General features: G+C 49.0%; 44 protein-coding genes (2 of these 44 cut by a window edge). 35 read left to right on the top strand and 9 right to left on the bottom strand.

Translation table 11 applies throughout. From position 1 onward, the window contains the following. The 14 genes from KJS69_RS13045 to htpG form a co-directional block, all read left to right on the top strand. Positions 1–282, top strand: partial view of an ABC transporter substrate-binding protein gene (locus KJS69_RS13045; protein ID WP_249730498.1) — the end only. Its footprint begins 1278 nt before the window's first position; only the last 282 of its 1560 coding nucleotides appear in the window; the start codon falls outside the window, past its left edge; its stop codon occupies positions 280–282. 123 nt (positions 283–405) lie between these two features. Further along, the gene (locus KJS69_RS13040; RefSeq protein WP_213584214.1) at positions 406–1323 is read left to right on the top strand and encodes an ABC transporter permease; all 918 of its coding nucleotides are present in this window, start codon (positions 406–408) and stop codon (positions 1321–1323) included. 11 nt (positions 1324–1334) lie between these two features. Further along, positions 1335–2267, top strand: a complete 933-nt coding sequence (locus KJS69_RS13035) for an ABC transporter permease (RefSeq protein WP_213584213.1) — start codon at positions 1335–1337, stop codon at positions 2265–2267. A gap of 29 nt (positions 2268–2296) precedes the next feature. After that, entirely contained in the window at positions 2297–3298 is a 1002-nt protein-coding gene (locus tag KJS69_RS13030) for an ABC transporter ATP-binding protein (RefSeq protein WP_213584212.1), read from the top strand. Positions 3299–3303: 5 nt separating this feature from the next. Then, positions 3304–4332 (top strand): ABC transporter ATP-binding protein, encoded by a 1029-nt coding sequence (locus KJS69_RS13025; protein ID WP_213584211.1) that lies wholly within the window; start codon positions 3304–3306, stop codon positions 4330–4332. Beyond that, on the top strand, positions 4325–5839 hold the full coding sequence (locus tag KJS69_RS13020; RefSeq protein WP_213584210.1) for a gamma-glutamyltransferase family protein: 1515 nt from the start codon (positions 4325–4327) through the stop codon (positions 5837–5839). The genes KJS69_RS13025 and KJS69_RS13020 overlap by 8 nt, the downstream gene beginning before the upstream one ends. Before the next feature lie 14 nt (positions 5840–5853). After that, positions 5854–7275 (top strand): NAD-dependent malic enzyme, encoded by a 1422-nt coding sequence (locus KJS69_RS13015; RefSeq protein WP_213584209.1) that lies wholly within the window; start codon positions 5854–5856, stop codon positions 7273–7275. A 397-nt stretch (positions 7276–7672) separates the two neighbouring features. Then, positions 7673–8596: an ArsR/SmtB family transcription factor gene (locus tag KJS69_RS13010; RefSeq protein ID WP_306434408.1), complete on the top strand. Its 924-nt coding sequence runs from the start codon at positions 7673–7675 to the stop codon at positions 8594–8596. Between the two features lie 217 nt (positions 8597–8813). Further along, entirely contained in the window at positions 8814–10103 is a 1290-nt protein-coding gene (locus KJS69_RS13005) for an ABC transporter substrate-binding protein (RefSeq protein ID WP_213584208.1), read from the top strand. Positions 10104–10174: 71 nt separating this feature from the next. Continuing rightward, positions 10175–11056, top strand: a complete 882-nt coding sequence (locus KJS69_RS13000) for a carbohydrate ABC transporter permease (protein WP_213584207.1) — start codon at positions 10175–10177, stop codon at positions 11054–11056. Between the two features lie 18 nt (positions 11057–11074). Next, the gene (locus KJS69_RS12995; RefSeq protein WP_213584206.1) at positions 11075–11914 is read left to right on the top strand and encodes a carbohydrate ABC transporter permease; all 840 of its coding nucleotides are present in this window, start codon (positions 11075–11077) and stop codon (positions 11912–11914) included. Between the two features lie 12 nt (positions 11915–11926). Further along, positions 11927–14662 carry a glycoside hydrolase family 2 protein gene (locus KJS69_RS12990; RefSeq protein WP_213584205.1) on the top strand — a complete coding sequence of 912 codons (2736 nt, stop codon included), beginning with the start codon at positions 11927–11929 and terminating at the stop codon, positions 14660–14662. A gap of 788 nt (positions 14663–15450) precedes the next feature. Next, entirely contained in the window at positions 15451–16470 is a 1020-nt protein-coding gene (locus tag KJS69_RS12985) for a PTS sugar transporter subunit IIC (protein ID WP_213584204.1), read from the top strand. 270 nt (positions 16471–16740) lie between these two features. Next, a complete protein-coding gene (gene htpG / locus KJS69_RS12980; protein ID WP_213584203.1) occupies positions 16741–18636 on the top strand; it encodes a molecular chaperone HtpG in 1896 nt (631 codons plus the stop codon). A gap of 498 nt (positions 18637–19134) precedes the next feature. On the opposite strand, the gene KJS69_RS12975 is transcribed toward htpG, so the two are convergent. From KJS69_RS12975 to KJS69_RS12965, 3 genes are read right to left on the bottom strand one after another with little or no spacing between them, the layout of a single operon-like run. Further along, the gene (locus KJS69_RS12975; protein ID WP_213584202.1) at positions 19135–19644 is read right to left on the bottom strand and encodes a GNAT family N-acetyltransferase; all 510 of its coding nucleotides are present in this window, start codon (positions 19642–19644) and stop codon (positions 19135–19137) included. A 16-nt stretch (positions 19645–19660) separates the two neighbouring features. After that, the gene (locus KJS69_RS12970) at positions 19661–21820 is read right to left on the bottom strand and encodes an ABC transporter transmembrane domain-containing protein (RefSeq protein WP_213584201.1); all 2160 of its coding nucleotides are present in this window, start codon (positions 21818–21820) and stop codon (positions 19661–19663) included. 20 nt (positions 21821–21840) lie between these two features. Further along, the gene (locus KJS69_RS12965; protein ID WP_213584200.1) at positions 21841–22365 is read right to left on the bottom strand and encodes a hypothetical protein; all 525 of its coding nucleotides are present in this window, start codon (positions 22363–22365) and stop codon (positions 21841–21843) included. A 312-nt stretch (positions 22366–22677) separates the two neighbouring features. Between KJS69_RS12965 and KJS69_RS12960 the strand changes: the two genes are divergently transcribed. Continuing rightward, positions 22678–23358: an S-layer homology domain-containing protein gene (locus KJS69_RS12960; protein ID WP_213584199.1), complete on the top strand. Its 681-nt coding sequence runs from the start codon at positions 22678–22680 to the stop codon at positions 23356–23358. An 86-nt stretch (positions 23359–23444) separates the two neighbouring features. On the opposite strand, the gene KJS69_RS12955 is transcribed toward KJS69_RS12960, so the two are convergent. Next, positions 23445–25025, bottom strand: coding sequence for an amidase (locus KJS69_RS12955; protein WP_213584198.1), 1581 nt, complete (start codon positions 25023–25025; stop codon positions 23445–23447). Further along, a complete protein-coding gene (locus KJS69_RS12950; protein ID WP_213584197.1) occupies positions 25015–25557 on the bottom strand; it encodes a PadR family transcriptional regulator in 543 nt (180 codons plus the stop codon). The genes KJS69_RS12955 and KJS69_RS12950 overlap by 11 nt, the downstream gene beginning before the upstream one ends. A 434-nt stretch (positions 25558–25991) precedes the next feature. Between KJS69_RS12950 and KJS69_RS12945 the strand changes: the two genes are divergently transcribed. From KJS69_RS12945 to KJS69_RS12875, 15 genes are all read left to right on the top strand, one after another. Continuing rightward, entirely contained in the window at positions 25992–26900 is a 909-nt protein-coding gene (locus tag KJS69_RS12945) for a nucleoside hydrolase (protein ID WP_213584196.1), read from the top strand. Between the two features lie 882 nt (positions 26901–27782). Continuing rightward, complete coding sequence (locus KJS69_RS12940) at positions 27783–28328, top strand: sigma-70 family RNA polymerase sigma factor (RefSeq protein ID WP_213584195.1); 546 nt, start codon at positions 27783–27785, stop codon at positions 28326–28328. Beyond that, complete coding sequence (locus KJS69_RS12935) at positions 28321–29616, top strand: DUF4179 domain-containing protein (protein ID WP_213584194.1); 1296 nt, start codon at positions 28321–28323, stop codon at positions 29614–29616. The genes KJS69_RS12940 and KJS69_RS12935 overlap by 8 nt, the downstream gene beginning before the upstream one ends. A gap of 132 nt (positions 29617–29748) precedes the next feature. Then, positions 29749–30639, top strand: a complete 891-nt coding sequence (locus KJS69_RS12930) for a GNAT family N-acetyltransferase (RefSeq protein ID WP_213584193.1) — start codon at positions 29749–29751, stop codon at positions 30637–30639. Positions 30640–30900: 261 nt separating this feature from the next. Further along, the gene (locus KJS69_RS12925; RefSeq protein ID WP_213584192.1) at positions 30901–31647 is read left to right on the top strand and encodes a glycerophosphodiester phosphodiesterase; all 747 of its coding nucleotides are present in this window, start codon (positions 30901–30903) and stop codon (positions 31645–31647) included. Then, the gene (locus KJS69_RS12920) at positions 31644–32831 is read left to right on the top strand and encodes an SLC45 family MFS transporter (RefSeq protein WP_213584191.1); all 1188 of its coding nucleotides are present in this window, start codon (positions 31644–31646) and stop codon (positions 32829–32831) included. Before KJS69_RS12925 ends, KJS69_RS12920 begins: the two co-directional genes overlap by 4 nt. Before the next feature lie 122 nt (positions 32832–32953). Further along, entirely contained in the window at positions 32954–33397 is a 444-nt protein-coding gene (locus KJS69_RS12915; RefSeq protein ID WP_213584190.1) for a GNAT family N-acetyltransferase, read from the top strand. Between the two features lie 428 nt (positions 33398–33825). Continuing rightward, positions 33826–35286 (top strand): PstS family phosphate ABC transporter substrate-binding protein, encoded by a 1461-nt coding sequence (locus KJS69_RS12910; protein ID WP_213584189.1) that lies wholly within the window; start codon positions 33826–33828, stop codon positions 35284–35286. 161 nt (positions 35287–35447) lie between these two features. Continuing rightward, positions 35448–36848 carry an extracellular solute-binding protein gene (locus KJS69_RS12905; RefSeq protein WP_213584188.1) on the top strand — a complete coding sequence of 467 codons (1401 nt, stop codon included), beginning with the start codon at positions 35448–35450 and terminating at the stop codon, positions 36846–36848. Positions 36849–37232: 384 nt separating this feature from the next. Beyond that, positions 37233–38888, top strand: a complete 1656-nt coding sequence (locus KJS69_RS12900; RefSeq protein WP_213584187.1) for an extracellular solute-binding protein — start codon at positions 37233–37235, stop codon at positions 38886–38888. A 97-nt stretch (positions 38889–38985) separates the two neighbouring features. Continuing rightward, entirely contained in the window at positions 38986–39954 is a 969-nt protein-coding gene (locus KJS69_RS12895; RefSeq protein WP_213584186.1) for an ABC transporter permease, read from the top strand. A gap of 12 nt (positions 39955–39966) precedes the next feature. Further along, positions 39967–40845, top strand: a complete 879-nt coding sequence (locus tag KJS69_RS12890) for a carbohydrate ABC transporter permease (protein WP_213584185.1) — start codon at positions 39967–39969, stop codon at positions 40843–40845. A gap of 257 nt (positions 40846–41102) precedes the next feature. Continuing rightward, entirely contained in the window at positions 41103–42158 is a 1056-nt protein-coding gene (locus KJS69_RS12885; protein ID WP_213584184.1) for a zinc-dependent alcohol dehydrogenase, read from the top strand. A gap of 159 nt (positions 42159–42317) precedes the next feature. Next, the gene (locus KJS69_RS12880) at positions 42318–43514 is read left to right on the top strand and encodes a M20 family metallopeptidase (protein WP_213584183.1); all 1197 of its coding nucleotides are present in this window, start codon (positions 42318–42320) and stop codon (positions 43512–43514) included. Continuing rightward, positions 43498–44271, top strand: coding sequence for an SDR family NAD(P)-dependent oxidoreductase (locus tag KJS69_RS12875; RefSeq protein ID WP_213584182.1), 774 nt, complete (start codon positions 43498–43500; stop codon positions 44269–44271). Before KJS69_RS12880 ends, KJS69_RS12875 begins: the two co-directional genes overlap by 17 nt. A gap of 115 nt (positions 44272–44386) precedes the next feature. Here the strand turns inward: KJS69_RS12875 and KJS69_RS12870 are convergent, their stop codons facing one another. Then, positions 44387–45775, bottom strand: coding sequence for an extracellular solute-binding protein (locus tag KJS69_RS12870; RefSeq protein WP_213584181.1), 1389 nt, complete (start codon positions 45773–45775; stop codon positions 44387–44389). Between the two features lie 54 nt (positions 45776–45829). Then, positions 45830–48208 carry a hypothetical protein gene (locus KJS69_RS12865; RefSeq protein WP_213584180.1) on the bottom strand — a complete coding sequence of 793 codons (2379 nt, stop codon included), beginning with the start codon at positions 48206–48208 and terminating at the stop codon, positions 45830–45832. A 347-nt stretch (positions 48209–48555) separates the two neighbouring features. Here KJS69_RS12865 and KJS69_RS12860 point away from each other — a divergent pair, with 347 nt between their 5' ends. From KJS69_RS12860 to KJS69_RS12845, 4 genes are all read left to right on the top strand, one after another. Beyond that, complete coding sequence (locus KJS69_RS12860) at positions 48556–49236, top strand: response regulator transcription factor (protein ID WP_213584179.1); 681 nt, start codon at positions 48556–48558, stop codon at positions 49234–49236. A gap of 2 nt (positions 49237–49238) precedes the next feature. Continuing rightward, positions 49239–50156, top strand: a complete 918-nt coding sequence (locus KJS69_RS12855; RefSeq protein WP_213584178.1) for a sensor histidine kinase — start codon at positions 49239–49241, stop codon at positions 50154–50156. A 68-nt stretch (positions 50157–50224) separates the two neighbouring features. Next, positions 50225–50917: an ABC transporter ATP-binding protein gene (locus KJS69_RS12850; RefSeq protein WP_213584177.1), complete on the top strand. Its 693-nt coding sequence runs from the start codon at positions 50225–50227 to the stop codon at positions 50915–50917. Further along, complete coding sequence (locus KJS69_RS12845; protein WP_213584176.1) at positions 50907–53459, top strand: ABC transporter permease; 2553 nt, start codon at positions 50907–50909, stop codon at positions 53457–53459. The genes KJS69_RS12850 and KJS69_RS12845 overlap by 11 nt, the downstream gene beginning before the upstream one ends. Positions 53460–53667: 208 nt before the next feature. Here KJS69_RS12845 and KJS69_RS12840 read toward each other — a convergent pair whose 3' ends face one another. Continuing rightward, the gene (locus tag KJS69_RS12840) at positions 53668–53832 is read right to left on the bottom strand and encodes a hypothetical protein (RefSeq protein WP_213584175.1); all 165 of its coding nucleotides are present in this window, start codon (positions 53830–53832) and stop codon (positions 53668–53670) included. A gap of 548 nt (positions 53833–54380) precedes the next feature. On the opposite strand from KJS69_RS12840, the gene KJS69_RS12835 reads away from it, so the two are divergent. Next, the gene (locus KJS69_RS12835) at positions 54381–55964 is read left to right on the top strand and encodes a stalk domain-containing protein (protein WP_213584174.1); all 1584 of its coding nucleotides are present in this window, start codon (positions 54381–54383) and stop codon (positions 55962–55964) included. Between the two features lie 301 nt (positions 55965–56265). Here KJS69_RS12835 and KJS69_RS12830 read toward each other — a convergent pair whose 3' ends face one another. Beyond that, positions 56266–57671, bottom strand: the 3' portion of a protein-coding gene (locus KJS69_RS12830) for a hypothetical protein (protein ID WP_213584173.1). It continues 547 nt past the right edge of the window; 1406 of the gene's 1953 nt are visible here — the last part of the coding sequence; its start codon lies beyond the right edge, outside the window — the gene reads right to left on this strand; the stop codon is at positions 56266–56268.

The raw sequence follows: 57671 nt of genomic DNA, 5'->3' as shown, positions 1-57671 counted from the left end.
GACGCTCATATTATGGTCGGCGAGCATCTGACTTCTACCCGTTCCATGACTGCGATGGGATATGATAATCCGGAGCTGGCAGAATTGCTGACCCAGGCTTCGACGAACATGAATCAGGAAGAACGGGCGAAGCAATATCAGCGAGCCCAAGAGATAGTGGCAGAGGAGCGGATGAACATCTATCTCTATCTGGAGCACAATACTTATGGGGTCAGTAAATCGGTAGACTTCACACCGCGATTGGATGAAAGAATGGTAGCATACGATATGTTTGCCATGTAATGCCGACATTGATTGCAGCTCGCAGGGGTTGACGAAGGCTGGATTAGGGGCTATAGAAATAGCTCCTTTCATGCCTTTAGCCGGATTTGCGCGAGTGAAGGACGGACCCGAGGGAGGAATAAAATGAAAAGATATGCAGCCAGAAGATTGCTACAGATGATTCCGGTACTGTTTATTATTATTGCGATCGTTTTTATCCTGATGTATGTATCGGGTGATCCTGTTGTATTGATGCTGCCGGAGAATGCAACCCAGGAAGAGATAGAGGCCCTTCGCGCCGCTTTAAATTTGGATAAACCTTTTTACATTCAATTTGTCACTTTTTTGTGGAATGCGCTGCAAGGTGATTTCGGAGAATCGTTCCGCTACGGTCAGCCGGCTTTATCCTTGGTGCTGGAGAGGCTTCCCATAACGATGCTGTTGGGGGTTGTGTCCATGTTTGTCGCCATTGGCCTGGCTCTGCCTCTCGGTATCCTATCGGCTACTCGCAAAAATTCGCTTCTGGAATTATTCGTCACTGGCGGCACGGTGCTCGGGAAAGCGATGCCGAATTTTTGGGTGGGGATTATGCTGAGCCTGATTTTTAGCGTGTATCTGCAATGGTTTCCCGTGTCCGGCAGCGGAACGGCCGCGCATCTGGTTCTGCCCGCGGTTACTTTGGGCACCTCGTTTGCCGCATACATCGCCCGTTTAACACGCTCAAGCATGATTGAAGCGCTGCAGCAGGACTATGTCAGAACCGCCAAAAGCAAAGGCTTAAAAGGCTCCGTCGTCGTATACAAGCATGCCTTCCGCAATGCGCTTATTCCGGTTGTAACGATAATTATGATGCAAACCGGCGGGGTGCTTGGAGGAGCATTAATTACCGAGATGATCTTTGCCTGGCCCGGTTTAGGTCAGTTATTGGTGCAATCCATCAATGCGCGGGATATGTCCGTTGTCCAGGCCGCCATTGTCGTTATTTCTTTGATCGTCATCGTTATGAATTTAATTACTGATCTATTGTGCGGATGGCTGGATCCGAGAATTAAGTACAGATAGGGGGGACAGGGATGAATACAAGCGCACAGACAACAACTGTAGATAGCACAAGTCCGCAAATAGGCCAATCCCGGGAGCCTTCCAGGCTTTCCCGCTGGTTCAGGCTGCTGCTCCAGAGCAAGACCGGAATGCTTGGATTTCTAATCGTGGTGATCATCTTTATGACGGCGGTGTTTGCTCCTTGGCTGGCCCCTCATGATCCGGCCAAGCAGAATGTGGGGAGTATTCTCGTTCCTCCCTTTTGGCTGGAGGGTGGCAGCCTGGAATACATACTGGGGACAGATAATTTAGGCCGGGATATCCTCAGCCGCATTATTTACGGCTCGCAAGTCTCTTTATTGGTCGGGATTTTCTCAGTCGTCGTGGCCGGGGCCATCGGCCTTGCCGTCGGCTTGGCCTCCGGTTATTACGGCGGATGGGTCGACAACGTTCTCATGAGACTGGTGGATTCCTTTCTGGCCATTCCTACGATTCTGTTTTCCCTCGTCATTCTTAAAGTGGCCAACTCTTCGGGATTAATGACACTCATCATAGTACTGGGTGTTACTAACTGGGTGGCCTACGCCAGAGTCATCCGCAGCGAAGTATTGAGCTTGAAGGAAAGAGATTTTGTGCGGGCGGCGAAATCGATCGGGGTACGCGATTGGAAGATCATGTGGGTCCATCTGCTCCCCAATGTGTACTCGACCTTTATAGTGATCTCTACCCTCAGTGTAGCCACGACCATACTGGCCGAAGCTTCCTTAAGCTTCCTGGGGCTGGGCATCCAGCCGCCGGCCGTCTCCTGGGGCGGTATGCTGAGCACCGGAAGAGACTATTTGGCCGATAATTGGGGATTGGCGACCTTCCCCGGCATGGCCATCACCATCACGACGTTGGGGGTTATTTTGTTGGGGGATTGGCTTCAGGACGTTCTCGATCCCCGTTCACAAATCGAGCAATAGACAGCTTGCTCATTAGAGGGAGGTAACGAATGGATCAGAACGCTTTGGAAGTGCAGAATCTGAAAACCTATTATTATACGGAAAATGGCACGGTACCCTCCGTAGATGGGGTGACCTTTCATGTGAAGCAGGGGGAAACGCTAGGAATCGTCGGCGAATCGGGCTCCGGTAAAAGTGTCACCACCCTGTCCGTCATGAGGCTTATAGAGAAGCCGGGGAAAATTATCGCAGGGGAAATCCGCTTCGCTGGACGAAACCTGCTGGACCTGAGCGAGAGCGAAATGCGGAAAATTCGAGGAAAGGAAATTTCGATGATTTTTCAGGAGCCGCTGACGGCCTTAAACCCGGTATTCAGCGTGGGATATCAGATCCGCGAGGCGCTGATGAACCATTTAAAGCTCGATAAGGCGGCCGCCAAACAGCGTACTCTCGAACTGCTTAAACAAGTGCGAATATCCCGGCCGGAAAGCGTGTATCATGCTTATCCTCACGAGCTCAGCGGAGGCATGAGGCAAAGGGCGATGATCGCCATGGCGATTTCCTGTCACCCGCAAATACTGATCGCCGACGAGCCGACGACGGCTTTGGACGTTTCGATTCAGGCGCAAATATTGCGTATTATGAAGCAGATAATCAAGGAAGAAGGCAGCTCTATTCTATTGATTACGCATGATTTGGGGGTCATTGCCGAGATGGCGGACCGTGTCGCTGTCATGTATGCCGGGCAGATTGTAGAGCAGTGTGACGTTTATACTCTGTTCGAGGCTCCCAGGCACCCGTACACAAGGGGACTGCTGAAAAGCACGCCTAGGCTGCACCAACTGGAGGATACGCTGGACTCTATCGAGGGGACGGTTCCTAACCCGCTGTTCATGCCTTCGGGCTGCCGCTTTCATACTCGCTGCCCCTATGCCAAACCGATATGCGGGGAGCAGGAGCCGAACCTTTATGAAGAGGCATCTTCCCGGCACGAAGTGCGCTGTCTGATGCATGAACCCGAATTTGCCGGGCAATGGACCCAAGAGAGGTGATAAACATGCAGGCACCAAAACAAGACATAGAGCGGCAAGAAGGGATTTTGCAGGTTCGCCGATTGAGCAAGCATTACGAAATCAATCAGGGCTGGTTTAACAGCAAGAAGCAAATTCTGAAAGCGGTGGATCAAGTCGACCTGACAGTTTATGAGGGAGAAACGCTGGGAATCGTCGGGGAATCGGGCTGCGGCAAATCTACGCTGGGCAATATGATCGTTCATCTGACGGAGCCTACGTCAGGCTCTATCCTGTTTGATCATTCCGATTTCAGTCAAATGTCGCGTGAGAACATACGGAGGAAACGGAAAGACATCCAGATGATTTTCCAGGACCCATACTCCTCCCTTAATCCCCGCATGAAGATATTCGATATTATCGCCGAACCGCTGCGCACGCATCGGGTAGCCGAAGGGGAACGACTGAAGGAAGAGGTTTATAAAATTATGGATGCCGTAGGCCTGTCACCGGATTATGCTTACCGTTATCCGCATCAGTTCAGCGGAGGTCAGCGGCAGAGAGTCGGCATCGGCAGGGCGATCGCACTAAAGCCAAAGCTGATCGTCTGTGATGAGCCGGTATCGGCCTTGGATGTATCCATCCAATCGCAGATTCTTAATCTGCTCTCCGTCCTGCAGAAGCGATACCGGTTGACTTATATTTTTATCGCGCACGGGCTGCCGGCGGTAGGTTACATTAGTGATCGCATTGCCGTGATGTACCTGGGCAAAATCGTAGAGATTGGCAACAAGCATGAGCTGCTTAGCCGTCCCGCTCACCCTTATACGGAGGGGCTAATGGCCTCCATCCCGGTATCCGACCCGAAATTGCGCGGCAGCTCGGAGAAGGCTCTCGAGGGAGAACTGCCGAATCCGCTCCATCCGCCGGCAGGATGCCCCTTTCACCCGCGCTGCGCCTATGCGACGGAACGGTGCAAAAGTGTGACCCCATCTCTGCAGCCGGTAACTGCGGAACGGCTGGTCGCTTGCCATCATCCCTTGAACAGGGAGCAGGAGGTGATGATCAATGGATAAGCCATATTCGTACGGAGTAAGTGCCGCTCATTCTCTCGCCGTGGAGGCCGGGATGTCGGTTCTGGAAGCCGGGGGAAATGCGGTCGATGCGGCGATTGCCGTCTCCTACATGCTGGGAGTGGTCGAGCCCTATGCTTCGGGGATCGGCGGCGGGGGAGTGATGCTCGTCGTTCCACCGGAAGGCAGCGATCCGGTCATTTGCGACTATCGGGAGATAGCTCCGATGTCGGGTATTGTTTCCCCTCAGCAAGTCGGAGTGCCAGGCTTCGTCCGAGGAATGGGGGAACTTCACCGCCGATTCGGAACAGTCGACATGTCTGAACTCCTTGATCCGGCCATTCAGGCGGCGGAGTCGGGCTTTCCCGCCGGTGCGGCGCTCCATCGCCAGTTAGTGAACACGCAGCATCTTCCGGCAGAGTGCTTTCCTGAATTTTTTCCGGACGGAGAACCTTTGCGTACCGGAGAGAGATTGCAGCAGCCGCTGCTGGCCGAGACGATGCGAATGATTCGGGACAAGGGAGCCCGCTGGTTCTACGAAGGAGAGCCCGCCCGGCGGATCAGCGAGCTGGTGGAAGGGATGGAGCCCGGGGATTTTCAGGCATACCAGGTATTATTCAGAGAACCGGTAAGGGCAAGTTATGACCGCTTTGATTTAGTCACCTGCCCACCCCCCTTCGGCGGCTTGACGCTGATTCAGGCTTTGAAGCTGAGCGAAAGGCTTCAGGTATCCGACCGTTCGGGGGACTCGGCGGACTATTTGCATCTATGGGGAGAGATTTTCAGCCAATGTTATGCGCTTAGAAAAACGACGATGGGTGACCCCGACTTTTGCGATCTATCCGTATCCGGGCTTCTTGATCGTGAACTGCTTGAAAGGATGGCGGCGAACGTCCGGCCGGATGTTGTATCTGCGCAGGCGGCGCAAGAAGATGTCGCTAACACGACTCATTTTTGCGTGGCTGACCGTCAGGGGATGGTCGTCTCCGCCACCAATACGATCGGCGGTTTTTTCACTACCGGCTTGACGGAGGGCGGCTATTTTCTCAATAACCAATTGCGCAATTTTACGGACAGTGAAGAATCTCCTAACCGGCCGGAGCCGGGCAAGCGGCCGCAAAGCTTTGTTTGCCCTACCGTGCTGCGCAGTCCGGAACATACGATTGTGATCGGATCGGCCGGAGGCAAGAGGATTCCCATGGTGCTTGCGGCAATCCTGAACCAAATCGCAGCCAAGGGCTCCAGCCTTGTGGAGGCGGTTGCCGCTCCGCGATTTTTTATCGATCAGAATGAGGTTTATTTGGAGGCAGAGCCGCCAGCCGTATTGGAAAAGAGACTGGTGCAGCTTGGCTACGAGGTGAAACATCATCCGGATGCGATGTTTTATGGAGGCGTTCACGGGCTGATGCTTTTGCATGAATCCCGTACATTGCTTGGTGCAGCGGATCCGAGAAGAGGAGGAGCCAGTCGGGCGGTTGAAGCCATGCCGGAGGCAAGGTCAAAAAAATAACGGGAGGTAATCCAATGCAAGTATCTTCATTGGTTCAAGGGAAGAATATCATTCTCCGGATTGAAATGGATTCGCACATCAAGTTCGCCGAAGTGGCCGCGGCTGTGGCCGAAGCCGGCGGAGATATTGTGGCGATCGATATTGTGGAGGCGGGCAAGAACGAAACGGTCAGGGATATTACAATCAATGTAGCGGATGCAGGGCTGACCCGGCAAATTACGGAGGCGTTCTCCCAAATAGCGGGACTCCGGCTCATTCACGTATCGGATCGCACCTTCTTGCTTCATTTGGGAGGAAAGCTGGCTACGGTTCCTAAAAGCCCGATACAAAACCGCGATGATTTATCCCGAGTGTATACCCCGGATGTCGCGCGAGTATGCGAGGCTATACGAGAGGATCCGGGCAAGGCGCATACTCTAAGTATAAAGAAGAACACGGTAGCGGTTATCTCCGATGGAAGCGCAGTGCTTGGCCTGGGGAACATCGGACCAAGGGCGGCTATGCCCGTCATGGAAGGAAAGGCGGTGCTGTTCAAGCAATTCGCAGATATAGACGCTTTTCCTATCTGCCTGGAGACGCAGGATACAGAGGAAATTATCCGCACGGTCAAAAACATTTCCACAGCTTTCGGCGGGATCAACCTTGAAGATATTTCTTCTCCCCGCTGCTTTGAAATCGAAAAACGGCTTAGGGAGGAACTGGATATTCCGGTCTTCCACGATGATCAACATGGTACCGCGGTTGTCATGTATGCCGGGTTAATCAATGCGCTCAAGCTGGTTAACAAATCGATTAGCGATATTAAGGTCGTTGTGTGCGGAATCGGAGCGGCCGGAGTAGCTTGCGCGAATATATTGCTCGCTGCGGGTGTTACAGAACTTATTGGAGTGGATCGTAAAGGGATTCTAGTCTCTGGAGAGGCCTATGAGAATCCGATGAAGCAATGGTTTGCTGCCCATACGAATCCGAAACGGATTACCGGAACGCTGCAGGATGCCTTGCATGGGGCGGATGTATTTATTGGTGTTTCTTCCGGCGGTCTGCTTGCGAGAGAAGATGTGAAGACGATGGCCCCGGATCCGATCATCTTTGCCATGGCGAATCCGACTCCCGAAATTCTTCCGGAAGCGATTGAAGACATTGCGGCCGTAGTAGCAACCGGGCGTTCGGATTATCCGAATCAAATTAATAATGTGCTTTGTTTCCCAGGTATCTTCCGGGGTGCGCTCGATTGCCGGGCATCGGAAATTAACGAACCGATGAAGCTGGCGGCAGCCGAAGCGATTGCTTCTATAGTTAGTGATGAGGAGAGAAATAAGCATCATATTATTCCGAGCGTATTTAATCCGAAAATTGTCAAGGCGGTCAGGGAGCGCGTAGTAGAAGCGGCGCTAGATACGAGAGTGGCCAGAAAAATTCCAAAGGAATATAGGTAAGACGACCTTTTCATCGTACTAGCTAGAAGTCCGGCGACAAAGAGGGCGAATAACCTGACTACTTTGATTCCGTTAAAATGTTTCCTGGGGAATGACTGAGAAGGCATTCGGCGCAAAATAGATGCATATGCCTTTAATTCGCGGGGCCTGAGGCATTTTGGTGCGACATGATGGCTGACCTTCGTTCTCAAGTCCGGCCTCCCACTCTATCCAGTGGGAGGTTTTTTGTGCTTATCTATTTTCTCCTATTTCGTCCCATTTTATCATTGGTATCTCCCACACTTAAATCCAGTCGAACAGCCAATTAACTAGCTCTCCAAGCTTCCAATCACTCCCTTTTTTGAATAGTACTGATTTTCTGGTATTATTATAAGTATTGTTGTAATAAAAATGGGAGGTGTCCAAAATCAAAGTATTGCACCTGACTATGGATCAAGCAGTGGAAATAAGCAAAGTGATCGCTAATGAGCATCGTATGAACATTTTAAAAATATTAAGTACAGGTCCGCATAATGTAAATGAATTATCCGAAAAGCTTGGACTTCCCTTTTCCACGACAGCGGTGAACGTAAAGAAGCTGGAAGAAGTGAATCTGATTATTACCGAGCTGGTACCCGGCAGGGGAACCCAGAAAGTGAACTCCAAAAATTATGATCGCATAATTATCGATTTATTCACAGATGATAAACAGAAGGAAAAAAATATCATTACGATAGACATGCCCATCGGAGAATATGTGGATTGTCAGGCTGAAGCGAGCTGCGGCCTGGTGGGCGATCGCGATTATATCGGCATTCAAGATGATCCGCGTTCCTTTTATGAGCCGGGAAGAAGGGAAGCGCAGCTGCTTTATTTTCGAATCGGCTATGTAGGATACCGATACCCTAACCGCATTCCTTATGGAGCCAGGGCGACGGAGATTGAATTCAGCGCCGAAATTTGTTCGGAGGCTCCTTATCATAAATTGGACTGGCCTTCGGATATTACGATGTGGGTGAATGATATCGAAATAGGCACCTGGACCTCCCCCGGGGATTTTGGAGGGCAAAGGGGCTTCAATACGCCGGAGTGGTGGTTGACCTACTTTACGCAGTACGGGCTGCTGAAGCATTGGAAGATTAATCAGAACGGGAGTTTTATAGACGGAGTCAAAATTTCTGAAGTCACTGTCGATGACCTCAACCTCAACGAAAAACCGTATATCTCCTTACAGATCGGGGTGAAAAAAGATGCGGTCAATGCGGGGGGACTCAATTTATTTGGGCCGAATTTCGGAAATTATAGGCAAGGAATAATTATGAATATTCGTTACGACACTTAAACTATAGAATAAATATTGTTACAATTAAAATAATAATAAAACGACAAAAGAAAAACTAAATGCAGTTTTTCTTTTGTTTTTTACAATAATTTCATGAAAAGGCAGCTTGAACAACAAATTTCGAGCTTTTATTACAAAATATATTGATATAAAACAATTATTAATGTTATATTGGAACTGCAGAAATCAAATTCACTGGTTTAGGGGGAAAAAGAGAATGAAGAGAGCAGCGCACCAACTTGTAATCGCCATCATGATTCTAAGCTTGGCTTTGGCCGGATGCTCAGCCAAAAACCCGCAGGACGGCAATAAAGGCGCCTCTGAATCGGGAGGAACCAATGAAGTCGTTCAACTCAAATATTGGGTCCCGTTCAGCGGATCGGATGGAGAATTCATGGAGAACATGGTTAAAGCGTTCAATGAATCCCAAAGTGAAATTAAAGTCGAGTTCATGAACAACAACTGGGACAATTATTATCCGAAGCTGTTATCGTCACTTGTATCCAAGTCCGCACCGGATGTGGCCGTTGCCCACGTGTCGCACTTGGCCGAGCTGATGCCGACCAATATGATTGAATCGATTGATGATTTGGCGGCAGATGCCGGGCTGGATTGGTCGACCTATGCCAAAAATCAGGAGAATGCGGTCGTCCGCGACGGTAAGCATTATGCGATTCCGCTCGACACTCATGCGGTAATCATGTACTACAACAAGAAGTACCTGGGTGAAGCGGGGCTTCTGAATGAAGACGGAAGCATCAAGATGGAGCCGGGGGCAGAAGGCTTCACAGAGATGCTGAGAACCTTGAAGCAGAATTTGCCTAATGACGTTTCGCCAATGATCGTAGGAAGCAACAACGTCTTTACGTACTGGATCTGGTACGCGCTTGTTCAGCAGCAAGGCGGCACGTATTTTAAAGACGGTCAACCGACTATTGATACACCGGAAGGCAAGCAAGCGATGGAACTGATGCAGACCTGGCTCAAGGAAGGTCTGATGCCGGCTGATATCGGTGACAACAGCTATGATATTTTCAAAACATCTAAAGCAGCGGTAACCTTCACCGGAGTATGGGCTACGGGGAACTTCGAGAAGGAAGCCTCGCTCGATTTTGCCGCCGCTCCCTTCCCGCAGCTTTATGATCAACCGGCCGCTTGGGGAGATTCGCATACCTTGATTATTCCTAAGCAGGATGACCATAAGAAACAAGTCGCGGCGGTCAAATTCGCCGATTGGTTAGCCTCGAACGGTGCCATGTGGGCACAAGCGGGACATGTTCCTGCCAAGCCGTCCGTTCTCGAATCGGAGGATTACAAAGCATTGCCTTATCGCGCGGACTATGCAGCGGTAATGGATGACGTGAAGTATATGCCGGATTCCCCAAAGCTGGGGGCGGTTAACGACGCGGTTCTTGAATCGCTAGTCAAAATTAACTACGGCCAAGCGAGCGTAGACGAAGGACTGCAAGAGGCGCAAAAGAAAGCCGAGCAGCTGATGAGCAGATAATCAAACCCTTTGGCGATGATGTGGGATGCCGCCTGGCATTCCGCATCCTGCCATAGGAAGGAGCGAGACGCATGAAGCAATGGAAAAGCCATAGGTTGGAACATTATTTGACTGCTTTGGCCTTTATGGCTCCTTTCATGATTCTCTACTTATGGTTTTGGATCTATCCGATTATTAAAGGATTTTTAACGAGTCTGTCCACCGGCAGCTTCGGTGCGGAGAAAACCTTTGTCGGCTTGCAAAATTACAATCATATGATGTCGGATGATAAATTTTGGAGTTCTTTTTGGAATACCTTATATTTTATTGTCATCTCTACCCCCTCGATCGTTATTCTGGGGCTGGGAATGGCTCTGCTGGTCAATATGAAGCTGAAAGGAACGACCTTCCTCCGCACCGCTTTTTTTATGCCATATATGCTCTCCGTATCGGTTATCGGGAGTATTTGGGTGTTTATTTTGCAATCCAAAACCGGTCTGATCGCGGAAACGCTAAGCTCATTAGGAATAACCACCCAAATTTCCTGGTTTGGGAGCTGGGGGATGGGCTGGCTTTCGATCCTGATCGCCACGCTTTGGTGGACGGCAGGATTTAATATGGTTCTGTTTCTGGCCGGACTTCAGGAAATACCGGACGACTTATATGAAGCAGCAGATATCGACGGCGCCAATGGATGGGCGAAATTCCGCTACATTACGCTGCCTTCGCTGAAGGGAGTCACCACGTTGGTCGTGATTCTCCAAACAATTGCTTCCTTCAAGCTTTTTGGCCAGACGTGGCTTATTACCAAAGGCGGACCGGGAACATCCACAACGCCGCTCGTTCACTATATTTATCAGATCGCCTTTCGGCAATGGGATACGGGGTATGCCGCAGCGGTATCTTTCGTTCTATTCCTGACCATTGCTTTGATTTCGCTAATTCAATACAGGCTGATGATGAGCAGGGACTAGGGAAGAGGTGAATTAAGCGTGAGTACAATACAACGAAGGAAGAACGGCAGGATTGGGGCTTATATTATTGGCTACGTATTAGCTTTGTTCATGCTGGCGCCGCTCGTATGGATGTTTATATCCGCGTTCAAGCCCCCCGGATCCACAGTGACAGTTCTCGGCAAACTATTCGCTCCGCCGTTCACCCTGGACAGTATTATTAAAGTTCTGAAACCCGACGGAACAGCAATGATGTGGCGATGGACATTGAACAGCGTCATTGTCGGCGTCGTGCAGACGGCGATTACCGTCTTATTCAGTTCATGGGCGGCCTATGCGGTTTCCCGCATTCCTTTTAGAGGAAAGACCATTGTCTTCGCGATTATTCTGGCTGGATTGATGGTGCCTGTAGAGTCGATCGTCGTCCCCTTATTCGATATGATCGTCGATCTCGGTTGGGTCAACAGCTATCATGCGCTGATTTGGCCGGGGATGATGCTGCCGCTCGGTTTTCTGATTCTCAAGCAGTTTATCGATCAACTGCCGAACGAATTGCTGGAAGCGGCGAGGATGGATGGAGCGGGAACCTTCACGATCTGGTGGAAAATGATTTGGCCTCTGTCCCGAAGCTCGATGGCTGCGGTCAGTATCTTTATTTTCGTGCAGTCCTGGAATAACCTGCTCTGGCCGCTGCTGGTAGCTCAGGAAACTTCCATGATGACTCTGCCGGTCGGAATCCCGACGTTCCAAAGCATCTTCGCTACGGATCTGGCTGTTCCTATGGCCTCCAACGTTCTGGCGAGCATCCCTGCTTTACTTGTATTTTTGCTCTTCCAACGGCATATAATCAAAGGAATTTCAATGACAGGCATCAAATAATGGGGGAGAAACATGAGAGAGAAACATAGCTTAAACGGATCTTGGAAATTTCAAATTGACCGCAAGGATCAAGGAGAAAGGCAGGCCTGGTTTGCGGAAGGATTGCCCGATTCCCGGCAGGTCGAGGTGCCGCATATATGGCAAAGAGAAGAGGAATATGTGCATTATTGCGGCGCTGCTTGGTACGAGAAGTCGTTTGTTGTGGATCCAATCCCTGCGGGGAAAAGAATGCACCTGTTTTTTGGAGCTGTCGATTTTCAGGCCCGGGTATGGTTGAATGGAACTTACATCGGGGAGCACGAAGGTGGATTTACACCATTTGAATTTGACGTGTCTGAGGCTATTGTTTATGGGGAAATGAATCGCCTGACGGTGAGAGTATTTGACCCGGAGGATAATGCAGAAATCCCGATTGGCAAGCAAGGCAGCTGGTATACGAGAATAAGCGGGATTTGGCAGGAGGTTTTCCTCGAGTTACGTTCCGAATGCTTCATCCAATATGCCCATGTTCATCCGAATATTGACGAGGAGTCGATTAAGACGCAACTGGTCGTTGCAGGTGAGTTCAAGGAGCCTGTCATCGTGGAATATACGGTAACGGATCATCAGGAACCGCAGCGCATCCATGCGACCTTGCGGGAAACCATTGAGGCTAACCAGACTTACCATCACCTCTCCATTCCAAATCCGGTTCTGTGGTCTCCGGAGCAGCCTCATCTATACGACCTGATCGTAACGATTAAAGAAGACGAGGATGTTATCCTTGATGAGTATAGAACCCATTTTGGCATGAGGAAAATCGAATTCGCCCAGGGTCAGCTTATGCTCAACCACAAGCCGCTTTACATGCGGGGGGCGTTAGATCAAGCCTATTATCCCGACACGATCTATGTTGCGCCATCCGATGAATGGATACAGAATGAAATCCGGCTCGCTAAGGAGATGGGATTCAACCTGCTGCGGAAGCATATCAAAATCGAGATTCCCCGCTATCTGTATTGGGCAGACCGAATGGGAATGCTGATCTGGGCGGAACCGCCGAATACGGTCAAATGGTCGGCTCAGAGCAGACAACGGTTCTACCAGGAGCTTCGCGGAATGATCGAGCGGGACTTCAATCATCCATCTATTCTTATATGGTCTCTATATAATGAGGAGTGGGGATTGGAGTGGGATTTGGCGAACGACCGGGAAAAGCAGGAGCACGTAAAGAGCCTGTACGATGATATCAAAAAGCTCGATCCTACGCGCTTGATATGCGACAATTCCGGATGGATTCATGTCCGAACGGATATTAACGACTACCACCGTTATTTCGTGGTGCCGGAGCAAATCGAAGAGTGGAGATCGGATCTGGACCAATATATGGCGGGAAGTCCCGAGAAAAATTACGTGCAAGGCTATAAACCGCAGGAAGAGCCTATTATTGTATCTGAATTCGGAGTATGGGGGCTGCCCAGCGTTCAGAAATTAATAGAATACTATAAGGGAGAGCCTTCATGGTTCGCCAACCTGGGGGACGATACCCATCGAGAGGATTTCAAAAAGCCTCTGACCGCCTTTCAGAACTTTGAAAAATATCAGTTAGACCGAATCTTCGGGGATATCGAAAATTTATCGGTTTACTCCCAACGCAGGATGTACCGGGCCGTTAAATCCTTGATTGAAGAAATGCGCAAACGGCCGCAAATCAACGGATATGTCGTTACCGAGTTTACGGATGTAGAGTGGGAGACGAACGGATGGCTGGATTACACGCGGAGCCTGAAGTCCGGCTTCGATAAGGCGGCCGAATTTAACGGAAGCTTCATCGTTATGGCCGATCGAGTGAACCGCAATCTCTGGTGCGGGGAAGAGCAGGCGTGGGATATCATTCTGTCCAATAACGACCTGCGGCCAATTCAAGGAATATTGAAATGGGAGATTCCCGGTACAGAGTTATCCGGAAGCATCGAATTGAACGAGGGAAGCCAGGCTTATGTCAAATTGCCGGAAGCAATCCGGTTCACCGTTCCTACGGTGTCGAAATCTTCCTTCTATACCTTGAAGCTGACGGTTACGATGAATGGACAAATCGCGGCAAGCAATGAGGAAGAGCTGACGATTTCGCCGCGAAGCAAGGTATCCCCGGTCACTGTGTGCGCGTATAAGATGGATCCGGAATTCCAAGCCTCTCTTGAAGCAAGCGGGATGGTGCTGACTGAGCATATTTCATCAGCGGAAGCGGTGGTTACCTCCGTGCTGGATGAAGCGGTGCTGGAATATTACCGCAATGGCGGTCATGTGCTGTTCCTGGCTGAGGAAGGAGATCATTTGTCGGACAAAGGCCAGTTTACGTTCCGTGAGCTGGTGCCAGGCGAAAGCTGGGACCGCACCTCCTCCTTTAACTATGTCGATCCGAAGTTCTTCGGCGACCTCCCTCTTCGACATGAGATGGGATGGGAGATGGAGGAGCTGTATCCGGAATATATTGTTCCCTTCAGCAACTATAATAAACTGGGAGGCACGATCGGACGGGTGGTCTATATGTTTGGCAATGAGAACCTGACCGAGACCAGCGAGATCATCTCCGGATACTTCCAGGGATGGATCGGGCAGGCCGGGGGCTCCCTGATCGTCCAAAGAAGCTCCCGAGGCCGTCTCATCTTAACTACCTGGAAGCTGAAGAACAACTATGGCAAACATCCGATCGCCACGCAAATCGTTAACTCCTTGCTCTTGAAGAGTCAAGCAAAGGATGAAGAGTAAAGCTTGCAAAGTAAAAAGCTTGTGGAGCAAAGCGTGAAGAGTAGTTGTAGAGCAAAGCGTGAAGAGTAGTTGTAGAGCAAAGCGTGAAGAGTAGTTGTAGAGCAAAGCGTGAAGAGTAGTTTGTAGAGCAAAGCGAGAAGAGTAGAAAGCTTGGAGAGTAAACTAGTAGATAGGAACAAATAGTGCTGAGAGCAGCTCGAAACAGCTTGAAGAGCAACAGAGTTAGAAGGATAAAAAAGCTCAGAGATTCAAATAAAGCTTGAAGAGTTAACAGAGTTTGAATCATTTCTGCTGGGGGGCATAAGCCCCCCCTTTTCGTCTTGATTGATCCATTCGAGCCGTTGCTGCAGGAAAACAGCTTATCAAATCATACCGACTTCATCACATAGCCAACGGAACAACCCGCCTCGTGGCACCCCACCGAGGCATAGATGGCTAAATGGTCGCAGAATAGGACAACTGCTGGTGCCGCGTTAGCACGCACGGCATAGGGGTCTAAATGGATTTCATGCAGCTAGTTTGCTCCGTTTGAGGTTAAAAACGAAAACTAAATGGAAAACCTCCATCTATTTTTGACTAAAAGAGGGATATCAGAAAAAAACCTCCATTTTAAATGCAGTTTTTCCATCTAATTTAGTAATTTACGCCATTTGCTTCAATTTACCTACATAAAATACAGTTAGACGCTACCCACTTCCGCTTTAAAGAAGGGTTTTCCAATCCAGTTGTGGAAAAGGACTAGGGGATTCTTCAACAAGGACTCTTAATTGAAGTTTGGAGGAAGCGAAATGCACAGCTTTTTGAAGCGAAAAGGGGTTCGGCTGACTGCGAAAGCCTATATTAGAGATGCGCTTAGTTATATGGCGCTGGGGCTATTTGCGTCGCTGATTATCGGGCTGATACTGCGAACGATCGGCGAGCAGGCCGGTTGGCCGCTGTTTGCGGAGATGGGGCAGCTGGCCATGGGCTTAATGGGGCCGGCGATTGGCGCGGCCATCGCCTTCGGACTCGGGGCTCCGCCGCTGGTCTTGTTTGCAGCGGTAGCTACGGGGGCGGCGGGGGCAGAATTTGGCGGTCCGGCCGGCAGCTATATCGCAGCATTGCTATCGGTGGAGATAGGCAAGCTGGTCAGCAAAGAGACGAAGGTGGACATTATCGTTACCCCTTTTGTAACGATCCTTACCGGTTTTTTTGCAGCCAAATTTATAGGCCCCGCGATTGCGAATGCGATGACGACGTTCGGCAGCTGGATCGTCTGGGGGACGGAGCAGAAGCCGCTCATTATGAGCATTCTGGTCGCGACCTTAATGGGGCTCGCGTTGACGGCGCCTATATCCAGCGCAGCGATTGCGTTCATGCTGGATTTAAGCGGGTTAGCCGCCGGGGCGGCAACGATTGGCTGCAGTGCGCAGATGATCGGCTTTGCGGTCAGCAGCTACCGGGACAATAAAGTGGGCGGACTGCTCGCGCAAGGACTGGGCACTTCGATGCTGCAGGTGCCGAATATCGTCCGCTATCCGCTAATATTGATTCCGCCGACAGTGGCGGGAATCATCCTTGCGCCGATCGGCGCGACCGTCTGGCCCATGTTGAACAACGCCGCCGGAGCCGGAATGGGGACCAGCGGTCTCGTCGGTCAGATTATGACCTTGACGACGATGGGCTTTTCCACTGCGGTGCTCGTTCAAATCATTGTGCTGCATTTTATCGGACCGGCCGTCATCAGTTGGATTCTGTCGGAATGGATGAGAAAGCGGGGCTGGATCCAGCCGGGGCACATGCGTATTTATACGGGTGAACGGTCGTAGAGGAGCAGGATCGCTCAATGTTTGAAGCTTCGGGGGCACTTTCCTTCGGGACGGAAGGATGGCTTTCTTTAGCGCCACATATATAGAAGACCCTCTCCGTCCTTGCCTTTTATGAATTCTGTCGTGGAATCTCTCGTGGATTCTTTCATAACGATTGTCCCAGGATGTATTGACATAAAGAGGGAGAAATGCTATAAAACTAATGACTGGCACTCGATGTGTGAGAGTGCTAACGATTTATATTAGGAATAATGGAAAGGGGAGATAGCTATGGCTAAAAAACAGTTCAAAGCAGAATCGAAGCGACTTTTGGAAATGATGATTAACTCTATTTACACCCATAGAGAAATCTTTTTAAGAGAGTTGATTTCCAATGCCAGTGATGCGATAGATAAAATCTACTACAAGGCTCTGACCGACGAGCAGATGGTGTTCGACAAGGACAACTACTATATCCAGGTGAAGCCTGACAAGACCAACCGGACATTAACGATTTCCGATACAGGGATCGGGATGAGCAAGGAAGAGCTGGAAAATAATCTTGGCGTTATAGCGAAGAGCGGATCGCTTGCTTTCAAGAAAGAGAACGAATCCAAGGATGGCCATGAGATCATCGGACAATTCGGCGTCGGATTCTATTCTGCTTTTATGGTGGCCGATGTGGTCACGGTCATTACGAAAGCATTAGGCAGCGACGAGGCTTACAAGTGGGAGTCCAGAGGAGCGGACGGGTATACGATCGAGCCATGTGAGAAAGAAACGGTCGGGACCGAGATCATTCTGAAGATTAAGGAAAATACAGAGGATGATCAGTACGACGAATACCTGGAGGAATACCGCCTGAAGGCGATTATCAAAAAATACTCCGACTTCATCCGTTACCCCATCCGCATGGAGGTGACCAGTTCCCGGCTTAAAGAAGGCAGCGACAATGAATTCGAGGAATACCAGGAAGAGCAGACCGTCAACAGCATGGTTCCGATTTGGAAAAAGAATAAAAGCGAGCTCACAGAAGAGGATTACGCCAACTTCTATACCGAGAAGCGTTATGGCTTTGACAAACCGCTCAAGCATATTCACATCAGCGTAGAAGGCACCGTGAGCTACAATGCGATTATGTTCATCCCGGAGAGCATCCCTTACGATTATTACACGGCCGAGTTTGAAAAAGGGCTGGAGCTGTATTCCAACGGCGTATTAATTATGAACAAGTGCTCCGATTTGCTTCCGGATTATTTCAGCTTTGTTAAAGGCATGGTCGATTCGGAAGATCTGTCGCTTAACATTTCGCGGGAAATGCTGCAGCATGACCGCCAGCTTAAGCTGATCGCCAAGAATATCAAGAACAAAATTAAAGGTCAACTGCAAAGCCTGTTGAGAGATGAAAGAGAGAAGTACGAGGAATTTTTCAAGCAGTTTGGCCGCCAGTTAAAATACGGAGTTTACAGCGACTATGGAAGTCATAAAGAGGATTTGCAGGACCTGCTGATGTTCTATTCCTCCAAAGAGAAAAAGCTGGTCACTTTGGACGATTATGTATCGAGAATGCCCGAAGATCAGAAATACATTTATTATGCTTCCGGGGAAACGATCGAAAGAATCGAGAAGCTTCCGCAGACAGAGCTCGTAGCCGAGAAAGGTTTTGAAATCCTGTACTTTACCGAGGATATCGATGAATTCGCCATTCGAATGCTGACGAACTATAAAGAGAAGGAATTCCGATCGGTATCGAGCGGCGACTTAGGAATCGAATCCGAGGATCAGACGGATAACGCGGAAGCCGGGGAAGAGGAAGATAACAAAGATCTGTTCGAGGCTATGAAGGACATTTTGTCGGGTAAAGTAAAAGAGGTCAGGGTGTCCAAACGGTTAAGATCACACCCGGTATGTCTGTCCACCGATGGCGAAGTGACGATCGAGATGGAAAAGATATTGAAATCGATGCCGAACAATCCGAATGTGCAGGCCGAGAAAGTACTGGAGATCAATAAAAATCATGAAGTTTTCGCGTCGTTAAAAAATGCCTTTGAAAAAGATAAAGAGAAGCTGAATCTATTCACCAACCTGTTGTATAATCAGGCTCTCTTGATCGAGGGATTAGCGGTTGAGGATCCAGTGCAGTTTACTAATGATGTATGCCAAATCATGGTATCCTCCAGCCAATAAAGCGAATTTCCATAATGAATTAACAAGCTGGCATCGATTTCCGATGCCAGCTTGTTCTGCGTGTGCCGCAATAGTTTGAATTACAGGTTGAGTGCTCGGCGGCTGCCGATTATGACTTCGCCGCGGATGTTCTCAATTGCTCGTTTTGTTGAAGCAGTTTGGAAATATGGCTCTTTCCCGACTTATTGATGAAACTTTTCGGTGGAATCATGGGCTGCACCTCCTTTCTATTTTGAAGCGACTCGCTGCCCTCTTGTCAATATCTTAGCGGATCACACCGTCCGATTCTGTATTTTCGATTACATTTCCCCAGTTTCTTCGTAGTTTAATTTCGCTGGAGGAGTGCCGATCTCCGCGAAGCGGTCTAAGAGCGCAGAAAGCTAGCTTCGTAAGCATGGGCTGGTTTAGTAGATCGTTTCCTCGGAGGATTTATTAGATCCAAACGATCTGGGAACAACAGCGATTGGAACCCCATCCGTTTCTCGCAACTGCATTAATTTACCGCTCTTTTAAATATTGAAGCAGCTGATCGAAATCGGTGGAATATACGTTCTCGCTTCCAAAGTAGCCCTCGCTACTGCCGACAATATGGGCAAACTTGGAATAAAGCCGGTTTAGGTAGGCATTGTCCGCCAGGGCATGAAATTGCACCGTCTTGACCTGCCGGTTCTCCTCGGCGATCAGACAGATCATGTCCTGGAATCCTTTCAAGAAAACTCGGCCGCTCCGATATTCCTTATTAATAATAACGGAGTCGATAAAGGCCAGCTCACCGTGAGGGTCGAACTCGTAATCGGCCGTGGCATACCAGTAATTGACCCAGCCAATCAACTGATTGTGACGGTCCATAGCCAGCAAGATCCGACAGTTGTTAATGATGCCCAAGAAATGCTCCAAAGCTTCGGCAAATGAAAATCGGCTGTGAAATTCCGTACTGTGCCGGATAAGAAACAGAGTAAACTGCGCGAAATCTTCATCGCTTTCGCAGCGTTTCATGTAGGAATACATAGGGCGTGAGCACCTCCTAGCTTCTTCGTTCCTTCAACGTTCGTCTGATGTAAGCATTGATGTCTGGATACTGGGACAGAATGTAATGAAGCACCTTCCGTTGAAGAGTCAACAAAACACAAGGAGTTATTGCCGTCACGGTCGCCGTTCGCGGAATGTCCTCCAGCAAGGCAATCTCTCCAAAATGATCTCCGTCCTCCAGAACGGCCAGCCGATTTTGCTCCGCATCCGGGTCTGCCGCCCTTTGCGTAACCTCCACCCTTCCCCGCGCAATCAAGTAAAACTTTTCCCCGGTATCCCCTTCGCTGAGAATAGACTGTCCCGCTGTGAAGGTTTCGGTGTTGAACAGATTGGCAATTTCCTTCAGCACATCCAGATCGACCCCATGGAAAAAAGGAAGCCGCGAAAGGCGATCCACGTGAATGCTCGCTTCCTGCCCGCCATTAGATAGAGATAGGCCGCTTTGTTTATCCCACATATTTTTATAGGTTCCGCCTTTTTCAAGCAACTGCTGATGGCTTCCGTTTTCCACCAGGTTCCCCTGATCGAAAACAAAGATGTGATCGGCCCCGGCAATGGAGGCGAGGCGGTGAGTCACCGTAATGACGGTCCGGTCCCGCCCGAGCTTCGCGAAGGTCTCGTTAATCGACGCCTCCGAGATCGGATCCAGTGCGGAGGTTGCTTCATCCAGAAGCAAGAGAGGAGGATCTCTCAAGATCGCTCTGGCTATGGCGAGCCGCTGGCGCTGTCCGCCGGAGAAATTGCTGCCCTCATCCCATACCTGTGTCTCATACCCGTCCGGGAGACTGTAGATGTAATCATGGATTTCGGCTTGTTTCGCCGCTGCGACGACCTCGTCGAAGGAAGCTACAGGGCGGCTAATGCGAATGTTCTCCAGCAAAGTTCCTTGGAACAGGAAGTTATCCTGAAAGACAATGCCGATTTGCTCCCGATACAGGCTTCGATCGAGCGTCTGGAGGCTGGAGCCGTTAATGCGGACCTGGCCGCTGTCAGGCTCGTAGAGACCCAGCAGCAGCTGCACCATCGTACTTTTACCGGAGCCGCTGGAGCCGACGAAGGCCGCCGTGGTTCCGGCAGGAATGCTCAGACTGATCTGCTTCAGCACAGGTTGATTTGGATTATAGCTGAAGGTGACCTGATCTGCTTCGACCTGCAGCTGCCGCCGCTGCAACGGGACGGACTCGGAACCGCCCGCTGCTTCCCCAGGTTGCTTCAGCAGCCCGCCGATCCGCTCCATACTGACAAGAGCATCCGTAAAGGCCGGAATAATGAAGGTCAAGCTGAATACGGAGTTCCCCATCGACGTATACATCGTGAAGAAAGCGACGAGAGAGCCGATCGTAATATAGCCCTGCAACGCCATATAAGAGCCAAACCCGATAATCGAGAGGTGAACGAGGAGCAGGCTGACCATCGGGACTCGTTCTAACTGGGCGTTCATCACATTTTGCTTATAGCTGCTGAGGAATAAAGCTTTTAGCCGGGCATTGAACTTGTCCATCATAGCCGCCTGCAGATTGAAGCCTTTAATAACCTTTTGTGCCTTCACATTTTCCTGCACGTCACTCGTCATGGCCGCTACCTGCTCCTTATACCCGGCATAGACCGCTTGAGCACGGCGACTGAGGAAATACGGACCGATAAAGATCAGGGCCCCGCCAATCAGAATGAGGAGCGCCATACTCCACTGCAAATAAAAAAGCACAGCGATACTGATAATGACGGTAACCAGTGACTGAATGCCCGTGGTAAAAATCGAGGTCATCGCCCCTTCAATCGCAGGCAAATCGACGGAGAAATGAGAGACCAGCTCCCCGGAGCGTTTTTGGTTGTAAAAATCGATGTTCAACCGCTGCATCTGCACAAACAACTTTCTTCTCAAGTCGGTCTGGACCCGCGCGTTTAACTTGGCGAGGACGTAATCGCTCCCAATCCCGGAGAGGACACAGACCAGCCCGCCAATTCCCAGCACCAGGAGGATCCGGAAGAAATACTCTTTATCTCCCGGCTCAATCGCATGATCAATTATAAATTTAAAGCTGAGCGGCGCGAGCGAGATGAAAGCCAGATCAAGGAATAAAGTGAAGAAAAACAGAGAAGCCAGCAGCTTGTAGGGACGCATATAGCCCAGCAGATTTTTGATGACGGCAAGCATGGCAACGTCTCCTTATGTTGTTAAAAGTACGTTTCATGACGAAACTTTGCAGCATACGAATGCCAGGCCTGAAAGGAAGCTCGATATTCATCTATTTCGCCAAAGACCGATTCTGCGGTAGTTTTTCGCTCCGCAACTTTTGTACAAAGCTTACGTAAATCATTGTCCGCCGGTGCCCAGAAGCGAATTTCCCGCACTTCTCTGTCCAACTGAGCGATGTATTGCGTCAAATATTGAAGCCCTTGCAGAAATAGCCGAGTTCTGCGGTATTCCTCCAGCAGGAAGACGATTTGAATTTGTACCACCTGCGTATCTTCATATTGATTTTCCCCGGTTCCATAGATGTACCCCAAGGCTCCGATAGTCTCGTAATCTTCGTTAAAGCACAGAAAAGCTTCCGCTTCCATCAGAATAGGGCTGGCCAGGAAGCTGAGTGCTGCCGGGAACGAGTAAGGCAAATTTAATTGCGTGTAGTGCTCCAACAGAAATTCAAGATACTTCTTATCGTAAAATAGGCTTGAACATCTGGAAAAATAACAATCCATTAGGCTTCTACTCCCTGAATAGTAATAGCTTCCGGAATTCGATTCCATCCTCTCGCAGCCTTCCCCTTCAACAAGTGTTTTCGACTCTCAGCCGGAGGGATTATTGTATGATTGGATTATAATGCGTTATCGGTTGCTAATCTGTAATCGCAGCTACAAAAACAAAATATTTCGAGAAGGATGAAACAGATTTAGGCTTATTTTGAAAAAGAATTCAACAATGACTATTGGATATCGTCAGTCTTAAGTAAATAAAATGTTATAATATAGAAGAAATTTGATAAGGAAGCGCGATAAGGTGGGTTCCTTTCTGTGAGAGCCATATTGGTAGACGATGAACGATTGGCGTTAAGGCGGCTCAAAATTATGCTGGAGGACGAAGTAGGCGGAATAGAAGTGATCGCCATGTATTTAAATTCCGCAGAATCATTGAATGGTGTAATGTATTGGGCTAAAGAAGCGATCAACAACATCGCAGCGAGACTGGATCTTGCAGGAACAGGGAACAACACCTGGTCGCCTGACCGCAATATCAGCCGTGCTGAATTTTCGACAATTGTGGTCTCCGGTTTAGGCTTAATGCGCCAGGATGTGCAGCAGAATGTATTCCATGATATCCCACCTTCTGCCTGGTACCATGACGCCGTGACCATTGCCAATGAATTTGCTATTGTGCTTGGCTTTGAAGATGGCTCGTTCCGCGGTGATCTTCAAATCACTAGAGAGCAAGGAATCGCGATGATTGCCCGGGCATACAGCTTGATCAATCCAGAAGCCTCTATCGGTCTTACTGAGGTGGAGAAGCAGCTTTCCGCTTATGGCGATGAGAGCAACGTCTCCTTCTGGGCTAAAGAAGCTGTAGCCATGATGATTTCAATTGGAATCGTGGAAGGAAAAGACGGGCAGCTGCTGAAGCCGCAAGATAACATGACGCGTGCCGAAACGGCTGCACTGATCCAAAGATTGTTGCAAACAACAAACCTGATTGATTAATTTTCATTCCAAACAACCACTGTCGACGATTCAAAGTCGGCGGTGGTTGTTCTTTTGACATTCCTTACCTTTTAGAAAAATCAAATTTAAGTCAAAAGCGGTCCATGTACGAGTTTCCCAACAGGGTACTCTGGCGCAACGGCATTCTCTTTCTCCAAACATTCCATCACCGTCAGCACCAAGTCTTCCCGCCACGGCCGCGCGGCTACCTGTACACCCACGGGCAGACCGCTGCTGTTATGATCCGCTCTCGAAGCCGCTTGAACCATTCTATCCTTGCCTACGTCCGGCGCGATGTTCCACGTCTCATCAGGACGAACGGCCGTCGTGCTGACGACGCCGGCAGGCATGCCCAAATAGTTATACAACAGAGCATACGAACCTTCAAAATTCATCTCCAACGATAAGTCATGCTGTATTGCGGGAACCGGGAAAGGAGGAGCAATCAACACATCGATTTGCTGCCGTTCCATTTCCTGAAGAAATCTTTGCCGATACCCTTCTCTTTGCGATACCAATCGTTGCAGTTCCCCGACCGTCTTTTTACCCAAGTAGGGAATGAGATGAGATCCAGCCAGTTTCTGTCCAAGCAAGCGAAGGACGAGGGATACAAGACGCTTCTTGCGGACGGACATCCCGAATGACCGGCGAATGCCGGCGATTTGTGCCGCCATTTCATCCGTTCTGACGGTCTCCTCGATTCCTTCCGCCCCTCCCGCCGATAGTAACGCATAAAAATGATGCAGAGCAATCTCCGGATCCGGCAGTACGAATTCCCGCACCTCAGCTCCGCATCGATGCAAAACGGCGGCAGCATCGCGCACCGCTCGTTGAATTGCAGGAGAAGGAGCGAGCAGGCCATCAGTCGTGCAGAACCCTACGCGCAAGCCCTTCACTCCGTTGACGCTCATCTGAATGGGGGCTCGCTTAAGCGTCTCTGCCGTAGAAATGACCTGCATCGCCAAAGCAAGGTCTTCTACACGCCGCGCCATCGGGCCTATGCTTGACATCGCCGCCGCCTCCGGGAGAACGTGTACGATCCCCTCCGGCTTCTTCGCAGGCACCCTGCCGGGCGTAGGCTTAAGAGCATGTATTCCGCAATAGTGAGCCGGTGTGCGAACGCTGCCTCCTACATCGGTGCCAAGCCCAAGCGGAGATCCGCCCGCAGCGATAATGGCCGCCTCGCCTCCGCTGCTTCCTCCGGAAGAACGCTCCTCCGGACGCCAAGGATTGCAAGTTCTCCCGTACAACGGATTGACGGACTCACTCCCCATCAATAGCTGCATCACATTCGTTTTTCCCAGCACGATGGCGCCCGCCTGCTTTAACAGGGCGATGCTCGGATCATCCTCTTGCGACCTTTGTCCGCGGCGGCTCGGCAGCCCCCATGTGCTTGGAGTTCCGGCTATGTCCAACGATTCCTTAACGGTAATCGGCACTCCATGCAAGGGTCCCAGTTCTTCTCCGCTTTCCACCCTGCGGTCCGCTTCTTTCGCCGATTGTCGAGCCTCTTCGAACATGGGAAAGACTACCGCATTCAGGAGCGGATTGACCTCCATCATCCGTTCGATGTGCGCCTCCACCAACGCTTCCGAGGTCCACTGGCCGTGTCGAATTCCTCTGGCCATTTCCGCTGCGCTTAAGCTTAATAGCTGTTTATCGATCATGACGATTATCCCCTTGGGGGTGATTGGACAATTCGTTATCGATCCATTGCAAGCTTAACCGAAGCTGCTCCATGCCGAACGATAACGTCTTCAGCCGGAAGGGATCCGTCTCCGGGTCCTTGAGCAGCGCCTCCTGCATTGCCAATAGATGGGCAAGACCGTCTTGAAGCCGCGCTTGTTCTTGCGTGAGCCACTTCACGATTTGCTCTTCCGAGCAATGGGAGCCAAAAAAGATGCGCAAAAGCAGATCGGAGCGCTGAACGCTCTGCGCCACCGGCGACGCCAAATAATCTGCGAACGCTGTGCGCCCCTTGTCCGTAATGGCGAATACATTCTTATTCGGCTTCCCCTCCTGAAGCAAGACTTCCTTGATGACCAGTCCTTCGCTCTCCATTTTTCTGAGGGCCGGATAAATCCCGCTAAAGGTGGCTTCAAAAAAATAAGAAACCGACTCATCGAACTTGCCTTTGAGATCATATCCCGTCATGGGACCGTCCAATAAAAAACCTAAAATGACGTTCTGAATGTTCATTGTCTCACCTTTTTATATATTATCATCAATAATATTGTCAATGATAATATAATTGTTATCTGGTGTAAATGTTTTTTTCCATAATAAAGCAAAGAGAGGGGAACCATTTATTTAACCGGCAAAGACTATGGCCTAATATGGGTTTATGATGCACTTATGACAGACTAGAATAATATGCAGACAATCTCTTTTTTGCCATAGTAGTTTTTTTATAAATTAGTTATATTTAAAAATAACAGATACTTTTGGTGGCCGATTAGAAAGTTAGACGGGTTCCACCCAATCTGTGGTCTCAACCTAAAATGCGATTTGACTTCGGTGCCTGTTGCCTTATGGAACGTGGTGTTGTTCGCTCTCTGGCCATTGTCGTAGTGGTTCCGGCGTTATCCTTGCTAACGTTGTGCAAGACCAAGAATGTAAAGGAGTGATTAACATTGATCCAACCTCCATTATCTGCGGAAAAGCGGCTTCTAAGACTAAGTTATCCCAAAGACAAAGTGCGAGTGGTCATCGATACGGACACTTATAATGAAATCGACGATCAGTTCGCCGTCATCTATGCTATGCAATCTCCCGAAAGAATGCAGATTGAAGCTTTATATGCGGCGCCTTTTCATAACGAGCTTTCCGACGGACCGCAAGACGGGATGGAAAAAAGCTATGAGGAACTGCATAAAATTATGGCAGTGCTCGGAAGAGAAGGAGAGGTCCCGATTTTTCGGGGATCAGATGCGTACTTAACCGATGCGAATGCACCGATCGTAAGCAAAGCCGCCTTAGACCTGGTAGAGCGGGCCCTGAGCACGGAGGATGACGAGCCCTTGTACGTTGTGGCTATTGGAGCTATTACGAACGTTGCCTCGGCGATTTTGCTGGAACCACGAATTATCGAGAAGATAGTGGTAGTTTGGTTAGGAGGGCATGCGCTTCATTGGCCGGATACGAAAGAATTTAATTTGCGCCAGGATCTGGAAGCCTCCAGAGTGATTCTAAACAGCGGTGTGCCGTTGGTGCTCATTCCTTGCATGGGGGTGTCTTCGCACCTGCTGACCTCCCTGTCGGAGATTCGCGACTACGTCCAAGACAAGGGGACAGTCGGCCGCTATTTATACGAAACCTACAAACGCTGTCATGATGATCATTTTGGTTACACAAGGGTCATCTGGGACATCGCGAACATTGGTTATCTTAACAATGAAAGCTGGACCGAAAGCTCCCTGGTCCCCAGCCCGGTCCTCACCGATGATTTCCGTTGGGAGTCTGATCAGGCCAGGCATCTCATCCGGTATGTTTGGAATGTGCGGCGGGATGCGATTTTTCAAGATATGTTCCGGAAGCTGTGAAAAAAGATAGGGTGGCGCACCTATCCGGCTGAAGCTTGAAACAGCGGACGGTGCTTTTGGCCAAACGCGGCCCGGAACAGCCACCCTGTTCCCCCGCCATCTTTAAAGCAACGTAGGCAATTCCTGCAATCATGCAGGAATGTTTAACTTGTTTCTTTGTATCAATTGGAAATTCCTGCGAATGTGCATCCTTTTTGCGTGGAACGGTCCAGATACGGGCCAATCGCGGTAAAAACCTGCAGTTTTGCAGGAAAGCAGCTGCAAACAGGCACAGCCTGGTTTCCTGTACAATCGCAGGAATTTCCGCAGAGCTGTCCGAGGCATTCCTATCCAAAAGAGAGCAGAAGGGGAGAGGGGTAGGAGAGTGGCTGCAGTCCAGTGGGTCAAGGGAGACGAGGAGAACCAGTGGCCTTGGAGCAATTTCCCGGCTAATTAAATGGAGGCTGGATCATCCGCAGAAGTTGAACATTTCAAATCGGAATACTGAAGAAGGGCAGGAGCGCAATGTTCCTGCTCTTTTTAATGACGGATTTTGGCAGGCGATATTAATCAGCCGGAAAGCTATGATCAGTGCTTGACTTCCTTCTCACGCTAAACTAACTGGATTTTATGTAGGTCATTTAGTCAGATCTGACGAATTTTGTAGACTAACTGGAAAACCTCCAGCTAGTTCGGATAAAATCTAGCCAATCCATCCATTCCATCATTTTTAAATGTAGATTTTCCAGTAAGTCCAGCCATCTAGCGGATAAAGCAAAAACTAACTACTGAAATTCCATTTAACCTGTGAAGGACTAATTATGGTTTTGAAACCAAAAATTTTTTACAAAAAATGAACTTTTTTTCACGCTCGTTATTCTTATAAGGGAGAGAGGTGAAGGCATGAACGTAGCTCGATTGGCGAAGAAAGCAAAAAAGGGAAATAAAGAAGCATTACTTCAATTAATTATGGCTGAAAAAGATGTTTATTATAGGCTCGCTTTCACCTATACGGGGAATACGCACGATGCGATGGATGCGATGGAGGAAATGATCGTCAGGGTATACGAGAGTATTGATCAGCTCAGGAACGTAGAAGCTTTTTACAGCTGGAGTAAAACGATTCTGGTCAATTGTTGTAGAACGTTGCTCCATAAGCAGAACAAGCTGGTGCTATTAGAGGATTGGAATTGTGCGGAGGGGAGCATACCAGGTCATGCCTTGACCAGCGATCCTTATATCAGGAGCGATCAACAAATGGATATCCGGCAGCTGCTGCTGCATTTAAATGAGCATCAAAAGGAAGCGATCCAGTTAAAATATTTTCACGATCTCGATTACCAAACGATAGCCGATATGACCCAGGTTCCGCTCGGGACCGTTAAATCAAGAGTCTTTCAAGGCTTGAAAAAGCTAAGAGATCTTTATAGGGGGGATGTTGATGAATAACATCGAGGAACGGTTGGCTGACGAGAAGAAGCGCACAGACTCTATAACCGCGCCAGAAGAATTGGAACAGAGATTAAGAAGTGCTCTGGAGTCTACTCCCCCAAAAAGAACGAAACGAATAGCGCCTATTTGGAAGATAACAGCGGTTTCCTTATTATTTATGATCACGGTTGGTTATCATTACAACGGCTTTGCTTTCTATGGCAAGAAGCTGCTTGGATTTGATGAAGTGATGGATGGAACTTTGAAAGAACGAAATGAGGAAGGCATGGGACAAATTATTGAAAAACAGACAGAGTTGCATGACGGAACGATACTCACCATTAACGGGATTATGACGGATGCCAATCAGTTGGTTATGTACTATACCTTGAGCAATCCTAATGGGATAGATGAGAGCCAGGGCGATCTTTTTAGACCTTCAGAAATAACCGGTTTTTTAACGAGCTCCAGGGCAGTAAGCGGTACGTCGCTCATTAATGAGAATCAGACGGAGATTAAAGGGATGAAGTCCTTCGAACCGGTCAGTCCTTTTTCCAAAAAATTAACGTTACATTATTGGCAGCAGCTAGAGGACGGCCAGATGACAGAAGAAAACCTCTCTTTTCCTTATAATCCTAACCAAGCCATGCAGACGGTGATTAAACAATCCATCAAGAAGACGATAAAAGTCGATAAAGGGAGCGTCACATTCGATTCCATAACGGCCACACCAACTTTGACCGTGGTCGAAGGAACGTTGAATGTCAAAAACTTTGACAGAATCGATTTCCCGCTGGAAGGAGTAGAGTTAATTGCTAATGGGACCCCTGTACAATTAATGGGGGGCGGCAGCCAATCTTTATTTGGAGGCGGAGGATTCAAGTTTGACATTCGCTATGATGTCTTGCCGGAACAGCTGGAATCACTGGAACTAGTCGTACAAACTTTTGTCGGATATCAAAAGCTGGACGCCAAGCTTGCCCTCGCCTCTATTGGCGATGAGCCGATTTCGCTTGACGGCAAGGAATTATGGGTGAAGGACGTGTCAACGACTTCACAAGGAGTTGAAATAACGATCGCTACCGAAAATGACGTAATGCTTGACGGGGTATCCATAGAGACGCCAAGCGGGATCATTCCTTTAAAAACGACTATAAATCAATTCCAGACCAGTCAGGAAGACGGAAGACAATGGAAGGAGCGCACTTTATTATTCGACACCACAACCGAGCCAGAGTCTCTTCTCATAGAAGGGATGCATTACAGAAAAGCATACAATGACGTAATGAAAATATCGGTTGATTAGGAAAGCATAGAATCCAAATTTGGTATGTGCATAAAGAAAACGTTACGGTTTTAGCGATAGATAGGTTATAATTTAGTGGATGGAAAAATATGACTGATATACCAGACGACCATTAGGTAAAGGCGGGATGATATGGAACCCTCAAACATTGGGCTGGGCAGGCTTCATGAATGTACGTTTGAAGAGGCGACGCAGTTATGGAATGACGGCTTTGAAGGGTACTTTAGTGATATGTCTCGCAATATCTATCAAACGATTGCACGGATGGGCGAGCACCATATCCAGCCGGAGCACTCCGTTGTCGCTTGGTCCGACGGCCGTCCGATCGGTTTTGTGCTCTTGGCTGTCAAGTCGGTACGCGGAGAGACACTGGCCTGGAACGGAGGAACCGGCATAGCCATCGATCACCGGGGGAAGGGCATTGGCAAGCAAATGATGAAAGAAGTGGAACGAATTATCCGGGATCAGAAGATAGACCGCGCCTACCTTGAAGTGATCACGGACAATAAAAGTGCGATAGGCGCTTATCGCAATGCGGGATTTCGCATAGCTGACCAAATCATAGGGATGAAGAGGAATGGGGAGATGAGTTCCCGAGCTTTTGCCTCCGACGGGCAGGCCCTTTATTCTTTGCGCCAAGGAAAACCGTGGGAAGCGGCTTCCTTGTCTTTTTACCGTCGGGATGCGGCATGGGAGAGCCAGTGGCATAACTTGAAAGAAAGCAACAGCTTGATCGTTACCGACTCCTCCGATGAACCTGTTGGTTACGCTCTATATAAGGACATCATCGATGAATATGGGCGATGGACGTCAACGGTTTTGTATCAATGTGAAGCCGCCCCCTCCCATTCCGATGCGGAATCCGTATTTCGTGTCTTGTTGTCCCGACTGTACGGCCCCGCGAATCACGACCGGGCACGTCAAACTCACAATTTATCGATGGCTAATAAAACTTTGATAGATTTGCTGGTTAAAGAGGGTTTTCAGACGATCTACGAGCAGTATTTGATGGTTTTGGAATAAATGGGCGGATTTGCGCCGATGGAGAAGAAAGTAGTTGTATCTTCTTCATTGGCGCTTTTTATTATATTGAAAATTTGCCCCAACGAGTTCATCCTGTGGCAAGCTCTCTTCTAGCACTAAATATTCGATTCAATTTAGCAGAAATATTCCAAATGAACCGAGTTGTTTTTTTGATAAAATTTTACAATAAATCGGATCATTCCGGGATTGATCTGTTGTATAATTATTGCAAACCTTATTACTGGAACGGAGGCCTGCAAGTTGAGATCGGTCTTGAATATTGCCCATAGAGGGGCGTCCGGGTACTGCCCGGAGAATACGATAGCCGCTTTCCAGCGCAGTATGGAGCTCGGTGCCACGGCGATTGAAACCGATGTCCAAATGACGGCGGACGGTCATTTGGTGCTGATTCATGATGAGTCACTGAAGCGGACGACCGGTTCGCCTATGCTTGTCAAGGATATAACACTGGATAGGCTGCGGGAGCTGGATGCGGGGTCCTGGTTCGATCCGGCGTTCAAGGAGGAGCGTGTTCCGACTCTGGAAGAGTTGTTCGAGCTGGTTAAACCCTATTCGGTGCAGGTAAATCTGGAGCTGAAGAATGGAGTTGTTCTGTATCCCGGTTTAGAGGAAGCCGTTATAGCCTGCACTCGTCGGTTCGGCATGAGTGATCAGGTCATCATCTCCAGCTTTAATCATTATTCCTTGGTACACTGCAAGCAATTGGCTCCGGAGATGCGGACCGGTATTTTATATATGGAAGGCCTGTATGAGCCGTGGGACTATGCAGCGCGGATCGGTGCCAGCGCGCTTCATGCGTATCATTATGCCGTCATCCCGGAATGGGTAGCCCAGGCGGCGGAACGGGGAATAGCGTATCATCCGTTCACCGTCAATGACCCGGCCCATATGCGCAGATTGTTGGATGCCGGGGTATCCGGCATTATTACCGATTATCCCGATCGTCTGGCAGAGCTGTTGAAGGAGACGGAGGCGAGGAACGAATGAAGAAAACGTGGTTGCTAGGCTTTGGTTTTTTTAGCATTAGCATCACGTGGTCGCTCTATAATGCCTTTGTTCCGTTCTTTCTCGATCCCTTTCTGAAAAGCACCGCACTAATCGGATTTATGATGACGATAGACAATTATTTCGCCTTGTTTCTGCAGCCGTGGATCGGAAATCGCAGTGACCGGACCGTATCCCGATTTGGCAGACGAATGCCTTATCTTCTGATCGGTATGCCGTTAGCCGCGTTGTTCGTCATTCTTATTCCGTTTCATACCAATCTCTTCACGCTAGTGTTATTCATGATGCTGATGAACCTCGCGATGAGTCTTTATCGGTCGCCGACGATTGCTTTGATGCCGGATATTACACCAGAAGCTCATCGGACGAAAGCAAACGGCATTATTAATTTCATGGGCGGAGTCGGAGCGATTATTGCGTTCGGCGGCGGGTCTGTTTTGTACAAGGCGAATCCTTCATTCCCGTTTGTCGCTGCGGCTGCGGTTACCTTGCTTTCGATGTTCATTTTGTTCCGCACCATTAAGGAAAAACGCGATCTGATTGTTCCGGTAGCGACCGATAATCAGCGGGTCAAGCTGCTCGGGGAATTAGATCGCACGACCGTCATGCTGCTGGCGGCGATTTTTTTCTGGTTCGTGTCGTATCAAGGCGTCGAAGCGCTATTCACGTTATATGGAAAGCATCATATGGGGCTGGAGGAGAGTGTATCGGCCTTCTCGTTAACGTTCTTTTCGTTGTTTTTTGTATTATTCGCGATTCCAAGCGGCTGGCTGGGCAACCGATTCGGCAAGAAGACGATGATTATCATCGGTGTGTGCGGCCTAATTCTCGTATTCGCCGCTATTCCGCTAATCGACACGGTGTTGATGCTCCGTACCTTGCTGGCGCTCGGAGGGATTTGCTGGGCGTGCATTAACATTAACTCTTATCCGTTTGTCGTATCCACGGGAAGCGAACGAAGCATCGGGACCCGAACGGGCTTGTATTACCTGGTCTCCTCGCTGGCGGCCATCTCCTCACCGCCGCTGCTCGGTCTGATTATTGACCAGTTCGGCTACGGCTCCTTGTTCTTCTGCGCTTCCGGCAGCATGCTGCTGGCCCTGCTGTTTTTGCTGCTGATCAAGCATGATGGAAAATCGTCCGCAGCCCCAACAGAAGCAATGTAGTAGCGGTCCAACGGTATTAATTGCTGGTTGTTTTTTCGTATAGAAATCAAGCTCAATGCAAGAACAACATTTTTTCGCGAAAAAAAGGTTGTTTTAATAAGAACAACAAATGGGGAGAAACAATGAACTATTCCATTGACGTTTCTTTGGAACACAATAATGAGTTTGCAAGTTTCCTAAAACAAATGATTAGAGATTACAATGACAAACATTCACCTCATCACAGCAAGATAAGAAAAGAAGATTCAGTTCATCCGATTAACATCATTGTATCGGGCGACGATGAACAGTGGGTCGGAGGAATTTCTGCAGAAGTCTATTGGGATTGGGTTGAAATTAACGACTTCTGGCTCGGAGAAGAATGCCGTGGGATGGGTTTAGGGCGGCTCTTGCTTAATAAAGTAGAGACCATTGCAAAGGAGAAAGGCGCGAACAAAGCACTGCTAACTACCTTTGAATTTCAAGCACGTACTTTTTATGAAATGCAGCAGTATAAGGTCGTAGGTGAAATTAAGGATTACCCTCCTGGCAGCAGCTATTATACTATGGTGAAATCGCTAAAGTGAAACATACGTATTCAGCTTACGTACAATAGTTGAATGATCCGCCTTTTCAATAGGCGGTCTTCTTTTTGATCATGAGTAAGGCGGAGCAGACAGTATTCGCCCCATTTGTACAATTGAAGTGCAATAGTACCTCTTAATATTGGTGTTTTACCTTGTTTGGACAATCGGGGTGCAAAAGTACACCTTAAAATGGGCGAAATCGTCCATTTCAAGGAAATATGGGAAATAGAGTGTATTTTTACACCTTAATCTCAAAATAGGCAAAAACTATAGAGTTGAAGTGCATTTCTGCACCTTAATTTGAGGGAAGGGAAATTGTCCCAATGTGTCGAACACATAGAGTGCCCGGTTCAATATTGAATCGGTTTCGTGATTCACAGGGGAGCTTTTTGCACAATCTCTCGAAATAGAAAAGGGGGCGGATAAAGATGGGGCATATCCTCCTCATCTTATTGTTCTATTGCGGTGTCATTCCATTCATCGTTTCGCTGACTGCCTTGTCATGGGCGACATTCGAAATTAATTTTACTATCGCGGCTGCCGCTACGCTGTTCATCTGCGGAATATTTGCCGGCATATTTGCTGCCAAGGGAAGACAGCTTCCAGATACCCCGGCTATGAGGTATGGGCCTGTTATTTTCCCCCTGACCTATACCGCCGTGTTATGGTCCGTGCTTATGCTTACCAGCGGTGGTTTTTATGGAAGCCCCGTCTGGGGATGGTACGTCTTACTGCAGCTCCCGTTTCTTCCCATTAACTTCATCGGCTCTTTTATCAAACCCGGAATCGTATATTTATTAGCGCCGCTCAGCTATAATCTCTCGTTTCTCATCTGCTTCTTCTTGACAGAAAGAAATCGCACCTCCAAGGTCGCCATTCCCAGATATGCGTCGCTCGGGTTTCTCGTCATCTTGATCCTGGCGCTGGGAGTGGGAGGCGCCGTCCAGTGGCAGCGCAGTCAAACCGTTCTCCCTTCCTATGGATTTAAATATGGCGGGGGCTACTCCAGTACAGATTTATGGCCCTATGATATCACTAATCCCGATAATCAATTGCCACGGCTGGCTGGGCCGGCAACCTTCCAGATTGACAATCCGAAGGACATGCCTGTATTGGATGGAGCCGAAGCGGCCTTCCCGGTATACTCCGCTTTTGCCCAAGCGGCATATGATCGGGTGGGGATGGGGGAGTCGAACGAGAAGCTCATCACCTTTACGAATACGATATACGCCTATGAACGTTTATTGAACCGCGAGGTCGATATTTATTTCGGGGCCGAGCCTTCGGCAGAGCAATTAAAGATGGCTGAAGAGCACGGACGCGAGCTGATCATGACTCCGATTGGAAAAGAAGCGTTCGTATTCTTTGTCAATCCGAATAATCCGATTGAGAGCTTGCAGGTGTCCGAGATTAAGGAGATTTATTCCGGCAAGATTCAGAACTGGAAGCATGTAGGTGGTGCCGATGATAAGATCGTTGCCTTTCAACGCCCCAAAAACTCGGGAAGCCAAACCTTGTTGGAAAAGATTATGGGGGACACCCCGATCATGACTCCTCTCAAGGAAGAGGTTCCACGCGGAATGGGCGGAATTCTGGAGCAAGTGGCCGATTATAGAAACTATGAGAATGCTCTTGGTTTTTCCTTTCGTTTTTTTGCAACGGGAATGAACCAAAAAATCAACATTAAATTCCTGGCCATCGATGGGGTAGAGCCGGATGCGGACAATATTTCCAGCGGGGCCTATCCCTTCACCGCCACTTTATATGCCATTACTTTGAGGGATAACTCCAAAACGACGATCGCTCCTTTTTTGGAATGGATGCAGGGACCTCAAGGCCAACAGTTGGTGGAAGAGATAGGATATGTCAGATGGTCATCCGATGGATAGATTCTATAAACAAAAAAATAAGCTCATAATATGGAAAATGGAGCAGAGCAGATGCAGCTTCGTAGAGATGTAAGAAATGTCTGTCCAGTTGACAGGTTATAGAAGTTTAGAGAAAATAGAGCATAACTGATGTAAATCTATCATTCTAGGGAGTTTTATACATGAACAATAAACCAGGTCGTCAATCGTTTCAAGAGCGATTGGACCGTTTGGTGGGCAAGCTGAGGACGGATATATTAAGCGGTGTTCGTCAGCCCGGATCTTATTTACCTTCGGAAAGCATGCTAGCCAAGCAGTTCCAATTAAGCAATAAATCGGTTCGCAGAGGTTTGGAGCTGTTAGTCGAAGAAGGCCTGATTGTCAAAATCGACCGGGTAGGCAGCATGGTGATGGAAACGGCCCAGGAGAAAATCCGGATCAATTTTGGCCTGAACCCATCCTTGACCAGTGATTTTTTGATGGATGAGCTGCTGCTGGAATTTCATCGCGGAAATCCGGGCATTCAGGTTCGTCCCATTACTTTAAATAACTTCGAGCATGTCCAATCTGCGGGTGAAATGATGGAAAGCGGCATTCTTGATGTCGTCTCCTTTAATGGCCTGCAATTCCAAGAGATGGTGGAGAGCGGATTGGAGCCGTTATTGGAGCCCTTGAGTGCCGATGACGCTCTGTATCCTATTGCGAATGAAGCGTTTATACATCAGGGCCAGCTGCTGGCTTACCCTATTTCCTTCTCTCCCGTGGTGCTTTGCTATAATAGAGCCCATTTTCAGGAAGCCGACCTGCCCGAGCCTGACAGCTATTGGACCTGGGATGATTTAATGGATGCCGCTGCCAAGCTTTCCGCCAAGCGCGGCCGGCACGCCATCTATTTTGTTCCTGCCTCGGAAAACCGCTATTCCGTCTTTTTGCTTCAGAGCGGATTGGAGTGGAGGAATAACGTTCAAAGCGAGGGGACGCTGGACCCTCAGTTAGCCAATAGCCTGAGAACGTACAGCAAACTAGTGAATAATCATACGATATTCCCCAAATACCTGGCTGGAGATCATGAGGATCAGACGATTCCTCTATTTAAGCAGCAGCAGGTATCGATGATTGTTACCACTTATTTTAATTTGAACGAAATCAAACATCTCCCTCTCGACTATGATCTGGCCCCCCTGCCGACTTTAAAGACCAGGGACCCGCAAAAAACACTGTTGATTACAATAGGAGCAGCTGTTGTCAGTAACTCCCGGGAGAAGGAAGCCGCCCGTAAATTAGTGGATTTCCTTATCTCTCCTGAAGCCCAGAGCATCATACGGGAGAAAACGGTCAGTATCCCGGCCCGGAAACAAGTCGCCGAGATGAGTGTAGATAATCGCGAAATCAACCGTCCATCCCGTTACCTGATGTATAGAGAGCTTTTTCCATCGTTTTATTATCACCGGGATCTGGGACTGCCAATTAAAGCGTTAACCAGTTTTCGCAAAAGTCTGAATGCTTATTGGTCTAACATGATTGATGAACAAGAACTGCATAAGGTATTAAGCCAATGGATGACGGAACCGCGCAGTCGTTAACCTGTTGTTTAATGTACGTTATTCAATCTGTAATGTACTCTATAAATACTTAGGAAATCAACAGAAACAGAATGGAAGCGATCGCAATTACAAATGCGAGCGCTTCTTTTTTTATCTCCAAATGGTTAAATTCCCATTGACACCGCTTACAGAAGCAAATATAATCTATGTAAATCAGTTGTATATCAGTTTAGGGTAAAAAATAGCTATTTTTATTGAAATGGAAGTCAAGAGGGAATCAATGTATCCCTTTTCAGAAAGCGATTTCCACTTTATTAGGCGGGGGAGGTGGATACATAACCAGCTTTTTGAATGTCCTAATGTATTCGTAGTGTCTGGATGTAACAGAGGAATGCGTGTGTTATTGAATAAGGGAGGTTAACTATGAACGCCGAGAGAAGAAGAAGTAAGATCAATCCTATTCTAGCTATCCTATTAGTATTCGTTCTTGTATTGTCCGCTTGTTCAGGCGGCAAGGCTAATGAACCCAATAAAGAAGGGAATTCGGAGCCAGAGAATAACCAGTCATCCGCTGATAAAAGGGATGTAGGCGGACTTCAGCTGCCGATTAGCGATAAAAAATTAGATCTCAGCCTCTGGTCGCCAAGTGGAGGGAACTTTAGAGGTAAAGATTTCAATGAGAAGCTTTCCTTCCAGAAGATGGAGGAAAATACTAACGTTCATATCAATTTTCAGCACGCGACAGAAGCCAGTGCAGAAGCCTTCAGCCTGTTGATGTCTTCCGGCCAGCTTCCGGACATGATTTTCCACGAAGCCTGGGATAAAGAAGCCAGTAAATATGGTCTGCAAGGAGCCCTGCTCCCGCTGGAAGATTTAATTGACCAGCATGCTCCGAATATTAAAAAGATTTTGGATGAGCATCCCGACATTCGCGGACAAATTACCTCCCCGGATGGACATATTTTCTACTTGCCTAATATGGTTCTGGAGTCCGATGAGCTGACTCAAATGTTCCCGCAGGTAAGACAAGACTGGGTGGAGAAGCTCGGTCTGGAAATGCCGGAAACGGTAGACGATTGGTATAACATGCTTAAAGCGTTCCGGGAACAGGACGTTAATGGAAATAGCAAGCAAGACGAAATTCCGCTCGTTACCGTTAGTGTTAAGAACGTTATGATGCTGTTTGCTCCTGCTTATGGGGTAGAATACGACTTTTTTGTGGAGGATGGCAAAGTAAAATACGGGCCGTATGATCCTCGCTTTAAAGAAGTGATAGCCTTCTTGAACAAGCTTTATGAAGAGAAATTGCTGGATACCAACTACTTGGTAGACACGACATTCCAATCCTTGACTGAGAAAGTGACGACGGATCTGGCAGGAGCCTGGTTTGGCTGGTCCGGTTCGTACATGGGTAACTTTACTACATTAATGGAAGGCAAGCATGATACGTTCAAAATTGCTCCAGTTATTCCTCCAAAAGGACCGAACGGGGATCAAAGACACGTTTCCTTCCGCTGGCCGGCTGCCGGGATTGGTCTGGCTGTATCTGCCAAAACGAAGCATCCTGAGGAAGTTATCAAATGGCTGGATTACCAATATTCCGAAGAAGGAATCATTCTCAACAACTTCGGAGTGGAGGGCAAGTCCTATGATCTGGTTAACGGAGATCCGATCTACAAGAAAGAAGTTACGCATCCAGAGGATGGTCTGACTAATACTCAAGCCCTGCTGAACCATACAGTCGGTGGAGGAAGCTGGGCGACGGTCGCTGATCCTCGCTATGCCGAGCAAATCCGTCAAGCTAACGGACAGACTGAGAATCCGCTTGAACTGTATGGAAAATACATCGATTTTGATTCCAAGCTGCCGCCTATTCAGTTCACAACGGAAGAAAATGATGTCGTCGTATCCGCCATGGCCGACATTACCACTTATGTGGATGAAACCATTAACGGCATGATTATGGGTCGTATACCTGTAGATAGCTATGATAACGTGATCGGGCAGCTGCAAAAAATGCAGATTGAAAAAGTGCTGGAGAAGTATCAATCGGCTTATGACCGTTTTAAAGGAAAGTAATAAAACAGATTAAAGCTTGTGGCATAGAGGCGAGCTCCCCTGTATTAGGGGAGCCTTCCTCCTTCGTAAAGAAGGACAGCCGGGAAAGGAGACCTTCATGGCAGCACCGACTGAAGTAGATATCGGAGGCACCGGGCCTGCGGTTAAGAAAAAGCCGCTGATGAGAAAATTGAAACCGTTAATCGCTAACCGTTACTTATACCTGATGCTTCTTCCGGTTATCGTCTATTTCATTATTTTTGAATATAAGCCGATGTATGGCGCGATTATCGCTTTTAAAGATTTTAATCCTTTTCGCGGAATTTGGGATAGTCCGTGGGTAGGATTTAAGCATTTCCAACGATTTTTTGAAAGCTATTATTTCTGGCGTCTGTTGAAAAATACATTTTTGATGAGCTTTTACTCCTTGATTGTTATTTTTCCGGCTTCCATAGCCTTTGCCTTGCTGTTAAATGAATTGAGAGTAAAGCTGTTCAAGTCGTTCGTGCAGACGATTTCCTACCTCCCTCACTTCATTTCCCTGATCGTTATCTGTGGAATGATCATCGACTTCTCCAAGCCGGACGGAATCATTAATAGTCTGCTCCTGGCTATTGGACTGGTTAAAGAGCCTATTCAGTTTTTGATTCTGCCTGAATGGTTCCGCACGATTTATGTCAGTTCAGGGCTATGGCAAAGCGTCGGCTGGAACTCGATTATTTATTTGGCGGCCTTGTCGGGAATCAATCCGAGCTTGTATGAAGCGGCTGTCGTCGATGGTGCGGGGCGCTGGAAGCAGCTGCTGCATATTACCATTCCGGGCATTCTGCCAACGGTATTAATTCTGTTCATTCTGAATGTGGGCACGCTGTTGAACGTCGGCTGGGATAAAATCATCCTGTTGTACAATCCCGGCACCTATGATACGGCTGATGTTATCTCCACCTTTGTGTACAGAAGGGGAATTATGGAGGCAGATTATAGCTTCTCTGCAGCCGTCGGACTCTTTAACTCTGTCATCAATTTTTCGTTGCTAGTGATTGCCAACCGCATCAGTAGAAAAACGACCGAGAGCAGTTTATGGTGAGGGGGCATTAAGTTGGTTATTAAAAGAACTTGGGGAGAAAGACTGTTTGACAGCTTAAATACGGTGTTTTTGTTATTATGCTCGGTAGTGTTTCTATATCCGATGTGGTATGTCCTGATTTCGTCATTCAGCGATGCCTATGCGATCGCTTCGGGTCAGGTCAAGCTATTCCCGGTAGGCTTTAATCTGAATGCTTACAAGCTGGTTTTTTCGGATGATAATATTTGGACTTCCTATGGCAACACGATTTTTTATGTGGTAGTGGGAACGATCATTAACCTGATCATGACTACACTGGGGGCTTACCCGTTGTCCAGAAAAGGGCTGCACGGTAAAAATATAATCATGGCGTTTATTGTGTTCACCATGTTTTTTAGCGGCGGTCTAATCCCGGCTTATCTTAACATTCGCGAGCTGGGCTTGTTTGACACCCGCTGGGCATTGCTCCTGCCTGGTGCGGTCAGCGCGTTTAACCTGATCGTGATGAGAACCTTCTTCCAGTCCATTCCGGACAGCTTGATTGAATCGGCGAAGATTGACGGAGCGCATGATTTTAAGGTGTTGTGGAAAATTGTCCTCCCCTTGTCCATGCCCGTTATTGCGGTAATGACTTTATTTTATGCGGTGGGACACTGGAACAGCTGGTTCGGGGCGATGATTTATTTACAGGATAGATCGCTATTCCCGCTGCAATTGATTTTAAGGGAAATTCTTATTCAATCCTCGGCGCAGAACATGTTATCCAGCGTAAACGTTGACGAGGCCAATCGGATAAGCGAATCGATTAAATACGCGACGATCATTGTGGCTACAGTGCCTATTCTCGTTATTTATCCTTTTCTGCAAAGATTTTTCGTTAAAGGCGTCATGATCGGAGCTATTAAAGAATAAAGTTCGAAAAAAACAGACTATATAAATGGAACTACAGATTTCAAAGCTCATGAAGAGGAGAAAGAAAGATGCTTCCAGGGCGAGTTTTGGCTTTGTATTCCTACCATCCGAAGGCCGAACCAATAAAAAAGGAATACAAAACAAGATGTTTGAAGCTTCGGAGGCACTTTCCTTCGGAACGGAATGATCGCTTTCTTTAGTGCCACCTATATATATAGGCAGATTTTCTTTTTTGTTGAGAAGGGAAGGAGAGAAACATGAAAGCTGTTGTATCCCAGGGAGGAAGCATCCAGGCCGGGGACGTTCCCGAGCCGAAGTTAGAAGACGGTTGTGTCCTTGTACAGACCGAATATTCAGCTATTAGTCCAGGTACCGAAATTATGATGAACGGGCATAGCTATTCATCCCCTACCGTGTTAGGCTACAGTGCAGCAGGTGTGGTCAAGGCGGTCGGAAAGCATGTCGACGGAATTCAAGTCGGGCAGAGGGTCGCTTGTTATGGAGCTCCTTATGTCAAGCATGCGGAATGGCTGTCGGTTCCCAAGCATTTGGCGGTACCTGTTCCGGATCATGTATCATTAATGGAAGCATCCACGGTAGGCTTAGGCGCTATTGCGATTCATGCGCTCAGACAGGCTTCCTTGCAATTTGGAGAAACGATGCTGCTGATTGGCGCGGGCATCCTGGGACAAATAACGGCTCAGATTGCACAAGCGGCCGGATATCGGGTTATCGTTTCGGATTTGATAAAGAATCGCTGTCGGAAGGCGGAGGAGCTTGGCATCCGCCATGTATGTCGCAGTAACGAGCAGGTAGAGGCGAAGCTGAAAGAGCTGACGGACGGACGTGGCGCGGATGCCGTTCTTGTATGCGCCAGCAGCAAAACCGGCGAGTTGATGGATCAATCGCTTAAATGGATTCGCGACCGGGGCAAAGTAGTGGTTGTGGGAGATCTTAAGCTTGATTTTTCCCGCGAGCTGATGTTTAGCAAAGAAGCCCAGGTGCTCATTTCCCGAGCGGGGGGTCCCGGTCGTTATGATTCGATTTATGAAAAGGAAGGCTTTGATTACCCGATCGGTTATGTGCGGTGGACGGAAGGCCGGAACATGGAGGAGTATATTCGTCTGATGGCGGAAGGAGATCTTCAGGTGGGCCCGCTGCTAACAGAGGTTTATCCGATTGAGCAATGCGCCGAAGCGTACCGCCGCTATTCCGAATCGCCCTATGACATTCTGGGAGCGGTGCTGGAATATCCCGCAGCTTCCGGTCTGACCGAGCAGGAAGAGGAAGCGGCACCCGGTGCCCGGCGATAACAATCGCTGGCGCACTTATGGGGGAGTGGAAGGAGTATGATGTTTGAAGCTTCGGAGGCCCTTTCCTTCGGAACGGAATGGAAGCTTTTCATATATTGCTGCATCTATAATCAAGACAAGAGAGAGGTTTATACAAGCTTCTTGGGGAGGAGGCACAGGATGAAATCGGCACCGTCGTTATTATCGTTGCTCGATGTGAAGAGACTTGTTCAGGATACGCTGGATCTGGTCCGTATCCCGAGTGTAACCGGCAATACCGCAGAAGTGGCACAGCATTATCAAAGACTGCTGGAGGAAGTGGGCTGCCGGGTCGAACGGCATGAATTCTACCCGGGCAATCCTACCTTGGTCGCCACCTTCGGGCCGCCCAGTGAAGGGAAAAGGCTGATTTTCAACGGTCATATGGATGTCGTTCCTTTGCCCCATACACCGGCCAAGATAGAGGGGGAGCGGCTGTATGGCCGGGGAACGTGCGATATGAAGGGCTCCTTGGCTGCGATCATCGAAGTGCTGCGGGTGATCAAGCAAAGCGACGCGAAATTGAACGGTCAACTAATGGTGATTGCCAACAGTCTTCACGAAAGCCCGGGCGGACGAGGGGAAGATCTGCTCGAGCTGACCGCGCGATACCATTATGAGGCGGACGCTGTCGTCGTCATGGAGGGGGCCTCGACCGAATGTACAGTAGCCCAAATGGGCTCCGCCACTTTTCGCATCGATATTCTGCGGGAGGGAGAGCCGAGTCACCAGTTACATACTCCGCTTGGCACGCCCCATCCGATTTCGGTTGCGGCCGAAGTGATTCAGGAGCTGGACAGACGCAATGCGGAGCTGGCGCAACAGGACATAGCGGATATTGGCACGGCCTCCTATTTTGTCGGTTCGGCGCACAGCGGGGAATTTTATAACCAGATGCCGAATCATGCATGTCTGGATGGGGTAAGACGCTATGGTCCGGAGGAGCGGTTCGAGGAGGTGGAGCGGGAGCTGCGGGAATTGCTGAAGCCGCTGGCCGATCGGAATCGGATCGAGATCGGGGTAGCGATGGAGAAGGTTCGGGATGGCTACCGGATCGACAAGGACAGTCCGGTCGTCGAAGCCTTCGTGCAAGCGGTGCAGGAAATAAGCGGGCAAACCGTGCCCAAGGCAGGTAAAAAGCTGGTGACGGACGCAGGCATATTTGTCAACGCCTGGGGGATTCCTGCTTTGTGTCACGGACCGGATCAAGTTTCCGCTCATGGAGAAACGGAATTCGTAGAAATCCGCGAGCTCGAGCGGACCGCTCAAGTTTATTTGACGTTTATCGGTAACTATTTGGGATGGAGCGGAGGGGATGCCGATGCGGCTAAAGGGTAAAAGAGCGGTCGTCACAGGCGGAGCCCGGGGCATTGGCCGCGCGATTGTCGAGCTGTTTGTTAGCGAAGGGGCCCGGGTCTACGTGCTGGATCGCAGAGAAGAGGAGCTGTCTTCGCTTGCGGAGGACAGCGCTCTTCCTGCGGGACAAATTCGGACGGCAGTCTGTGACATTAGCGAGGAAGCATCCTTGCAGAACGCCATGGATACAATTTCCCGGGAATGGGGCGGGCTCGATATTCTGGTCAACAATGCGGGCATCGCTGTCCGCGAGTCTTTCCTGGACATTCCCGCCGCTAACTGGGACCAGATTATGAATGTGAACGTTGGCGGCATGTTTCGCTTAAGTCAATGGGCTTCCCGTCTCATGGTGGAACAGGGAACAGGCGGTGCCATCGTCAATATGTCGTCCAAAAATGGTCTGGCGGGAAGCACATTCCTCGCCCATTACAATGCTTCCAAAGGCGCGGTGGAATTGCTGACCCGCTCGATGGCGGCAGAGCTTGCGACTCATGGCATTCGCGTTAACGCAGTCGCTCCCGGCTTTATCGATACAACAATTAATGGCGATTTGAAAAAAGACGGGGAGCAGGCGCTGGACCTCGACGAGCTGGCAGCCCGCACGCCGATGAAGCGGTTAGGTACAGCGCGGGAGGTAGCGCAGGTGTTCCTCTTCCTCGCTTCCGAGGAAGCTTCCTACGTGACGGGCACCACCGTTCTGGTGGACGGAGGCCATTTGGCCAACGCTTCCGATTTCTAGAGTGGATTGACTTTGTCGGCATCATTCTACTATAACGCGCGTCTATTCAGGCGCGCGTTTCTTCGTCTGAGTAGTAGTAGGACGACTAGACTCACTATCTATCGCCATCTAATGATCAGAGTTCAGGCGGGGGGAGTCGCTGGCCAACTTGCTCAACCTGCCGGCAGAAGGCCTCTTCGTTCGCCAGGCCGGCCCAGAACAGCTTGAGCTCTTCACCGAGCGCGGTCAGTTCCGTAGCCGTTAGACTCAAATCCGTGAAATAACGAAACCCGGGAATCGTTTCTCGAAACAGCGAGAATCGAGAGGGTGCGGACTTGGACTCTTCGCCGATCCATTCGGCTGCCGATTTACGGGCGGGCAAGCTGTAGGTTTGCCGGCGAATGACGAGCTGGGCTTCTGAAGAAGTAAGAAACTCGACCAATTGGACGGCCGCTTCCTTGACAGGGGAGCGGCCGCTTACGGCTAATCCCGTATTGAGCAGCAGCGTCATAGGGGTGCCCAGATGAGGAACGGGCGCTACATCGAACGACAGCGGCTCCTCCGATAAATAGTTTAAATAGAAGTAGCTGGTCAATATAATGGAAGCTTGGCCCTTGGCCAGCATTCGCTCTGATTCGCCTGTCGTTACCCCGGTGAATAGATGCGGAATGTCGCGCAGCATGGTCCCGCAGTTGCGAATGGCCTCCATCATTTTCGTTCCGGCCAGCCGAATTCTGCCATCCTTGCTGCGTTCGAACGATAATCCGGACTGCAGCAGGAACAGCGGCCAGCGGTGGTAGGAGAGCAGATCGCCGTGAAAGCCGAGACGCTCCCCGGGGACCGCCAACCTCGCGGCATAGTTTAGCAAATCCGGCCACTGCCAGCTGCTGTCGGGCTCCGGAATGCCCGTATCCCGAAAGTGTTCCCGATTGTAGCAAAGAATAAGCGGCGAGAAAATAAAGGGCTGAGCGAGAAGCGAGCCATTGACCGTAAAGGCATCGGACAAGAAGGAATAAATATCTTCTTCTCGCTTTAGCGGTGCCAGCAAATCGATATGGCTCTTTTCCTGAAGCTCTTGAAAATTCGTGTAGTTCATCATGGCGGCATCGATAATGCCGCCCGTTAAATAATGGTGAAGATATTCGTAGTTTTTGCTGGATACAGGAACCATCTGCACGCGAATAGCCGGGAATTTCTTGTGAAACAGCGCCAGAAGCTGCTCCAGATCCGCTTCACGGGTAACGGAAGGATGGAAACCAAGCTTGACGGTAACGCCGGTATCGTCGGACGGTCCGAGGACTTTGGTGCCGACTCGTGGAATTTTGGCTATTAGCTTCTCGGATACCAGCACGTCCAAGCCTTTGCGCACCGTCTGGTTGCTTAGGCTGTATTGCTCGGCGAATGCTTTTTCGGATGGCAAATAGTCTCCCGCTTTTCGCTGGCCAGACCGAATTTCTTCCCGCAGCGTTTGAATGAATTGGTTCAAGCGCATGCGGGACTTTTCGCGTAAATTTCGTTTTTCCATGGCAAGACCTCATTTTCCAACAAAGCCATAATACTCTCTATTAGTAAGATAATATCATATAATCATATTACCTTCGCTGTGCTTGACGTTATTTTTCTCCGCAGGCAGCGATGCACGGTTTACGCTCTGTTCGATGCAGGAGGTCATGAAGAAATAATTGCCGTTGCCGAAGGCGTTGTCTAATGCGATATATTGTCCCCCTACAAAGCGGGAGCCTATGGCCTTGAAGCGGTTTGTTCCGCCCTGAATCAGAAAATGCGCCGTATCCGGGGTCGAGGGCTGACTGGAATAATCGCCCAAATTCCATGTGACGTTATTGGTGGGATCTGAGCTTTTCAGGAACGCTTTCGCTCCATTGGTCCCGCTAAATACGGCGCCGCCTCCCACTGTAATTGACTGGTCGGTAAGGAGCTCCGGATTCGTACCGTCCCGATTAGTTTTGTCCCAGGCTCCGGTCAGCACGAAGCCGCAATCGATTAAGCCGCCGCCCTGAATGACGATTTCTTTACTGCCTATGTTCACTTGACCGGCCGCCGGAGAGGCTCCTTTGAACCAGGTGTTGACCAGAGTAAGACGGTTAATGCTGCCGATGTTTACGTCTTCTACATTGTAGAACTCGCTATTTTGGATCATAAGGTCTCCATTGATCGGAGTATAGCCTACAGATTCGGTTCCTTGCCGGATGGGGCGGGCGATTTCATATCCTTTCAGCATGCCGAACCCGCAGCTGTCGATTATATTTTTTCTTTTGGAACGGGAAGAGCCCTTGGACAGGGTAATCATTGCTTCTGCGGTACAGCCCCTCATATTTAAGCCGTCTACATTAACCCATATCGATCCGGAGTTGGACAATCCCTCCTTCACGTAGGCATGGCAGTCCTCCAAAGTCAGATCGGTCAACCGTTTGTTGGCAACAATCCGGGTGGCTCTGTGCTTCTTGACGGTGACCCGCTTGGCGCTATCTCCCCAATGAGTTCCGCTGTTGGCGAACGATAGCAGTCCGGAATTGCCGATATAGACAAGGTCATGCTCGAATTGCCCGTGAGTAACGAACGGACCGTAATCATCGCCATCGCCATGGCAGTTCTCCACAAGGCAGTAGGCGGCGCAAGTAAAATCATTCAAGTGGCGGGCGTTGCTAGTATTGCAATCTTTGACGTGTCCATACAGCACATTGATCTGTTGGGTCAAATATCCGGTGCCGCCCCAATCCCGCTCTTCCGGATTGATCAGCTCGCATTGTTCGGTTACGTAATGGGAGCAGTAACGACGCATAACTACAGGCCAGAATACCCCTGTCGCCCGGATGCCGGATACGTCACATTCAACCGCGAATTCGTAGGCTACCGGATTGGAGCCGATTTGGTCCCAGGTTTCAAACGGCCGTTGAGTGGTCGAACCATTCGGCGGAACCGGGTTGCCCGTAAACTTCATGTTTCGCACATGGCAGCGGAAGACCGGCATCTTCTTCTGGTATGTAATCTGGCGTCCGGAGGCAAGGGGCCAGCCCAGCTTGTAATTGACCCGAATATGGGTAGCATCGATAATTTCGGTTACTTTAAGCAGATAGTCCAGTTCCCGCTGGGCATTGCCTTGTGGGAGATTGCTGACTTGAACGTGCCACCATTCGTCCACCTGGAAGACGGAGGAATTGGACACCTCGAGAATGTCGGTCCCTTCCGCTAGCTCGGCCGTCAAAGTAGTGGAATAGCTTGGGCCGATGGAGGTCCCTTGAAAGAAGAGAACCGCGCCAAAAGGGTTATCCCTTGTGTTGAGTTCAATCCCCTCTGTAGTAACCTCATGTCCATGGAAATTGATCTCCAGGTTACTGCGATAGAAGGTATGGCGTCTGGTGAAATTCAAGTCCGTATGCGCTTCAATACGATGAATCGATTCATCATTCACCATAGCCTCTAAAGCGTCATCGGCATTCTTGTCCGGCCCAAATAAGCCGAACCAGCGAAAATCCGCTACTCCGTTATGTACTGTTTCCCAACGCCCGGTTTGACTCTGGTTGCCGCCCTTTACTTCATGAACCGTTCCGCCATTGTCCGCTTTGGTGCTTGAAGCCCTCCAGCAGACGAGCTTGGCTCCCCCGTCCCCGTCGGCATAATATCCTCCGACGTGCACCTTGGTCCCTTCCTTAAGCTGGCCCTTCGGCAGTGCAAGAAGAGCTTGCACATGGGGCACATATAGCATAGAGCGAGCATTGCCATTGGAGGTAAGCTCGGTAGTGCCATGATCCCCATCATCGTTTCTAGAAGAAGATTTGTCATCGGCAAAGACGAGCCCGGGAGCCAAAGCGCTTCCTGTCAGCAGGGCGCCTCCCAAGCCGAGTGCTTTCAGCATTTTGCGCCGGCTAATGGCGGGGGATTGTTCTTCCTTCGCCGGGTCGGTCCCGGCATGGTTTTGAGTCTGTGGATTTTTTTCCATTATTAACCCTCCATTTTCATAGTTGGCACGGATTCGACTCCTTCATAGCCAAACCGTTTAAACGCTTGATTTTTTCTGGTTTGTTTCTGGTTCACTATTAATATAGTACGAACAATTGAAAGCGTTGTCAACATTGAACAAAGGCCGCCCAAACAGGAGTAGGGGCGGCGTTTTGTGTTCGATAGCAGGAAGGAGGCGCCCATCTGTGCCCGTCCCGTTTACTTTTATCTATTCGTTTAAACGTATATATTTATAGCAGGTGATTGATGTTTGGGGGACCCCAAGGATGCTCCAAAGCTGCAGGACCCGCGCTTGAAGCAGGGGAAGGATAACAACGGAGGTTCGGTATGAAAACCATTTTAATACTGGAAGATGATGATCATTTAAATCGTGGCATTGCGTTTACCTTTGAAAAGGACGGCTATCACACCGTTTCGGCAAGCAATATTAAAGAAGGGAAACGGAGGCTGGAACAGCATAAAACGGACCTGATAATACTGGATTTAGGGTTGCCGGACGGGAATGGAATGGATTGGTGCAAAGAGATTAGGACGCACTCAACAATTCCTATTATCATGCTGACAGCTTGCGACTTGGAAACGGACGAGGTATCCGGACTGTTGGCTGGTGCGGATGACTACATTACTAAGCCGTTTTCACTCTCTGTTCTCCGCGCAAGGGTAGAAGCCCTGCTCCGCCGCACGGAGGTTGAAAGCCGCCATGTCATCCGTTCAGGCAAATACAGGCTGGACACAGATCTTTGCAAGTTTTTCTGCGAAGATGAAGAAATCCCGATCAGTGCTACGGAATACAGGCTGCTCGCTTTTTTGCTGACAAATGCCGGACAAGTGCTTTCCAAGGAGCAAATATTAGCCTCCCTGTGGGATAATGAAGGCCACTTTGTGGATGAGAACACGCTGCGGGTCAACATCAGCCGCTTGCGCGCAAAGCTGGAGGAAGACCTGAAAAGTCCCCGAATCATCAAGACCATTCATGGAATGGGCTATATTTGGATGGGTGGGATGTAAGGATGGCGCTTGCGGTTGCGATCTTCATCGTCGTTATTTTATGCTCTCTGACTATTTTTTTCTGTTATGTCTACGTAAGAAAAAACTTTGATTCCATGGATAAGGTATTGGACAGCGTATTAAATAAGAATGCGGAGCCGTCCCCCGAAACGGAGGTCGACAGCCGTCTTTCCAAGCTGAATCACAAAGCGATGAGAATCATCCAAATGAACTTGTCGGACATTTCGCAAACCAAGCAGGAAAAAGAAAAGATCCAAAGCTTCATATCGGATATGTCTCATCAGATGAAAACACCCTTGTCCGGTGTCTCCATGTATACCGACCTGCTTCTGGAAGGAAATATTACTGCAGCCGAGCAACAGGAATTTTTATCACGCATAAAAGCGGGAACGGAAAAGCTGCAATGGCTGATGGATAGTCTTGTAAAAATGTCAAGGCTGGAGGTGGGAGCTATCGAATTGTCCCCTGTTCCCGCAGGGATCAGGCAAACTATTTCCGATAGCATAAGCAGCGTATACGGGGCGGCGGCAAGGAAGAACCTTTCTATTCATACGGCTTGTTCAGATGATGTATTCCTGCTCCACGACCGCAAATGGACATGTGAGGCTATAACGAACATCTTGGAAAATGCAGTCAAATATTCCCCGCCAAACGGAGAAATCCATATATCCGTGGAAGCCTTGCCCATTTACACAAAAATCGGCATTACGGATTATGGCATTGGTATTGCACCCGAGGAGTGGAACTTTATCTTTAAGAGGTTTTACCGCGGGAGGGACGCCAAGACTGTGGACGGGGCAGGTCTGGGGCTTTATTTGGCCTCCTTGATTCTTCAAAAACAAGGCGGTTATATTCTTGTGGATTCCAAGCCGGGGAAATATACGACATTTTCATTATTCTTACAAAACTGTAAGAAATAAATCTTGATTTGTTAGGGGTCTGTAAGAACTGCGGTTTATCATGAAAGCATAGGAGAAGGGAGGTCACCATGTCCGTTTTGAAAACAGAAGCTTTAATAAAATATTATGGAAAAGCCCCTAACATCGTCAAGGCGTTGGATGGTATTGATCTGGAAATACAGGAAGGTGAATTTGTCGCTGTTGTGGGTACGTCAGGTTCGGGAAAAAGCACTCTCCTGCATATGTTGGGAGGCTTGGATACGCCAACGGGCGGCAAAGTGATTGTCGGCGGCAACGATATTTCAAGAATGACGGCTGAACAGCTTACCATCTTCCGTCGCAGGAATGTAGGTTTTGTATTCCAGAATTATAATCTTGTTCCGATCCTGAACGTGTATGAGAATATCGTTTTGCCTATTGAACTGGATGGGAACCGTGTGGATGAAGGCTTTGTAAACAAAATTATTGAAACCCTGGGCCTTGCAGAAAAGAAAAACAATCTGCCGAGTCATCTTTCCGGCGGGCAGCAGCAGCGAGTCGCCATTGCCCGCGCCCTGGCAACAAAGCCGTCTATTCTTCTCGCGGACGAGCCTACAGGCAACCTTGACAGCAAGACCAGCCAGGATGTGTTGGGGATTTTAAAAATGACCTCCACCAAGTTTCATCAGACCATGGTGATGATTACCCATAATGAGCAAATTGCTCAGCTGGCCGACCGGGTGATCCGGATGGAGGACGGCAGAATCGTCGCCGCGGAAGGGCGGCGATGGCATGAGGAATAACAACCGGGCCATTGTAATGAGGCTATCGAAACAAAGCTTTCTGGCAAATAAAAGCCGGAATCTATTTGCGCTGATTGCCATTGTACTTACCACTGTTCTGATTACGGCTGTGTTGACTATGGCCATAAGTCTTTCTGACGGTATGCAGCAGATGCTGATACACAAATACGGACGCAGTACGCAAGTTGATTTTCAATACCTCACCAAAGATGAGGCGCAGCGTGTGGCCGCACATCCATTAATCAAGGAATACGGCGTATCAAGACTGATTGCTCAGACCAGCGAGGGTGTATGCCGTCAGACACCTTGTGAAATCTACACGGCGGACGAAAGTTTTACCGAGTATACCTTCAGCCAACCAACGACGGGCAGGATGCCCGTAGCAGAGAATGAAATCGCCCTGATGGGCTGGATTTTAGATGCGATGGGTTTGCCGCAAGAATTGGGGCAGGCCGTACATTTGGATTTTGAAATAGCCGGGATACTATACAGCATGGATTTCACCGTCAGTGGTTTTTGGGATAGCGATATCCATCTTAGACCCTATGGCAGGGCATATCTCTCCGAAGCTTTGGCCGACAAGCTGCTTGCAGGTGTGGACCCTGCACAGACGCGCATGGGCGGCAGTTATTACGGTGTGACCAAGCTAACGGCCAATATCAACGGAAGTTTGTCCGAGCTTGAGGAAAATGTGGATACTATCGTCAAAGATACCGGCATAGACGCGGAAGCGGCGGGAGTTTTCTTGAACGGCGCCTATACCTCAACAACGGCGAACGGAGGAACGATAGCGGCGATGGCCTTGATCATTGCCATTATACTGGTGAGCGGCTATCTTCTCATCTACAATATTTTCTACATTTCCGTCATGCGGGATGTGAAGTTTTATGGTCTGCTTAAAACAATCGGTACAACACAGAAGCAAATTGGACGTATCGTGAATGTTCAGGCGCTGCTGCTTTGTGCAATCGGCATACCTGTTGGCCTGGTGTTGGGGTATCTGCTCGGTATTGGGTTGATTCCCGTTCTTCTCAGCTTCGTCAACATTGATTACATGGCAACGCCCCCCAATCCGTGGATATTCCTGCTTGGAGCGGCCATAGCACTGGTCACTGTGTTGATAAGTTGCCATGGCCCTGCCACAAGAGCAGGCAAAGTCAGCCCCATGGAGGCAGTGCGTTACACCCATGTTTCGCTTGCTCCTGCAAAAAAGACAAAGCGTGGCGGGCGCGGAGCGAAAATATCCCGGATGGCGTGGTCCAATCTCTTCCGCAGCCGGAAAAAGGCGTCCCTTGTCATCGCCTCCCTGTCTGTCGGGCTGATCCTATTTAACATTGTCTACACCTATGTGTCCAGCTTTGACGTAAATAAATTCCTGCGATCTTATATTAACGGTGATTTTCTGATAGCCGGCACGGATTATTTTAATCTTGTCAGGCCATATGCACCAAGCTATGCGCTAAATGATGATTTGTTGTCTGAGTTGGAAGAGCTTGAAGGTGTGCAGGAAGTTGCCAAGGTTTATTATGATAACGGCTTTGCTCCCATAGAAGGTAATCTTTTCGATAATACCCATAACTTCCTGCGCAGCAGTATTTCAAATGAGAACCCGTCTCTTACGAAGCAGGAGATTGAAAGAATCATGGAAGAAAAGGACCTTGTCACTTTATACGGCGGTTTCATAAACACACAAGTCTACGGCTTTGACAGTTATTGGCTGGATAAGCTGGAGGAAAACGTGATAGAAGGAAATTTCGATCGTGAAAAATTTTTGTCAGGCGATTATTTGCTGCTTGGATACGGCGAGGACATGGTGAAGATCGGTGATACCGTTACCTTACATTTAGGCAGTAAGGAAGGAGAGAAGCGCAGCTATAAGGTTATGGGCAGGGTGAATTATAGTGAACTGCATTCTTTGAGTGCACACTTCATCTCCATGCCGGGATTTTCCGTGTATCTGCCGTTCTCCGAGTTTGATAAACTTTCAAATCCCGATGTCATGTCAGCTACGGTTATAGCAGATGAAGCTTACATTGACAGCCTCCAGACAGAAATTGGTGCGCTGCTTGCGGATGATCCCGAGGTGGATTTCCGTTCCCGTTCTGATTATATCACCGAGATGAAAAGCGATAATCGGCAATTTGCGCTCATTGGCTTTACATTATGCGTCGTAATTTTGCTCATCGGAATCCTGAATTTTATTAACACCACCTTGACCAATATTTTCTCCCGCCGACAGGAGCTCGCCATGCTCGAAAGTGTAGGTATGACAGCCGTACAAGGCAAAAAGATGCTTGTTCTCGAAGGGGTGTATTATATCGGAATGACGCTGTTTATCTTTGTAACGGCCGGCTATGCGATCAGTTACGCTGCTGTCCATACCGTTGTTCAGGGAAGTGCCGCTTATACTTATCATTTCACTTTCATGCCACTTATTATTTGTTTTCCGGTACTGCTGCTTTTGGCATGTATCCTGCCAATACAGGTGTATAGAAGAATATCAAAGGATAGCGTTGTCCAACGGCTTAGGGAAAACGAATAGCACAAGCAATAAACCTATATCGGCCGATAAACCTACAAAGCAAACTGCCTAGTTATTAGGCATAGGCACGAGTGGTTCAATGCGTTGATCTATATCCGCGACCGCCAGATGTGGATACTGCAGCTTCAGCTGCGGGAAATTCTGATTAACACGTCGCAGTTCATCGATCAGCAGACGCAGAACGCCTTAATCGGGGGAGGCCCCGTCGTCACCCTAAAATATGAAAATGGCCGCGCTGATGCTGACCGTACTCCCTATTATCATTGTCTATCCTTTCGGCCAGAAATATTTCATCCATGGCCAGCTCGTCGGAGCGGTGAAAGGATAGATGCTGCTTATAGCTGCTTAAAGGATGCTTATAAAAGCTGCGCAATCCAATGCGATCCCGCTTGATTGCGCAGTTTTTTATATTTGTCTAAACGTTTCTCCTCTATGGAGTTAGCTGTGGCGATGGCGTGGGGATGGTCAACCCCCGTGCCAGTGCTTGACGCCCAATTTCCTTTTAGCGAAATGGAGGAGGATTGAAGTGCAAAAATGCCTCTTAGATCCAACCTTTTTCACAAAATGGGCATTCAGGTGCAAAAGTACCCTTTAAATTGGTGAAATCATCATTTTTTTAGAATCGTGGAAAATAGAGCGCATTTTTACACCATAATCTCAAAAATAGCTAGAACGATAGAATTGGGGGGTACAATTGCACCTTATTTTGTTTTCCTACCTAACCCCAGACCGCTTGCCATGATATTCAAAGCGAGCACCTTTCGCATAAGGTACGTCACAAATTCATCTGTTTTATACCAAATTTTTAAATAATATGTGGTATATTCCATTTATACATAATTTGTTGTTGATTACATTAACGGGAGACTCGATCCCAATGTTGCTGAGCTGAATATTCAATGGAAAGGATGAGGTTGTTGGATGCTGTTTAAGATCACGCTTTTATTGGCCAGTCTTGGGTTAGGATTTGCCGTTATGCCCGAAGCATCATCGGCGGAAGAAGAGCCATTACAATCAACCATCATTGAAGATTACGGGACGATGATTCCTTCTGATAAGATCGAGGTGACTCCAATAGATCAATTCAAATGGGCGGACCCCGAATATTACTCGAAGCCTTTTCTTAGCAAGGAATTAAGAAAATGGGCGGAATCAGCAAAAGATGAAGAGTCCATTGAGGCCGCCATGATCGTAAGAGAAGCGAAGGCTTCGGAATTTGAACAGAAATTCAGAGAAGCGTTCGGGGATACGTCTGAGTTGGTCCAAGTGCATCCTATCCGTTTCCACACACGGCTAACCAAGGAGATGATGGACCAGCTTCTAACCTGGGAGGAAATGATTCTCATCAGCCCGGTGGATTTCGAGGTGCCCTTGTATAACCCGAACGATTATGGGGCCATAAGACCTCCGGGTATGTATGTGGATGGTAAACAAGTTGAGTTCGAACGCTTTCCGCTTCTTGAGAACGGCACGACCTATGTTCCTCTGAAACAGGCCGGTGAATCGATGGGTGCCACCGTGACATGGGAAGCATCAACCCATGAGATCGATATAACTAAGGGAGAAAGCGTCATCCGTTATTCCATTGACGAAGATTTGGCGATTCGAAACGGTCAGCCTATGGATTTTCCGGTAGAAATACGAGATGGAGTTTCCTATATTCCGGTCAGGAAACTGGGGGATGCGTTAGGCTGTTTGGCAGGCTGGGAAGACAAAGCTCATAAAGTAGTTGGAAGCTGCGCTCCTAAAACCAAAGTCAAGGTGAAAGACGTTATAGATGGAATTACATTGCTGGTGGATTGGAACGGGGAAGAACAAAAGCTTAGGTTAGCCGGTGTCGATGTCGGAACGATGGAAAGAAGTTATGGAAATATCGCTATCCAGAAGGCTTATCAATACACCAAAGAGCATTTAGATGATCAAGAGGTTTGGGTCCAATGGGTAGAATCGAAGGAGGAGCCATTGGACATCCCACGAGGCTTCGTCTTCCTGGAAGACGGCAAATTTTTCGATGCCTCCATGATCTCAAGCGGGTATGCGAGTTCAGGCTGCTGCAGCTCTGCCTGGTCTCCCTTCTTGAATGAACTTAGCTGGCAAGCGATAGATAGAAAAATAGGTGTGAATGGCGAAAAGCTCTTGGATGGGGTACATTCTATGTATCATCCGGTAGGAATCTCGCGAATAGATGCGGATGGGGCAGTCATCATCTCCAACTTCCCCGAAATGGACGAAAAAGACCTTTCCGGCTGGATATTGGTCAGTTCCAAAGGAGGGGAAGTGTTTCAATTTCCCGAAGGCACCGTAATAGGTTCAGCCAGTCGAATTATTATCATGACCGGAGAGAGTGCTGTTCGCGGGATCAGGGAGAGCAGCGGGACGGTATTCAGCGACCGGTATTTTATCTGGACTACCGAGAGTATATGGGACGGTGTAGACGACGAAGTAATTCTGTATGACGAGGTCGGATATGAAATTGATCGTTATAAAGTAGAATGGCAAAAATAAATTTTGGTCCTGTCTTAATCGATGTGAAAGGAGTCATAAGTTGCGAATAGGGTGAGAAAGGCGATTTAAATCGTTTCTGAGCGAAAGGGATATTAGTCAAAAGGGGTTCAAAACTAGGATAGAAAAGAGCTTACTGTGCTCTTCTCGCTTTCATGTGATGCCCCTCCCAATATCTTGGCAAATCTCCCCAAGTGAAGACCGTGCCGAAAATAATATTCAAGTCAAAAAAGACTGCACGGTCTAAGCGTTTCTCCTTGGATCGTGCAGTCTTTTGAGTTCTTCTTGCCAACGTTCGTTGCATTTATTGCTGCTTATGCAGAGGCTTCAGCTTCTCTTCTAACAGCCCCATATAAAGCCCCGCAGAGATTTCCGCCACGGTCCATCCCGATTCGATCGCCCATGGACCCCAGCCGACGTCCGCCGGAGAGCCGAATACTTCCATCAGCTCCACATCGAACGCGCGTGCCCAAGCCCCGTTGATCATTGGATCGTCGCTTTCAATTTGGGCATGGACCATGAAGCCCGCGGTTTCACTCCAACGTTCCTTGAACCAGATATCCCCTGTAATGAAATAGGCCTGCATCCAAGCTATGGGCAGCCAGTTGTTCGTATACAGCAGATCGGCAACCGGATCACCGTTGTGGCCGAGCAAGGAGCTTTCTCCTGCTCCGGCCTGATGCCGCATCGACGCCTGATACCCCTCGTCCCATTCGAGATATGCCCCGCTTGGATGGGCAAAGTTCTGCAGGTCGCGGGCCACCCGATACAGCCATTGAAGGTGCTTCTCTTCCCCCGTAACGGCATACAGCCAAGCGAGGGGAAGAATGAGCCTGCACAGCTCCTGAGTCTGGCTCTGCTCCCGTTTGGTCTCCGGGTAATGCTCCATAATCGTAGTCAGTCCTTTAACGGCTGCGGTTCTGTACTTGTCGCGCCCGGTAAGGCGGTAATAGACGCATAAAGCTGCATAATAGAATGCGTTATAGTGAGCGCTCGGCAGTTCCCCCGGCGTCGTGCTCAGACGCTCTAACTCCTCTGGCGTCAACTGATTATTGTCCGTGCGGAATCGCCGGGTTCCATCTGTACCTGTCGTATGAAGCAGGAAATCAAGGATATCGGCACACTCATCCAGCCGCTCGGTTGTCCCTTCGTAGAAGCAGCGGAACAAATGGGGGAGCAGAGCTCGCGCCACATCGTCCTGATAACAGACGCCCCAGGCTTCATCCGTCCAACGCATCATGCCGTATAAGGGGCCGGGCTCCCGGTTGACGTAATGGTCCAGTACGTAGCTCGTTAAATGGCTGGATATCCGCCGGCTGCGGGTATCGTGACCTATCAGCGAGTGCAGCCAGAACGGCAGGGCGAGCTCTCCTATACAATCGACACGGCGGGTGCGGCTGAGCCGCTGCTGGCCGGTGTAGTCGATTTCTGTTCCGAGCCCTTCCAGGGCGCCGCCTCGGCCTTCGTCGATCAGCATACCGGAGTGTCTGACCCAATGCAGTGCCCGATCCGCCGCAAGACGAATATCGGAATCGGAGACAGGGGCGGCCAACAGACGTGATTCGGCGCCGATCCGGTAGTAGCGGGGGAAATCGTCGATGCCGCCGGCGATCTCCGAGTCGTACAGCCAGTTCAGGACGTAGCTGACCAGCTTCTGCACCCGCAGCAGCGGAGCATGGCGGGCCCTCACGAAGTTCGCTAGTCGGAACG

The organism is Paenibacillus sp. J2TS4 (assembly GCF_018403245.1).
GTDB lineage: Bacteria > Bacillota > Bacilli > Paenibacillales > NBRC-103111 > Paenibacillus_L.
The sequence above is the reverse complement of the archived record's forward strand: the minus strand, read 5'-3'. Positions and strand labels throughout refer to the sequence as shown.

Excerpts from the sequence above, each read along its gene's own strand:
- KJS69_RS13040 (WP_213584214.1), top strand. The coding sequence starts at position 406 with ATGAAAAGATATGCAGCCAGAAGATTGCTACAGATGATTCCGGTACTG.
- KJS69_RS13035 (WP_213584213.1), top strand. The coding sequence starts at position 1,335 with ATGAATACAAGCGCACAGACAACAACTGTAGATAGCACAAGTCCGCAA.
- KJS69_RS13030 (WP_213584212.1), top strand. The coding sequence starts at position 2,297 with ATGGATCAGAACGCTTTGGAAGTGCAGAATCTGAAAACCTATTATTAT.
- KJS69_RS13025 (WP_213584211.1), top strand. The coding sequence starts at position 3,304 with ATGCAGGCACCAAAACAAGACATAGAGCGGCAAGAAGGGATTTTGCAG.
- KJS69_RS13020 (WP_213584210.1), top strand. The coding sequence starts at position 4,325 with ATGGATAAGCCATATTCGTACGGAGTAAGTGCCGCTCATTCTCTCGCC.
- KJS69_RS13015 (WP_213584209.1), top strand. The coding sequence starts at position 5,854 with ATGCAAGTATCTTCATTGGTTCAAGGGAAGAATATCATTCTCCGGATT.
- KJS69_RS13005 (WP_213584208.1), top strand. The coding sequence starts at position 8,814 with ATGAAGAGAGCAGCGCACCAACTTGTAATCGCCATCATGATTCTAAGC.
- KJS69_RS13000 (WP_213584207.1), top strand. The coding sequence starts at position 10,175 with ATGAAGCAATGGAAAAGCCATAGGTTGGAACATTATTTGACTGCTTTG.
- KJS69_RS12990 (WP_213584205.1), top strand. The coding sequence starts at position 11,927 with ATGAGAGAGAAACATAGCTTAAACGGATCTTGGAAATTTCAAATTGAC.
- KJS69_RS12985 (WP_213584204.1), top strand. The coding sequence starts at position 15,451 with ATGCACAGCTTTTTGAAGCGAAAAGGGGTTCGGCTGACTGCGAAAGCC.
- htpG (WP_213584203.1), top strand. The coding sequence starts at position 16,741 with ATGGCTAAAAAACAGTTCAAAGCAGAATCGAAGCGACTTTTGGAAATG.
- KJS69_RS12975 (WP_213584202.1), bottom strand. The coding sequence starts at position 19,644 with ATGTATTCCTACATGAAACGCTGCGAAAGCGATGAAGATTTCGCGCAG.
- KJS69_RS12970 (WP_213584201.1), bottom strand. The coding sequence starts at position 21,820 with ATGCTTGCCGTCATCAAAAATCTGCTGGGCTATATGCGTCCCTACAAG.
- KJS69_RS12965 (WP_213584200.1), bottom strand. The coding sequence starts at position 22,365 with ATGGATTGTTATTTTTCCAGATGTTCAAGCCTATTTTACGATAAGAAG.
- KJS69_RS12955 (WP_213584198.1), bottom strand. The coding sequence starts at position 25,025 with ATGATCGATAAACAGCTATTAAGCTTAAGCGCAGCGGAAATGGCCAGA.
- KJS69_RS12950 (WP_213584197.1), bottom strand. The coding sequence starts at position 25,557 with ATGAACATTCAGAACGTCATTTTAGGTTTTTTATTGGACGGTCCCATG.
- KJS69_RS12940 (WP_213584195.1), top strand. The coding sequence starts at position 27,783 with ATGAACGTAGCTCGATTGGCGAAGAAAGCAAAAAAGGGAAATAAAGAA.
- KJS69_RS12935 (WP_213584194.1), top strand. The coding sequence starts at position 28,321 with ATGAATAACATCGAGGAACGGTTGGCTGACGAGAAGAAGCGCACAGAC.
- KJS69_RS12930 (WP_213584193.1), top strand. The coding sequence starts at position 29,749 with ATGGAACCCTCAAACATTGGGCTGGGCAGGCTTCATGAATGTACGTTT.
- KJS69_RS12920 (WP_213584191.1), top strand. The coding sequence starts at position 31,644 with ATGAAGAAAACGTGGTTGCTAGGCTTTGGTTTTTTTAGCATTAGCATC.
- KJS69_RS12915 (WP_213584190.1), top strand. The coding sequence starts at position 32,954 with ATGAACTATTCCATTGACGTTTCTTTGGAACACAATAATGAGTTTGCA.
- KJS69_RS12910 (WP_213584189.1), top strand. The coding sequence starts at position 33,826 with ATGGGGCATATCCTCCTCATCTTATTGTTCTATTGCGGTGTCATTCCA.
- KJS69_RS12905 (WP_213584188.1), top strand. The coding sequence starts at position 35,448 with ATGAACAATAAACCAGGTCGTCAATCGTTTCAAGAGCGATTGGACCGT.
- KJS69_RS12900 (WP_213584187.1), top strand. The coding sequence starts at position 37,233 with ATGAACGCCGAGAGAAGAAGAAGTAAGATCAATCCTATTCTAGCTATC.
- KJS69_RS12895 (WP_213584186.1), top strand. The coding sequence starts at position 38,986 with ATGGCAGCACCGACTGAAGTAGATATCGGAGGCACCGGGCCTGCGGTT.
- KJS69_RS12885 (WP_213584184.1), top strand. The coding sequence starts at position 41,103 with ATGAAAGCTGTTGTATCCCAGGGAGGAAGCATCCAGGCCGGGGACGTT.
- KJS69_RS12880 (WP_213584183.1), top strand. The coding sequence starts at position 42,318 with ATGAAATCGGCACCGTCGTTATTATCGTTGCTCGATGTGAAGAGACTT.
- KJS69_RS12875 (WP_213584182.1), top strand. The coding sequence starts at position 43,498 with ATGCGGCTAAAGGGTAAAAGAGCGGTCGTCACAGGCGGAGCCCGGGGC.
- KJS69_RS12870 (WP_213584181.1), bottom strand. The coding sequence starts at position 45,775 with ATGGAAAAACGAAATTTACGCGAAAAGTCCCGCATGCGCTTGAACCAA.
- KJS69_RS12865 (WP_213584180.1), bottom strand. The coding sequence starts at position 48,208 with ATGGAAAAAAATCCACAGACTCAAAACCATGCCGGGACCGACCCGGCG.
- KJS69_RS12860 (WP_213584179.1), top strand. The coding sequence starts at position 48,556 with ATGAAAACCATTTTAATACTGGAAGATGATGATCATTTAAATCGTGGC.
- KJS69_RS12855 (WP_213584178.1), top strand. The coding sequence starts at position 49,239 with ATGGCGCTTGCGGTTGCGATCTTCATCGTCGTTATTTTATGCTCTCTG.
- KJS69_RS12850 (WP_213584177.1), top strand. The coding sequence starts at position 50,225 with ATGTCCGTTTTGAAAACAGAAGCTTTAATAAAATATTATGGAAAAGCC.
- KJS69_RS12845 (WP_213584176.1), top strand. The coding sequence starts at position 50,907 with ATGAGGAATAACAACCGGGCCATTGTAATGAGGCTATCGAAACAAAGC.
- KJS69_RS12835 (WP_213584174.1), top strand. The coding sequence starts at position 54,381 with ATGCTGTTTAAGATCACGCTTTTATTGGCCAGTCTTGGGTTAGGATTT.